The organism is Paenibacillus sp. EB106-06-01-XG199 (assembly GCF_058791575.1).
In genome coordinates, this window is the sequence record NZ_JBYTDQ010000002.1 from 821314 (window position 1) to 878984 (window position 57671).

Consider the following 57671-nt stretch of genomic DNA (forward strand, 5'->3'; position numbering starts at 1 on the left):
CCAGCAAGTCAGGCTCTATATCGAAATCCACGCGGAACCGGTGCTCGAAGCGGTTGGCCATAATTACAATATAATCCTTGAGCCAGGCGATATCCTCTCTCAGAAGCATCAGGTCTTTCCGGTTGTCTGTAGTGTAATGCAGCATACGGGACAAGCTGATCAACATATTGCTGACCTGCTCCTTTTCTCCATATACAGCCATCCAGTTAATTATATTCAGCGTGTTATATAGAAAATGGGGATTGAGCTGAATATTCAGCGCGAGGATTTCCGTCTCCCGCTCCCGCAGCTTGACCACATAATTCTCATTGATCAGTTCCCTGACCCGCTCATTCATGCTGTTGAACTTCATCAGCACATGGCCCAGCTCGTCCCTGCCCTCCACCTTGATCTGCGCATTGAAATCCCCGCCGCCCACCCGCTTGATAGCCAGCAGCAGCTTGCTGACCGGAGAAGAAATACGCGCGGAAATCACATAGGCGAACACAAGTGAAAGAGCAAGCAGCGGAGAGCCCAGCGCCATAATAAAGAACAGGATGGTATTCGCAATGTCATGGGTCAATGCACCTGGAGGAATCAGCACAACGGATAGCCAGTGGGTCACCGGAGACTGGGCGAAGCAAGCGATCATCCGCCGGCCGCCGACAGTCACATAAGTTGTTCCGCTTCCCTTGCTGCGCAATTCTTTGAGCCAGGCTGCGGATTCCACGGTCCCCAGACGCATTTTATCCTGATGGGAGATAATTGTTCCGTTCTCACTTGCTACAAGGAATACCGATCCTTGAATGGGAATGCTGTCCCTGAATATGTTGGCATACACATCATCCTTGAAATTCATCACCAGAACCGGCTTCTCCGACCCCTTGCTTGCCCGGACAATGATGTCATTCCGGACACAGGAGGGATTGATCTGCCGGACAGCCGAGAAAATATAACGGTAATCGATGTCGGTTCCCGCAAGCTCAGGCAGCGCATGCATCCGGGTATAATCATAGGTCGGCACCCAGGCGATACGCCCTTTCCCTTCGGCTGCGGCCTGATACAGCTCCGAGCTGTAGAAGTGGTCCGGCGGATAAGTATTCTTGACCTTGCTTCCATACACGAATGCTTGCGTGACCAGTTCAGCGGAGTACAGATCGGCAGATTGCGAAAAGTACCGCCCGAGAATCTCCGTCACTTTTTTATTGGTCTCCAGCAGTTGCTGTCCCCCTGCCGGTCCGCGTCCGTCAAAAATCTGATACAGCTCGCATTCCACCATCAGCGAGAGGCTGTTATCCTGAATAATTTTCAGGCGTTCATTGATGATCTGGTTGTTCTTCAGCACAATTTCACTAACGTTGTCGCGGGCCAGCTTCAGCATAATTTCCTTGCTCGCAAAATAATAACCAAAGCCGAGGATCGCTAAAGGGAGAGTAATTAGCACAATATAGGACAAGACCAGCTTATTCTTCAGCCTCATGGCCCCACCTATAATAAATCTTTCTTCCGGAATTCCTCCGGTGACAGTCCGGTTTCCCGCTTGAATACTCTGGTAAAATAACCGGCATCCCTAAAACCCACACTTAAGGCGATCACTGAGATTTTCCGGTCCCCGTCCTGCAGCTGTTCTTTGGCTTTGTCCATCCGCAGGCGCAGCAAATATTCGGTGAAGGTCATGGAGGTGTGCTGTTTAAAAAAGCTGCTGAAATAAGCGGGGCTGAAAAAAAATTGCCGGGCGACATACTCCAGCGACAGGTCCTCCATATAATGCGCCTCTAGAAATGCTTTGCACAGACTGATTGTCCGTCCGCTTTTGTTATCCTTGCGCTCCTCGATGCTGTCCATAATCCGGTTCAGAACATATACCGCCCGCTTCTCGACTTCGTCCAGACTTTCACAGGCCGGAATTTGAAATTCCATCTCAGAAATGAAGTTGCTAGCTTCCTCCTGACGGAGAAATACTTCACTTCCTTTGACTTCATTTACCAGAGCGTACAGGACACAATCTTTCAGATGGGCTGGGGACGGGCAGTCCCCTTCGAGCAGTCTCCCAATCAGCGCCTTTAGAGCCTGAGCTACTGTGTCCCTGTCCAGCCGTGCCAAGGCTTCAGTCATGCCTGAACCTACAGGAACCATCTTCAAGCTGGGCTTCTCTGGATTGTAAGCGATTTCATCATAGAGGACAAGCTGGCCCGCTCCCGTATAAAAGGTGTACTCCAGCGCTTTCTGCGCCTGCTCAAAAGACTTCGGAGCCCCGCTGTACAGATCCGCCACCCAGTTCCCTGCACCCAAAGTCAAGGTCAGGCCAAATTCGTCCCGGACCTGGCGGATAAATTGCCGAAACTGCTCCATATCCCGCTTCATCAGCCACTCCAGGGAATGGGCCGAGGTCACAATGGACCCGATCACCGGCTCCGCCCCTTCCAGGTTGAAGGAAAGTGAAGGACCCACCGTCAGGTAGATTTCCTTCATCCAGTTTTTCACACTGGTCTTAAGCTCCTCAAAATCCTCAAGCGTATAGGTCTCCGCGACCTCCCTGTTCTGAAACTTGGCCAGCATGACGAAACCTCCGCTGATGGCGGGAAAAAGATTGCGGATTTCCTCAAGCTCCTCCTCACTTGAAGAAGAACGCATCCACCGGCTGAGCAAATGCTGCTCATAGACCGGAGCTGCCGAGCTAAGCCGCTGACGGAGAACCGCGCCATCCTGAAGACTCAGCCGTTCTTTCTCCAGCGCCGTATCGAGCTTGTCCAGGATCCCGGAAAGCTCTTGGAAGGCCAGCGGCTTCAGCAGATAATCGAAGGCTCCGAGCTGCAAGGCCTGTCTTGCATATTCAAAATTTCCGTAGACGCTGAGAATAATGATTTTGACCAGCTCTCTGCGGCTCTCCATATGTTCAATCAAAGTCAATCCATCCATATTGGGCATTCGGATATCTGTGAGAATAATATCGATCCGGTTATCTTCGATGATGCGCAGTGCCTCCAAACCATCCTTCACCATGAAAATCCGGTATTCCGGCCTGAGCTGCTTAATCATGTCCGCAATGCCCCGGCGGTGACGCGGTTCATCATCGGCAACAAGCACGTTGTACATCGCTTTCTCTCCTCTCGCAGAACAATCAAATTTAAGTAAGATAGTAAGTCAGCCTACTGCGTCTGTCAATCTTCGAGTTCTTCCTATTATTTACAAAAAGGCTGCCGAAAACCTCTCGACAGCCTGTAGCCTTTCCAACCCTAGCGCATTGCTTGCATACCAGCTCAGCTGGTATGTCTTGCCATCAGTTCAATGGGGAACATCCTATCAACAGGCTGGGCAGGCTCCCCCTTCGATTCAATGGATTGAATCATTAGCTCCGAGGCATTCTGTGCCAGTTCGTTAATCGGATGCCGGATCGTGGACAGACTGAGCAGCTCGGATACAGTCGGCATGTCATCCACACCCAGTACCGCAAGGTTCTCCGGTACGGACAGATTCAGATCCTTGCAAGCCTTCAACACCCCAATGGCAGTGATATCGTTGAGGCAAAATAACGCCTGCGGCAGCTGACCATTTTTGCCCAGCTGCATCACAGTTTCGTACCCGAAGCTTTCAGTCATGTCTCCGGTAATAACTGTTGTGAGATTGCCCTTCTCCTGCATAGACTGGGAGGCACCGTTCAACCGGTCGTCAAATCCGGGGACCTGTCCATGCGGATAGGTCAGAATAATAATTTTTTGATATCCCCGGGACATTAAATGATCGACTCCCGTCTGGCCGCATTGATAGTCGTTCACCCGGACGATATGTGCTCCATAGGATAAATTATGCCGTCCGATGGTGATGACCGGAACATTGAGATCCATGAGCCTCGGCATGAACTTCTCCGTCTCCAGGGTCGCTTTTACAATAATTCCATCCACCATCTGGATATTCATGAAGATCTCATCAAAGTCCAGGAGAATCAGCTTGTACCCCATAGTCTTCAGTTGCTGCTTCAGCACCTTGGCGAAGTGCAGGAAATATAAATCTTCGAAATATCCGTCATAAGTGCTGTTCGACAGAACGAGTCCAATGGTATGCATTTTGCCGGTAATCAGGCTTTTGGCAACAGGGTTTACCTGATACCCGAGCTTTGTAATCGAGTCGCTTATTTTCTCCCGGGTCTCAGGGCCCATCCGGTGAAAATTACCGTTCATGAAATGGGAGACTGTTGCCGGCGACACGCCTGCATCTTTGGCGACCTGTACTAAAGTAACTCTTTGTTTTGCCATTTGCTGCACCTCTGCGAATTTACTTGCACAACTTGTATCCGCGGTTAACGCGGACGTCTTTCCATTACGTCCGGAAATTCCGGAAACGCCTGATGCGGCTCAGTCTGATACCAGTAGCTTATCGAGCTGATATCGTCACTGCGTTCAAATAAGGCTTGGCCGTCATGTCCTATTTGCTGTACAGTCACCTTCAGGTCCTCTTCGAACAGAATCGGATCAAGGATATGCCAGCGGTAGAAGCCCCGCATCGGGCAAGCCGCCCCGTCATAAATGTGTGACCGGGTGTTGTCCCTCGTCGCAAAATAAGGGAAACCCATAAATGAGGTGGAGTACGTCTGCTCCTGCACCGGGTTTCCATTGTCATATTTCACAAATCCCCAGGCACCGCCGAAATAATCCTCTGCCCCGGTGCCGCAGATCGTCGGCCAATCCCGGTCGCCGTCGATATAGAATTTCACTTCTCCTTCACCATACCAATAACGGGATAGGGAAGTCCAGGACATATAAGTGCCGATAAATTTGCCTCTTCCTTTAATTCCATCAATCAGGGTGTAATCCTGCCTCAGCACAGTGGGATTTTCTCTGCGGAACTGGGCGTGAAAATACTCGGTGTCCTCATCCAGCTCATCCACCAGCATATAGTCGAATTGATAGAAAAACGCCTCAATGCTCTGCGGATGCTCATTCGTAATCGTCACTTTGGCAGCTTGGCGGAAGGGCATGGCAAAGTAGCTGTTCATGCCGCCGACCGGATTAACGACTACCGGCAGTGAATTGACTACCGCCCGTGCCCCAAAGCCGTTGCAGAAGAAATCGCCCAGCGGCACTTCAACGGATGGACGTTCTTCATTGTCCCAGTACATGCGCAGCACCAGATCGCGCAGCACGAACCAGCCCGATTCGGTCTTATCAGTAACGGTCATCCAGATATGCTGAATGATCCCGGGACCTTCAATATCTACAAGCGTTGCGGTTTCTCCCTGAGCGAGCGAGATGAAAGCCTTGCCTTTGCGGGCAACGCCCAGAGGACCTTCCGCTTGGCCGCCTTGTCCCTTGAGGCCCTGCGGATTCTCCGCCGTAATCGCTCTGCTCTTGCCTTTCATTCTGCCAAACAGCTGATTCATCGATTGCATGTTTTATCGTCTCCTTATCCTTTGACTGCGCCGTCCGACGCCCCGGCCATTACATATTTATTCAGGAACAAGTACGTAACAATAATGGGAATAATGCTGATGCTGATTGCCGCAAAAGTCTGGCCCCAATCTGTTGCCCCAAAGGCACCGATAAATTCCTGGAGCCCGACGGCAATCGTCTTGTATGCCTTATCATTCGTGAACGTGTTGGAGAATACGAAATCATTCCAGATGAAAATAAAGTTAATCGATGCCACTGTGATGGTTGTATTGATAGTAAGCGGCGAAATAATTCGGATAAACACCTGATAGATGTTGCAGCCGTCGATCACTGCAGCCTCTATAAGCTCATTCGGAACATACCTGTAGAAGCTGGTGAAGATCAGAATTGACAAGGGCAGAGCAAAACCAACCTGCGGCAGGATCAGTGCCGGATACGAATTCAGCAGCCCGTAATCCTTATACATAATAAACAGAGGAATCAGCGTAACCTGAATCGGAATCATGATGCCGATTGTAAAGAACAGCAGCAGCTTCGAATTCAGCCGGTTAATCATTTTGACAAGAGCAAATCCTGCCGTCGCGCTTAAGAATATAATTAGAGCCAGACAGGTAAAGGTTACAATGGCGGTATTCTTGATATACAGCAGCAGGCTGCTCTCCCGGAATACACTGACATAATTTTCGAACGACCAGGAGTCCGGCAAGGCGAATGGCTGAGTAGTCAGCTCGATGCTCGACTTAAAGCTGGACAGCATCAGCCAGACTACCGGATAGATTTGAATCAGGAGAATGGCAATGACCACGATATACAAAAGAGAAGAGGAGAGCTTGTTCTTTGCAAGCATGTCAGGCATCTCCTTTCCTTGAATTAAAAATAGCCCGAATAATCAGTACCGCAAGCAGACTTTCGATGACGATGAACACGGCAATCGAGCTTCCGTATCCATACTGGATGGTGGAGAACGCTTGTTTATACATATAAGTGGTGACAAGCTCGGTTGCAGACCCGGGCACACCAATAATGTAAGGAATGTCGAAGCCCCGCAGCGCCCCAGTTGTACACATAATCAAGGCCAGGCTCAGCACATGCTTGATGCTTGGAAGCTTAATATAACGAATCAGCTGCCATCCGGTTACACCGTCAATTTTAGCCGCTTCTTCGATTTCTTTGGGGATCGCAATCAGGGCCGCATAAAAGATAACCATATACATCCCGATAAACCGCCATCCCTCGGGAATGGACACAGCGATTAACGCCGTATGGGGATTGGAGAGCCAGGCCGATTGAAGATGCCCCATTCCCACCCAGTCCAGGAACATATTCAGCAGACCGAGAGGTTGAAGCGAATAGAAATTACGGAACATTTGTGCAATAGCTACGGTTACAACAACCGCCGGCAAATAGTATAGGGTTCTGAAGATTCCTGCGCCTTTGGTGACATAGGAGAGCAGCAGGGCAAAAAATAAGCCGATGAACACCTGCATAAATACCACAATCACCACGTATACCAGATTGTTTTGCACAGAATTCCAGAAATAGGTATCGTTGAACATCGCAATATAATTATCGAAGCCGATGTAGCGCGGCTCCTGAATGCCATTCCATTGCTGAAAGCTGTAATTCAGCGACTGGATAATGGGGACAAAGACCGTTCCCAAATAAAATATCAAAGCCGGCAAGATGAAGACTAGCCACGCTTTTTTGTCTTTAAGCACATTCATTTAGGGTCACCCCGCTTTTGTAATTACGCTATTATTGATTTAGTTCTCCACCCGGCCCTGTAGGCCCGGGTGGAGAACTATCAAGGTATACGAACTTATATTTTTATTTGCTGCCCGTATTCTTGGCAATGGCTTCATCAATCTGTTTGGCAAAATCCTCGGGAGTCATAAAGCCCATGGTCATTTTGGTAATCAGGTCGCTCATCACCGAGTTGGTGTTCGGATCAAGCAGAGTATCCCAAGGCTTGGCGAACTCTGAGCCGTAGTTGTCCATATCTTTTTTGATCCGCAGGAACAGCCCGGAGAATTTGGACTCGTCATCAATGGTGAATTTCAGTGGTGACATTTGTTGCTTGGCCACATAGACATCGCTGTAATTTTTCAGCACATAGCTCAGGAATTCCTTAGGCAGTCCATCGAACGTTTCCGCGGAAGCCCCGAGTCCGATGCCGCTGTTGCCGAAGAATTCATTATCCGGTGTAACCGCATTGCTGGTGGTTGGCAGATAGAAATAATCCACATTGCCCTTGAGTCCTTCCGGCAGGCTTTCTTCCACGAAGGATGGTATTTCCCAAGTTCCCATGTTGTACATCGCAGCCTGGCCGTTCAGGAACAGATTTTTGGCTGTCGTATAATCGGTGGTAGCGAATCCATCCTGAAAGTATTTTCCGATTTGAGAAGCGAAGTTAGCCGCCTGCATGCCTGCCGCATCCGACATTTTGGCTTTGCCCTGGCTCAAATCACGGATGAACTGATTGCCTGTGGTCCGGAACGGGTACATTGCCGCATAACGCAATACCGGCCATACATCAACGCCGTCTACAGCGATAGGAGTAATTCCCTTGTCTTTGAGCGCTTTGCTGACTGCAAGCAGATCATCAAGGGTTTTGGGCACCGCAAGGTTGTTGTCGGCAAATATTTTTTTGTTATACCAGGTCATTTCCATGTGGTATTCCATCGGCAGGAGATACAGGCTTCCATCCGGCAGCTCCTGGTATTTCAGCGCGGGCTCATAGAACTTATCATACAGCCCCTCGTCCTTCAGAAATTTCTCCATGTCCACCAGCAAGCCCGCTTTTACAAGCTCTTGGGCAAACGGGTCGGCATCACTGTCAATGAAATCCGGCATTTGTCCTGAGGCAACCAGCGTTCTCAGCTTGGTCAGGTAAGAGGGTCTGTCCGCCGTCACCTGAAGGTCCAGCTTAAAGCCGGGATGATCGGCGGCGAACCGGTCAGCAAGCTCCCGGACCGTCTGGACAATGGCCCCGTTCTCTGGTCTGGCCGAGAGCCAGGTCACCGTCTGCTCCTTAGGCGCATTCGAGGCACCGGCCTTGTCTGAGCTATTGTTGTCTGCGGAGCTGCCGCAGCCTGCCAGCGCGGCCCCGGCCAAGGAGAAAACTGCAAGCCCAGTGAATACCTTTGACATTTTCTTTGTCATTTTAAAAACCCCTCCAATATATTTATGTTATAAGTGCCGTGAAACCATTCTGTGTTCAAAGCTCAGCAGCCGTTTTCAGGATGATGTCCTGAACCGTTACAGCACCTTCATTGGCAAAAAATCCAAAATGGCCGTCTTTGAAATTATAGATCCGCGTAGTCATTGCAACTTCATTATTGACATAGAGGCATAAGATATCTTCTTCCAGAATCAGCTGGAAATGAATCCGGCTGTGGCTCGCAAAATCAAACGGACGCTCCAGCTCAATCATTTGCGGCTTGTCCCCGGCAATTTGCCATTGAAAGAATCCCGGCTCCGTTCTTGGCCACATATCAAAGGCAATCCGGTTGTGAAAAGGATCAAATTTGATGAAGTAACCATTGTCCAGTGCCTTGTCCGTGCGAACCGCGATCCCAAAGTCCTTCACATGCTGCCAATCCGTAAAGGAAGCCTCAAGCATGACCTGAGAAGGCAAAGGGTTAAGCACGCTATAAGCCAGCCCATCCGGGGAAGAGAGCTGCAGCCTGTTCCCTTGCTGAATGCAATTTTTCTCCTCTTGCGGCAGAATTTGTTCTTCCCTATTAAAATGTCCATAGATGGAAGACGGCATTCTCACAAGCAATTCTCCCTCTTCGTTCTGGTGCAGCTCATGGACAACCAGAGTGCCAGCCCATTCCCAATCTCCATAATCATTCGAGCCCTTCTTCGATGGAACCCAGCCAAAGGCGTACCGCTTCACGCCGTTGGTGGCTGTTTTTGCTGCATAAAATCCTCGGCCGTCAAAGGTATCCAGCGTCGGTGATGTGTATACGCCATCGATCGTTTTGCTCTTTTTATAATGGGTGACGAACTTCTCACTGAAGGTGGAGTAAACCAGGTAGTGCCACTCCCCCATCTTGAAATAATCGGGACATTCCATCGTAATGTATTTGTCCGGGCTGTAGAAGGGTTCACGGTATTTCCAGTTAAGAAGGTCATCCGAAGTCAGAAGTGCGATGCACCCGCCTCTTTTCTCAGAAGAGTTCATTTCCCTGGTAGTCACCAGCATCCAATATTCCTGCTTCTCTTCGTTGAAGAACACAAAGGGATCACGCCAATCAAATTGCTCATAGATCACTTCATCCCCGTAAAGATTGAAGCCGCTATCCTTCGTCCAATGAATTCCGTCGGTACCGGTGGCCCGCAGTACAACTTGTAAGGGCTTACCATCCTTGCAAAACGCAGGGCCCGGGTTATGTCCCGTGTAGAAAAGATGGTACATGCCTTCCTTATCCTTGATCACAGAGCCCGTATATGCATTCCGGTCTAGAGCGCTTTCATCTCCGTTCGGCAGAACCTCTCCGTAATCTTCAAAGTCAAGTCCATTTCTGGTGGCCAGCAAATTCCATGAGGTATGGTTGCCATAGTCCCCCCCCACTCTCTCATCATGAAGATAGTAGAGCTTGTACTCCCCATTGTCATAAAAAGGAATCACATCACCGACCCAGCCATTCGCAGGTCTGTAGAATACTTTTCTCATTATCATCATCTCCATTAGTAAAACGTTTTACAAACATATAGTAACACAATTTTTATTATTGTCAACGGTTACATTTGTTTGTATATTGAGTTTATAGGTATATAACGAATTGAGAATAATTGTATATGGTAAAACGTTTACTAATAAAGGACACTCTGCCCAAAGGCCCCCTCTACAGGTTACGCATGTTAAGACAACGCCGGTTTTCCACCAATCGGCAGGTCATAGGAGTAAAACAAAAACAAGGAACCATCCTTCAGCATATTATTAGCCGAAAGGGTTCCTTTTGTTTTTAGTGTAGATAACTATAAATTCCTACTCATGTAAGGATATGCGGAAGGGGTTTTACCATACGGTATAAATAATACGGTTTTTTCTCTATGGAATCCGTAATCCGGTATCCCAGCCGCTCATACAGCTTGATGGCCCCGAAGTTCTCTTGCTTGACGGTCAGGGAGCATTTACCATAGTTGCTTAATCTGGCTTTTTCCTCTGCATAATGAATTAATTTTGAACCTACCCCGTACCCACGGCTTTCCGGCAATGCAGCCAACGCTCCGATATGGTATTCATCCGCTCTTCCCTCATTCAAGCTTACCGTAGACCACAACTCCCGCAAATGCAGCAGCGAATGCTTGATGAGATTCCATTTGCGCAGTTTGATTAGCTCCCGGACGGTGGGCCAAACCAGCTTATCCATTACAGATACCGGGTAGCAGGAGATGATCCCTATCGTTCTGTTGTCCAGCCTGGCTTCAAAAGCATATTGATGGCTGAAACGGTTCTTTCCGAGACCCCATAATTTTTGCAGGGTGTTCTCAATTAATGCTTTATCTACCGTTCCGATCAGCGGATAGGCCATATAATCCAGTGCCATCCCCATGAGTCTGCCTCCGGACGGCGATTTGGGGTTGCCATGTGTTATTGAAATATTATCCATATAAAAGCTCCTTCCGATTGAATATGGTAAGCCGTTCCAACGCCTGCCCAAATGCCATAAACCAAACTTAATGGCAGAATGCTAACGAATTCGAGAATGAATGCGTACTATGGTACTGTGATTTCTTCGACATCGACTTGAATACATCCGATTTCAAGCCCCGTGTATCGCTCTACCGCTTCTCTGATGTTCTGTTGCAGCTCCCTGCACACTACATGGATCCTAATACCATATTGCACGGCAATGCTTAAGCGGATATCGAAGCTGGTGTCAGCCGGAGTCAGCACAATCCCTGCCTGATGGCTTTTCCCGGCCAATTTTTGAGTGATCCCTTCGATAAAGCCTGATGAGATGGCGGAAATTCCTTGAGTGGCAGCTGCTGTCTTCCCCACAATATTGGAAACCACATCTTTGGAAAAGGTAACTTTTCCAAGTGCATTTTGAATCAACATGCTTCTTCCTCCTCTAATCTAGTCATCTTCATCATCCGGTCTTATCTAATTGGATTTAACTCCATGATAAAATGTGTCCATTACCAAGGCTGCTGCTGATTTTCTGGCAATATCACCGCTTACTACCTGTTGCCAAGTCAAGAACAGAAGGGAATACAACACATCCACAATCCATTTCCTATCGACATCCTGGCGGAAATAACCTTTCTGCTGCAGCAAGCCGATCACATGCAGTACAGGCTCCCTCAGTTGTTGGTCCGCTCCATCAATTTCCTGATTGTAACTGACGGTTGCATCCTGGGCTAGGAAGTAAATTTTGTCCCCTAACGGAATCAAGGCTTCGATTAGCTCTGGGATATAGTTTTCACAGTGTTCCTCATCCAGTCGAATTCCCTTCATTGTTTCACTTACAACTTCGATGGCGCGGAAGCCTAGATAGATCATCAGCTGCTCCCGGCTTTCTACATAACGGTGTAGCGTGGCGATTCCGATACCTGCAGATTCGGCGATTTCATTCATCGAAGCATTCGGTTTTTCAATGAGCAGCGTGGTCGCTTCATCCAGAATCGAGTTAAGTCTCATTTGCTTTACCGGTGTCATTTCTCTAGTCATCTCAGTACACTCCTTGAAGAATATTGTTATAACCGGAAATCCAACTGCGGGCATCGACCTTCGCTTGGATTCCCATACAGGTTCGGGGAAGCAAAACCGACCTAAAAATAATCGAAGATTGATTTTTGATCGTTTAATCTATCAATTGATCTTATTATAAATCAATTGTGATCCTTTTTCAACTTTATACATACTAATCATTAGAAATGCATCCATGCTCTCATACCTTACTTAGTTTTACTTTATTTCATCCAGCCCGAGCCAAAGGCGGTGTTGGGGATGAACATTGTTGAATATACATCGGTTTACACGCCAAAAAGCTGGCTTCGACATGATTGAGCTACATGCGGCCAGCTGTTATTTGATAAATCAACTTATGAGTCTCTACAACAACAAACGGCAGGATGAATATGGTGGCAGCACCGAGAACAGAGCGAGATTTTCGGTGGAAATCAAAATTGACTATCGAGGAAAATGGTAAAGGTTTCTCCATTGCTGGAACAAGCTGGGTGGACGTGCTCCATGTGGTAGAAAATTAATTTTCCATCAATATTCATGTGAGCGTGCCCGCTCACGTGTCAGTTCAGGGTCCCAAGCTTTATATAGTTCGCCATCCAGCATTTTTTGTTTTTCTGTTTTCATGTTATACACTATCCTCTCTCATCATGTAATAAAGTAATCTGAATGGGTAACGGTCTGGCCGATCTAATCAAAGATAATACTTTTAATAAGTATTTAGGTACCTGATTTCAATCTTTTTTTCTACTATCCGTTGAAAAATCAAGACTGATCCGGTTGGAAATTGAAACTAAAAAAAAGCCTGAACCAACAAGGGTTCAGACGATGACAATTCAAATTCATATCTGGTGACAAACTAATTTCCAAGTGATGACAAAACTAATTACAGCGCACAACAAATGTGATTTTTCATTTTAAATGAGAAAAGTCAGTCCAACTAGCCTGAACCTCTCTAATATTTCATTTTAAACGAGAAAACGCACTTTTATGGTTTATGCATCATTTATGAATACTATGCATCATTCTAAATACAAACCACTAAGGTGGATTTGAGCCTTATATTTAATCATCATTTTTGAAAAAAGCGATTATGAATCTAGATCGTGTCTGAAAATTCTTCATTGAGTCAATTTGAAAATGGCAGCTACGTATACAAACGCCAGGAATGACTTGGCCAACTTGTCATAACGAGTAACCACACGGCGGAAGTGTTTGATTTTATTGAAAAAGCACTCCACTAAGTGGTGTTCTTTGTAGCGATACCAATCGACTTTCCATGGGTTTTGACTATTCGTTTTAGGCGGGATGGTGTAGGATGCCTGCTTAGCTGTAATCCAATTCCGAATCGCTTCTGAGCCATAAGCTTTGTCGCCAAGAATATGACTTCCTGTAATATCAAGCTTCTGAAGTAAATCGATCGCTGGAACGGAATCGTAGATTTGACCACCCGTCAGAAGAAAAGCGAGGGGGTTTCCTAATCCATCGACGACGGTGTGAAGTTTGGTTGTCTTTCCGCCACGACTGATGCCGATGTGCTGATTCACTTCGTGTCCTGGGGCGTTTTTTTAGCACTGGCACTATGTTGATGGGCTTTGACCGATGTAGAATCAATGCTCAAGTTTTCAAAGTCAGGTTCGACCTGAAGAGTTTGGAAGATCGCGACAAGCAGTCCAGTATCTCGCCACTTGCAGAAGCGACTGTAGACCGTTTTCCATGAACCATAGCGTTCCTCCGGTAGATCGCGCCAGGCAGCACCACTTCGAGCGATCCATAGAAAAGCGTTAACATGGTTCTTTCACTTAATTTTGACGGACGTCCTGTTTTGTAGGGTGGAAACATGCCCTTAATTTGTTCCCACTGTTCATCGCTTATTTCGTACCGTCTTTGAATCATGCTTGACGCCCCATTCGTTTTCTCAAATCTTACCATGTTTTTTAGTTTTCAGACACTTCCTAATATCGTCACGATGAAAACGATTATGAAAAACAGCTTCCTTTTTATCATACAATTCACAGCCTCCCTTAAGTTGATAACGCTTTCAAAACAATGATACCCTCCTTTGTTTGAATATCGTAAAGAAGCAATTATCCTTCTGGCTAATCCCGTTCCGTCGTTTTTATCTTAGCATGTCACATGACGATGAAATTTCTTTAATTCCTAGAATTTCTTATAAGATTTTAAGTAAAAAAAGAAACCTACATCATAACTGACCGCTCAACTGCAGTCAGTTATGATGTAGGTCTTCCAAGTGGACAAGCCTAATGATTAATTATAATGGCGGCTGCACCAATAACAACTTCCCAAGCTGGATCACCGTTTGATCATACCAATCTGGATGCTGCCGAACATGCTCTCTACCTCGTTCATTGCCGCATGCCTCAAACACGGCCGCTTTGTCTGTCTTCTCGGTATCGACTTCGAAGCGAACCGTATGTTTCCCATTCGGGAGCTCCGGCAAGAATACATACTGATTTCGATTATGATCGTTGTGTAGTGTGAATCGATCGACAATAAAGGGTTCTCTACCATCCACCGACACCTTCAATCTGCCAGAATCAGGCCCCCCGATATCGAAAAACCCGATACGGGTTCCCTCGAACTGCACCGTGATAGCCTCTCCAGGATCGACTGCTCGCCACAGGCCGGGAAACAACCAATTGTACTCGCGCACTAAAGCACAATCATCGGGAGTCATGTAAGACCATCCTGCGGAAAAATCGGTAAGACTATCCAATGACATCATGGTCGCATACTCCCAAGGATTAGCCGGGACCAACGGATTCTGAGGTAAGTGATGTACTGACCTTCCCGGATGTTCTTGAAGTTCTCTAATTTTCTCAAATGACCGGGTGATCGTATCCGTGTAAATCTGGTGTCCTTCGGGAATAGTCGGATGGATCGAATCATGTGTAAAAACAACGGCTCCGGAAATGGACACGTCTTCCCTTGAGGTAAAAACGAGTTTTCCCTCCGACACCAAGTGACTGACGGCTACGCCCAGATGAATCGAAGGAATACCGTAATAGTCGGCCACTTCCTCTTGCATTAGAGCCCCCTTCTGGTATTCCCCAGACTGAAATAAGGCCACATCCCGCTCCTTCACCGTATAAACGAACAGGATATCGGTAAACCGGCTCCGCTTGCGGATCTGACGGACAATCCCTTCGATCCGCGCCTTGGATTCGGGATCTCCGCCATCATTACCAACAAATTCAACAAAAACTAGATCAGGCCGATGACGCAGTACATCTGTCTCTAAACGGGCACAGCCCAAATCCGATCCTGTCCCATTAATGCCTGCATTCACAGAGCGGATATCCGCCTTAGGATATTGCTTACGAAGCCAATCCGCCGTCATGACCCTGTAGCCTTCAGAACGCGTATTACTGCCGCCGAAATAGACGATTGTTACGGTATCCCCATTTTCCAATTTTTGAATTATATTGGGGAGCCCTTTACGAGGGAATAATTCCTTCATCGTGACTTCACCTGTCCTCATTTATCGATTTTAGGAGCAAACCATTTTACAGCAAACACTTCAAAATAAGGCGAACCATAAGTTGCACAGAAATTAATCCGGATTCGGGTTACACCATTTGCATCCATCTTATGTTTATTCAACGTGAGATAATTCCCACGAGTTATGATTGTCCTCTCAGTTCCGTCTTCTAAGGTCAAGGTCATATCATAATCTTGGATAAGGGACTCAATCGGGTCGTTGAAATGCTCCAAATCCAGCTGCGAATTAAAAACAAGCTGGATTTCGTCCAGATTTTTGGGGCTGGCAAAACAGAATTCCAACCATTCCTGTCGATCCGTACGTTTAGAAATCCAGACGTTCGGCAGACCATAAGGTCTGGAGAAGCCGTTAACGACATTTTCAGGACTATACATATTCTGGGATGGTAACAGATCCTTGAAGCAAATGCTCTTATTAAATTTCTTCAGTCTGGACGGCTCTTCCGGTCTATAATAGAAGCTGACAGCTCCTGTCATTTTCTCTTCATTGCCGTATACGGCAAGGCTCGCCGTACCTTCCAATACGATGTAGATTTTGTCGTCAGCCGGTTTCCTGCAGCTCAAGTCTAGCGTAATCCAGTCGTCATTACCGGCTGCAATAACCATGCGGTAGTCTTTCAACTCGCTGGTGGGAATATAATTCTCCTTCCGTTCCCCGCCAAACAGCTTCACATGCAGTGTTTCCGAATGCTCGGACCTATTTTTAATTTTGATCCGTACGCTTTCAGCCACGGATGTCTGAATCGGCAAGACCAAACATAACCCTTTCTCCAAGGAAATCACTTCGGATGGATGAAGATTGTCATAGCAGCGCTGAGACGAAGCACGAATAGTTAAACCGTCAGCGAAGTAAGGATCCAATTCCTCTTGAAGCCCTACAATCGTTTGCCCGTCTCGAAGCAGCAGCGCCTGCAGCTCCCCCATATGAGATTCGACTATGGCCGCGGGGTCTATCTCATATTTCAAGCATAACGAAGCAGCCGTTCCAACCGCCTGCCCCATACAACCGCAGGTTGCCATTACCCTTGTAGATCCGAAAGCCACATGGGTAGCACTTATATTGCGACCAGCGAACATGAGATTAGGAATATTTCGTGAATATAAACTGCGGAAAGGGATATTGTACAATCCAGGCACGAAATTCCAAGCTGTAGCCGGCCCCTCATCGTAGATGCCCTTATTAGCATGTAGATCCATATACCATCCACCAACGGATACAGCATCTTCGAAATGCGGCTTTGCTGTAAGATCGTTCTGAGACAACATGTGATCCCCAATAAACCGCCTCGACTCCCGCTTTCCTGGAATCGGGCACACATAATCCAAGATGAGATTGTCCACATCATCAAATTCGCCGCTATTTTTGATATAATCCCAAATCCCGTACACCAATTTTCGCAGCTCCAATGCGATGTCTTCATTATTCTTGATAATATCCATATGTCCGCCGTATTCCAACCACCACAATCCGCCAAGCCCGTTGATTTTTCTTGGAAAAGCCCGATGGTTTAAGCCTTTTCTGATACTATCGAAAAAGGCCAACTTCGTAATATCATACGCAAAGCCAGGTCTTTGGTATGGAACGGAATATTCTACTTCACGGGCTTGAAACAGAATCGTATCGCCCATGGTGTAATGGTCCGCCAATTCAGGAGCCAATTCTTCCTTGTATTCATGCTTCGCCTCTCTCCCCCATCGGAAGAGAGCCCCTGCCTGATATCCGACAATTCCATCTCCGGAGCAATCGATATAGGTTCGGCTTTCAAAACGGAATTTTCTTTCGGAAGCTAATTGAAGGCCCTCCACCCATTTAATTCTGCCGTTCTCCATGCCCGTTTCATGCACGCATGTATTCAGAAATAGAGAAATGTTAGCCTCACCATAGACCATATCCAATAAGACCGTATCCGAAAGCGAAAGCATAAGCTTCTTGTTGTATAACGGATTATAGTGAAAAATCTTCAATTTGAGTTCTTCCACCAATCCGCCCTCGCGTGCATAATAGGATGGACTGTTTCCGAGATATGCCGACCCGTTGATATGAACCCTGACCTCGCTGCTCGCATTTCCCCCAAGAACCGGTCGATCATTAATAAGTGAAACCTGCAGCCCTTGGCGTGCGGCAGCAATGGCAGTGCATATCCCAGCAATACCTCCGCCTACGACGGTTACATCTGCTTTAATAAGCTCCATTTTGATACCCTCCATGATTTGATCCTTCTATCATGTTAAGCCTTTTGAAGCCCTTTTTTTTACATGATTTCGCGAAAAAATTATACATTTTTTGCAACGTTATTTGGATTCATACCGTGTCATTTTTATCCGATATTGCTTAGGAGTATCACCTGTATATTCTTTAAATAATTTGCAAAAATAACCTTCATTCACAATTCCTACTTCCTCGCACAATTCCAATAAAGAATAATCCTGAACATTTAACAGCTCGAGCGCTAATTGAATTTTTTTACGATTGATGTAGCTGATAACGCCCTCGTTCATTGTTTTTTTGAATAAGCTGCTAAAATACGATGGAGCTAAATTCACTTCCTCGGCAATCGCCTCGAGCGTTAATCTCTGCTTCAGGTTATTCTCTATAAACCGTATAGCACTCATAATTTCTACACGATGTAAAAGTTGGCCTGCGTGTACATATTCGAAGGTGAAATCGCCAATATAGGCAAGCTGCTCCCGGAAAGTCATAAATTCTATGGGAAACTCTGCTACTTCCGTCGTCAACTTGTTCCCCGATTTAAATTTCACAGTAATGTCTCTGTATAAGTCTCGTAGCATAGGCGCCATGATAGACTTATGGATTTTATGGTCCGTTACAAATTGGTTCAGATCAGCAAATGCTTTCTCCAGCTCTTCCTTGGAAACCTTTCTTTTCACCCCAGCAAGAAATTCAGCCAGTTTCTGCTGAAATTCTTCTTCTCTATCATTATGGTAATGGAAGCGATGCATAGGTGTTTTTACTACTTTCTCTGTATGATAATAGAAATCATCACTCACATTTTGTGCTTCCGTGTAAGCTTGTTTGATGGATTCCCAGCCTCGGTGCGGACCTCCAAAAGCGACAGATACCCTTTGATTCAAATATTGATGCAAATGGGAGACGATTTGACTACCTAATGAATGGCAAGCATATTCTGTGTCCATATCGCTGCGATTATTTTCCCAGGAAAGAAAGCCAATAAAACGATTATCGGATAGATCTGCAGCTACGCCTCTGCCACCATTCACCAAAGTTTCTTCGATTACATTCGTAATCGCATATTTCAAGATGTTTTGATCAGACGCTGAATATTCGTTTCGGAAACTTTCATACATATTCATTTCAACAATGAAGCAGCAATAGTTGGCTTGAAAGAAATGGAACTGCATGCGATTGGCAAAATCCGATGCCCGATGAGAAGGAATTTCGCCTCTGATAAGCTCGTTAAAAAATTGCTTGCGGACTCTATATTTATTTTCAAGCACGGATATGTTTAACGATTGAAATTCCACTTCTTTTTTCTTAACCTCATTTAAAATCCCGGCTGCCTTATCTAAAGCTCGATCCAAATCCGCGTCCCTAAGCGGAACCTTAACGATGTACTCCAATACGTTCGCTTGAATAGCTCTCTGGGCGTATTCAAAAGATGAATAGGCGGTTAAAAGAATGTATTGGGTATGGGGAAGTTTTGGTTTTAGCTGCTCAATCATGGAAATTCCATCCATTCGCGGCATAACGATATCAGATATCACGATATCCGGCTTAAGCTTTACGATCTCCTCTATCCCCTTCAGCCCATTATTCGCTTTTCCCACTAAATGAAATCGCCTTTCCCTATGGGAGAGCCCGTTAAAATACAATTCCAATCTCTGAATGATTAGATCTTCATCGTCAACAATAAAGCAGGTGTAGTCTCTCACCATCATGCATCTCCTTTAAATAAGCCTGCTGGGAATAAGGCGCGAACCCGAGTTATTTCCTTAGGTATGCTTATGATTTGGAGCCCAAACTGTTCTCCGTAGTGAAGTCTGATTCGGCCATGAATATTATTTAACCCGATTCTTTTCCTTTTCACTTCCACATCACTTGGTTCTGAAATTAAAATATGCTTTATTTTATCAGTTGGAATACCCTCGCCTTGATCAACTACTTCTATGATGACGGTGCCGCCCTCCCTGTACGCATGAATAGTAATTGGGCCTTCGATCCCTCCTCCGTTATAACCATGGAAGATGCTATTCTCCACAAGGGGCTGCAGCAGCATTCGAAAAACTGGAAAATCTATTAACCCTGCTTCGATATTTTCAATCAAGTGGAAGTTCCTGTTATAGCGGATATTCTGGATAGCGATATAGTCCGATACATTTTGCAATTCCTGACGTAGTGAAACCTCTTCCGAAGCTTCGGCTATCCCATATTCCAATATTGAAATGAGAGACTCGATCACCACATCTACTTTCTCTATTTGTCCGAGTCGTATGACATTGCTGATAGAACCAAGCGTGTTATACAGAAAATGCGGGTTTATTTGAGACTGCAGCACTTGAATTTCAAGCTTCCGCTCAAGTTCATTATGAAGCTCCGCTCCCCGAATCAGTTCCACAATTTGCTGCAGCATACGATCGAATGCCCGGGAGAGATCTCCAAACTCATCGTTTCGGTTAATTGATATAGTAGTTGTTAGGAGGCCTTGCTCCACCCGCTTCATTTTTGTTTTAAGCGCATAGAGTGGGGTCCTTATATATTTGGCAATAAAAAAGGAAATGAACAGGCTTAAGAGAAAACCTGCAGCTAGAAGCCCGATATAATAGGTTTCCAATCTGGACAAAGCAGCTTTCAAGCGTGATTCATCGTTGATCGAGATGATGGTCCAGTTGAATTTCTCAGTCGGTTTTTTCAGAAGGGAGACCGGAATACCATCCTTGGTATGCAGTTGAAGGCTTGTTTCTGTAGTATCCAGAAGTTGTTCCGCTGACGTTTCCCCGATTGAAAAAGTATGATCTTGAATATTCAGCGGTCCTTTATTTTCCGAAAATCCGGCAATGATTTTTCCCGATGCGGTGATTAGAGCCAAGTTCATTTGTTCTTTTTTATTAATCTTGAACAAGGTTTCTTCAATGGCATTTAGATCTAAATCTACCGCAATGGCCATAGGAAACGGAGCGCCGTTCAGATATCGAACCATCGTAACTGTCCAGCCGGAATATTTAGATTTGTAAGGATCACTGACAAATGTAGTCCTTCTGTTCTTGTCAGCTGCATCAAACAAAGGTTTTCTTTCAGATAAAGGTTCATCGAATATTCGGGTAGGTGTACTTCCGCCTAGAATGGATAAATCGCTTTTGATCAAATAAATATTACTGACGTAATTACTGTTGAGTTCATACAGCTCTCTTAATTGCTTTTTAATCACGTCCGTATTGTTAATGTTGGCTTTCACCGATGACTCGACCGAGAACAGGATCGTCTGGAAGGAGGAAAAATTAACTGTGAAATACTGGTCTATCTTGTCAAGTATTTGGTTAGTGTAATAAATGTCAGTGGTTCTTATTTCCTTTTGGACATAGCGATAAGACAATTGGCTTATCAAGATTATGCAGCTTAATACAAATGCAAACACGATAAAAAATAATTTTAAAGGCAAGCTGATTCTTCTTCGCATCGATCATCTTCCTTTTAAATCTGTATTAAACAAATACTAACATATGACAATAAAGAGAGGGGCTATTTACAGCCACTCTCTTCGTTTAAAAGATAAGAATTTATATGCTTCGCGCATAAATATTCCTTATCTTTCTCGCTGAAACGGTACCGTCCTTTAAAAGGACGGCGAAGCCGTTTCTGCTTGATTTACTTGATTAAGCCTGCTTCTTTAAATTGTTTGATTACTGACTCCTTATATCTCTGCATGTCAAACTTGGTTTCCAGTGTATTGAGGAAATTGTCCCAGCTCGAAAGAGGTTCTTTGCCAGTCATAAATTTGACCAAGCTTTCATTAATGTAACGTTGGCGGTCAGCTGCCAATGAATCGCTCGGGTCTTCAGTCAATAAATTACCTGGCAAAGTAGCCGTAACGTATTTCTGATTGTTCTTAAAAGCTTCTGCCGTCTTAGGATTCTGGAAGCTGAAGTACTCAGCATCATCACCACGACGCGGCATTCTATAATGATCGACCCATAGGTACTTATCTTTCATTTCCTTCGATAATTCGGAGGTTTTATTTTTGATCTTGCCGTCTACCAAATCCCAATGAATCCCTTTAATTCCGTATGCAAAATTCGGATAGGCTTCTTTGTCCGTAAAGAGATAATTCAGCATGGACAAGATACGGATGATTTTGTCCTTATCCGCTTTCTTGGATATGGCCCATGAATTGCCTTGGAACGATTTTCTCTCTACAATTTGATCACCATAAGGACCTATCATTGGAGGAATAACGATCCATTCCGGCACCTCTCCACTGATTTCTTTCATTTTCTGCTGATAATCTGGTTCCAGCCTGCGGGCATCTCTTATCATGAATCCAACTTTACCCTTAAATAACTTTTGGTCCAACAAATCGGGAGTATTCATCGTCACCCAGTCTGGATCTACAACTTTGGCTTCCATCATTTTATTGATATAAGTGAGCGCTTCTTTCATTTTTGGATCGGTGAACAGGAACACCGGTTTATTGTCTTTCACATCAATGGCTGAGGGAGGATTGACGCCAAACATCCACATCAAACTATCGAAGCCGTAGGTTTGCAGATTGCCTTCTTTATTCATACCCCCTATGAATCCGTACGTATCGTTTTTGCCGTTACCGTCCGGGTCTTTCTCTGTAAAGGCTTTCATAACTTCGAATAGCTCGTCAGGTGTCGTTGGCACTTCCATATTCAGCTTTTTCAGCCAATCATTGCGGATGAAGAAGCTTCGACTGATACCGTTTACATTATCATAACCTGGAACTCCAATGGTTTTTCCTTGATAGGACATCGCCTCCCAGGAGTCGTTGCTAAAACGTTTCTGTAATTCAGGAAATTGATCCAGATACGGTGTCAAATCCGCAAGAACGCCTTGGTCATAATATTGCGCCAAATCAGCCCGGCTCTTCAAGAAGATCAAATCTGGAATATCTCCGCCGGCAATGAGCGTATTTAATTTAGTCGTTGCTTGCCCTGATTGAGGAATCATCATTTCCAAGTCGATATTCACTGCTTTCTCCAACATTTGGCGTTGGATATCTTCTTCACGGGGAGGAATCGGCGCAGCAGCGTTGAAAGTGCCTTGGTTAAACATCGAAATTTTCAATTTGGTTTCAAAGGGACTAGACTGGCCTTGTGAATTACCCGAAGCTGTCGATGTAACCTCTTTTTGTTCCCCACATCCTGACAATACCGTTCCCACACCGACCATTGCTGTCAGAATAGCAAATGTAATCGCTTTACTTTGCATAATGACCTCTCCTTTGCTTCTATATTATCACGGTTTTCCCGTAACAACTCAGGTTGGATTATCTTTTTAACCTTTAACCGATCCCAAGAGCACACCTTTGGTAAAATGCTTTTGCATAAATGGGTAAACGATCAAAATCGGAACTGTAGTCACGACAACTGCTGCCATTTGTATAGCGAACGTACTAACAGCTCCGGTATTGGCAAGCGAATCAGCACTTTGTGTTGCGACGTTAAGCAGGATGTTGCGCAAGATCACTTGGAGCGGCATTAAGTTGGAATCATTGATATAAACAATAGCATCGAAGTAACTGTTCCAATGCCCGACTGCGTAAAATAATGAAATTGTGGAAAGGACGGGCAAGGACAGAGGTAAAATGATCCGCCATAACGACTGAAGCTCACTTGCACCGTCTACCCTCGCTGATTCCTCGATTTCAGCAGGCAATTGCTCGAAAAAGCCTTTAATGATCACCAGATTAAATGCACTAATGAGATGTGGAATAATCAATACCCACGGACTGTTTAGCAATCCCAGAGAGCGGACTAGTAAATAAGTCGGAATTAATCCTCCCCCAAACATCATGGTAAAGACAATGAATAGTAAAAATGGGCTTCGACCCGGCAAATATTTTTTGGATAACGGATATGCCGCTATTACCGTAAAAAACACATTGAGAGCAGTGCCTACTATCGTTCGAAACAATGTAATTTTATACGCCTGCCCGATACCATGAGAAATGAATACTTCTTTATAGGCTAGAAAGGTAAAGGATTCTGGTATGATAACAATTCCTCTTCTTAGCACTTCCGATTCTGGCGTCACTGAAACAGCAACCACATATAGAAAGGGTAGTAAGCAAAGTAGAGCTAGCAAAATAAGAATAAAATAAACGACTGCTTGCCAGACCTTCTCTCCGATTGTCAAATTGATCATTTTGATAACCACCTCACCAAATTTGCCCATCGAATTTTTTGGCGAGCTTATTTGCTGCCAACACTAAAACAAATCCGATGACCGCTTTAAATAATCCCACAGCAGTAGCCAAGCCAATCTTAAGCCGCTCGAGCCCTTCACGGTATACCCATGTGTCGATAATGTCGATCTTCTCCTGATTAAAGCTGTTGGCAAACATGAATATTTGGTCAAAACCAGCATCTAGAATATGGCTTAATTTAAGGATCAGCATCAGAATCATAACGCCTCGAATGCCGGGAAGTGTTACATGCCATAGCTGTCTCCACTTGGAAGCGCCATCAATTCTAGCCGCTTCATATAAACTTGGATCGATTCCTGCTAATGCTGCAAGGTACAATATTGCTCCCCATCCAATATCCTTCCATATTTCAGATAAGATGATCAGCAGTCTGCCCCAGGCAGGTTCCGTTAGGAATGAGATGGGTTCAACTCCAGCTTCCTTCAAAATCATGTTAAAAAGACCATCCCCTGGGGCTAATAATGCCACCATCATTCCATAAACAATGACCCATGATAGAAAGTGGGGTAAATAAGTGATCGTTTGTACGATTTTCTTAAACCATTGGGTATAAACTTCATTGAGCAGCAAAGCAAGTATGATAGGAGCTGAGAAACCGAACAACAGCTTATACAGCGATATGATAATCGTATTTCTCATGATGTCCCAGAAATAAACGCCGTTCATAAAATCTGTGAAATTTCTAAATCCCACCCATGGGCTATCCCATAGTCCCAAAGCTAGGTTATAGTTTTTAAAGGCAATAATGATTCCCGCCATAGGAATGTATTTGAATACGGCAAAGTAAACTAATGCCGGGAACAAGAGAGCGTACATCACTTTATACTTTTTTATCGTTCTTATCCATGAATTCCGCTTTTTGGGGAGGGGAATGGCGTCCGCTGCCAATTTCGCTTGCATATCATCACCTCGTCTTTATTTGTAATTGTATAATAGCATCCCCCTACCCGGATAAATTTCTGTAATTTCAAGAATTTCTTATAAGATATTAAGCCCCTAACTCCATACGAGGATCGAACAACTATCTCGGTGCATAGTACCGACGCATTGCAGCGCGCAAGGTCGCTTATTATCTATTAACTCGCGGTGAAGATTACCGTGATTTGGGGTCCATTATTTTGAGGCGAGGCAGCAAGAGATGATCGACAAACAATCTGTGCGTAGGCTTGAAAAGCTAGGCTTTACCGTTACAATATCCAACCCCTCTGCTTCAAAACATCCATCCACCTCATACAAAATGAAGGCGCAGCTTTTTTTAAAAAAAGTCAGCCGCACTTAGTTTCATATTGCCATTTTTGAGTGTCCAGCGTTAATGATATTCAGGGTAGCTTAATGACGTGTGCCAAGCGTATCTGGATTAAAGGCGTCACTTCTTCTCGTGCCGCTAGGGAAAGGCTTTCACGCCCTTCAATATTATGAATAACCTCCGCATAGTCCAACCTTCACTAGCAGTAATGTAATCAGCGTACGGCGAGCAATGCTGCTTCTGGATTAAGCACATAAGCGAGATAGTCTTTCGCAGTTTGCTCTATTTGTTCGTCAGATAGCTGCATAACTCCGTAGGCTGCGTAAGGCGCTAGAAAGCTAGTACCGATCATGTTGCTCGTTGCCTGAAGAGGCCGCAATAACTCAGCAAGAGTATATTTGAATGCGCCATTAGGTGTATAAGAATCTTCAGAAGCCCCCACGCTAACTGCTAGCAGCAAATCCTTGCCATGCAGCTTGTTGCCGGTGCTTCCATAGGCCCAGCCATAGGTAACAACGGCATCTTCCCATTTTTTAAGCAATGAAGGTGTGCTGTACCAATAGAAAGGAAATTGCAGAACGATGCGGTCATGCTGCACTAATAACTCTTGCTCGGCGTTAACGTCAATCTCCTCGTTGGGGTAAGCTTCATAAACACGATGCACAGTTACACCGGCTTGCTTGTCCATTTCTTCCGCCCAGCGGCGGTTAAGACGGGAGCTAGATAGGTTAGGATGGAATACGAGTACCAGTGTTTTCATTCAGAATCTCTCCTTATTTCTGTTGAGTAATCTCTTTGTTCTACTGCACGAGATAAGAATAACAAGAAAAATCATTAGTTTCTTTGCTCACAGGCTCATTCTGTTTGTTCATTTGGCTTACTTTTCACATAAAAAAACGTTCCACGGTAATTCCCGCGGAACGTTAACCCTTAACTTATAACTTCACTTCATTCTCCTGTGGCTTAAACTTCAATCTATACTCTGAAGGAGCGAGTTCAAACCGCAGCTTAAACACTTTGGAGAAATAGGCGATATTCTCGAAGCCGGTGGAGTAACAAATATCTGTAACGGAAATCGAAGTTTCCAGTAACATCTTCTCAGCCTTATCTAATCTCCGGTTGCGTATCCACTTCAAGGGAGATGTATGATACTGTAAGCTTCCTGTTTTATCTGGTGCATTGACCAGCTCTTGCGGTGCCTTAATTGTTTTGCTGATGCTAATGGACATGAGCAGTTCCGCCTTTTTTAGCTTTTACCTATAGAATAACAGGAAACAAGAAAAGAAACTTTGCTGCTTAGCTCAAATCATTTGTCTATATAGTCCAAAATACAAAAGCTTATTCATTGATTATCTCAAGTAGTGCTTCTATCGGTTTATTATAGCTAGCCAGTTTCTTGGCATTATACTCTATACTTCCCAGCTTAATAAGTCCCGAAGCATATCCGGAGCTTTTGTAAAATATCGCTAGGTTCCCCCAAGGGGCGTAATAAGCAAGGTCTCCTATTGAAGCAGCTGTCCCTGGCGGAGAACCCTCGGCGGATAGACGTGCTGGAAGATCACCGATCTTCTCAGTGCCCGCATAGTCCTGTAAGGTTAGCTTTAAAGGAAGCTGGGTGATAAATCCTTCCACTGCTTTGCTATCTATTAATGTGGCTATATATTCATCCTGCCCAATTGTCATTATTAATTTCATGTTAGTTCACTCCCTTCACCTATGGATTGACTACATACTTTTAAAAATCTCAATCCCCCGCTTCAAGCGCTGCAAGCCATCTTCCAGACGCGTTTTGGGGCAGGCGTAGTTTATTCTTATAAACCCTTGTCCATTCCCGCCAAAAATAGCTCCTTCTGAAATGTACAACCCGGTTTCTTTTCTTATACATTCGCATAAAGCCTTCGAATCATTAGTTACAGCTGTGCAATCAATCCACGCCAGGTAGGAAGCCTCTGAATGAATGACCTTAAGCTCTGGAAGCTCTGCTGCCATAAAATATTCCATCCATTGCTTATTGCCCATTAAATATTCCAGCAGTGCGTCAAGCCAAGGTTCTCCTTCTGTAAAAGCAGCAATGGCTCCTTCAATAGCAAAAGCACCCGGTTCAGCCACTTCATCAGTATTGATCCCACGATTTACAAGCGCCCGCAGCTCCGGATTCGGTACGATAATAGATGACGTTTGGAGTCCTGCCAGGTTAAATGTTTTGGTTGGAGCCACGCACGTGATACTATTCTGGGCTATCTCTTCAGATACCGAAGCAAAGGGAGTGTAGCGGTAGCTTGGATGCGTTAGATCACAATGAATTTCATCCGAAAGGATCAGCACATGATGTCTAATACAAAGGTTGCCGATGGACTCAAGTGTTTGTTTGTCCCACACCTTGCCTATTGGATTATGCGGATTGCAGAAAATCAGGAGTGTTGTTTCGGGATCGGCCAACTTCTCTTCCAGATCGTTGAAGTCGATGGAATACCTTTGATCCTTATAGACCAGCTCGCTCGTAAGAACCTTTCGCTGATTATTCACGATCGAGTTATAAAAGATATTATAGACTGGAGCCAGCAACAATACTTTCTCATTCACTTTGGTCATTTTACGCACAATGGTGGAAATTGCCGGGACGACACCAGTACAGAACATAATCCATTCCTGTTGTATTTGAAATTGATGCCTCCTACTCCACCATCCTGCAACTGCATTGTAGTACGCATCAGGAACCATCGTGTAGCCAAAGATCTTATGGTCTAATCTCTTCTGCAGAGCTTCGACAATTGCCGGAGACGTCTCGAAATCCATATCTGCCACCCATAGCGCAAGCTCGTCCGTATGAACATCCCATTTATAAGAGTTCGTACCCAAACGGTTGGTCATTTTATCAAAATTAAACACGGAATGTTTCACCTGCTACCTCCGAATTAAACGAGTTGCTTCGTTGGACGAATTAAAATTTCACTTACAGCAACCGTTTCAGGTGTACTAATGACATAGGCTACTGCGTCAGCAATATCGCTTGGACTCAAACCCACACCTGCAATTTTTGCGTTATTTTTCAGCCATTCTCGGTTTTCAGCGTCATTGACCGTTGTGTACAGCTCAGTATCCACTAATCCTGGAGAAATAATTGTGCTGCGGAGATTGTTCTCACGTTCTTCCTGACGCAATCCCTCCATGATAGCACGGACAGCAAATTTGGTTCCGCAGTATACAGCAGAACCGGGATATACAACATGTCCTGCCACAGAGTCCGTTGCAATAATGTGCCCGGATTGCTGTTTTTTCATGATAGGCAAAACTGCAGCAATCCCATTCAGAACCCCCATAATGTTGATATCAAGCATTTGACGCCATTCATCGAAACGGGTTGCTGACAGCGGTGCTGTCGGCATAACTCCAGCATTATTGTATAGAACGTCTACACGGCCATACTTCTTAACTGCTAAATCAATAACCGCTTGAACTTCTTCTTGTTTGGTTACGTCCGCAACGGCATAAGAAATTTCAGCATTAGGCAGGGATTCAACAAGAGATTTCAGGCGATCTTCACGTCTAGCCGCAATCACTAATTTTGCGCCTTCCCCAGCAAGCTTCTTCGTTGTGGCTTCACCAATCCCGCTTGATGCCCCCATGATAATGACAACTTTCCCTTTAATATTAGTCATGTTAATTCCTCCTCAGTTATTGATACAGGCCAAGTTTACAACTTCAAGTTAACTTGAAGTCAAACTTCTTTTTTGATTTACGTAAACTACACTAAAACCAGTTATGGCAATCAATAAGAGTATCATTGCATTAGTGAAAACCAATGATTGTATACTTGGAGCATGAAATAGCTGTCTGACCAATGTCCCTTCATAAGGTGAAAGGGTGGCTCCTAAGTTATAAGCGACCAATACGATCGTAGTGCCCAATTTTGCCATATTCGCAATTTGCTGCGTAAATGTATGCAGTAAGTAAGGCATAATACACCGAAATGAAAAACCGATAACCATCGAACAAAATGTAGTCAGAACAATACTCTGTGAGATCGTCGTCATAAACATGGACACTCCCAGAAAAAGGATGGCCAAAGGAACAATATAGTGTCTGAGCAATTTATATAATTTCCCAAAAGAAAAGCCGGCAATAAAGGCTCCTAAACCTATAAAAGCAATCATATTGCTGCCGTTCGTCGCGTTCCCAATATTCTTCTCCATTATCAAAGGAGTAATCTGAATATTGTAGTTGATAAATAGAGTAACAATTACAAACAATAAAATGCCAAAGCCAATTATCACTCGTAAGGGCCTTTTATTACTTGGATGGTCTGAGGTCAGTGTTAGTTGTTCCGCCCCGCCTTTGTCTATCTCCCTTTTATCTTCCGGAACAAAGAAAAGGAAAGCAACAAAAACGGGAAGTGCCAATGCATAAACATAAAATGATGTATACCAGTTAATTTTTAATAATTGACCCACGATTAGCGTCAGACAGATACCTCCTAATCCCTCAAAGGCACTCTCAATTCCAATTAAAGATGCCTGTTTCCCAGGATTATTTTGGTATATATCGTTGATCATCTGAATGATTAAGCGGTTAAATAAGCCAATACCCAGACCAAACAAACAGCGGGAAACGAATAACAATGAAAAAACATCGTGCTTCATTGCCGGGAATGTCCCTGAAATGAATACGAATCCTAATCCTGTTAAAATGGTTCTCTTCTTTCCGATCCGCAGTTCCAGCCGATTCCCGATTAGAACACCAAAAATAACAAACAGGGAAGGTATTGTAGTCAGTAACCCTACCTGTGTCAGAGAAATAGCAGGAAAATCTTTCGCTATCGACGGAATATTAGCGGCGATTATTGGTCCTGAAGATATTAATAACGCTACTGACAATAAGGAGTACGTCTTTAGTTTTTCCTTTGGTTTAATATGAATCCCACTCCTTTAGCTACCGAATTCTGATTTAGTCATGCTTCGCTTCTATTACGAGTGTGCCTTTGAGCTTCCCCTCTCGTTCAAGCAATTTTCCGTCGTAGTCCTTAATTTTCACGGCCAATCTGCTGATAGATTCGTCAAGTTCTTTCCGTTTCTGTATCAGCTTCTCCCTCTCATCGACCAAAATCTGTTTGCGTGCTTCTAAAGAGTGATCACCGCTAGCGAATAATGACGTATATTCAATTAATGCCTCTATCGTCAAACCTGAATCCCGCATACATTTTATAAAATCAATCCATTTGATATCTTCCTCGTTGTAATCACGCACACCGCTTTCTTTCCGGTTAACCGGCGGAAACAAACCAATGCTCTCGTAGTATCTTAATGTGGCTGCCGAAAGATCAAACAGCTTAGCAACCTGGGTAATATTCATACCTTCACCTCAATATCAATTTTTGTTCTAACTTATCACTTAAAGTTAACTTTAAGTCAAGTGAAGCTGGTCTATTCATTTATAAAGCAATAACGCACCGAGTCCATGACTCAATGCGTTATTACGTCTTCATTCATTAGCAGACTACAGCTCTATACCATTGCTGTGAATTACTTTTTTGTACCACCCAAAAGATTTTTTCTTTCTGCGCTCCAATGTGCCATTTCCAGCGTCATCTTTATCCACATAAACGAAGCCGTATCTTTTGCTCATTTCTCCGGAACTGGAGCTTACCAGATCTATACAGCCCCAAGTCGTATATCCTAGCAAGTCGACTCCATCCTCTTCCACTGCCGTTATGAACGCTTTGATATGTTCCCGCAGGTACCCGATTCTGTAATCATCTGCGATATATCCCGTTTCATCAGGTGTATCCAGCGCTCCCAATCCATTTTCTACAATGAATAACGGCTTTTGATAGCGGTCATATAATGCATTTAATGTAATTCTTAGCCCCAGCGGATCAATCTGCCATCCCCATTCACTTGTCGTTAGATGTGGATTGCGCAGGGTCGGAAACAGATTTGCGGCGGTTTGCGTATTTACCTCAGGGTCCGCACTGGTTAACCGTGAGCCATAGTAACTGAACGAAATAAAGTCAACGGTATTATTTCTTAAGCATTCCTCATCTCCGTCTTCCATCTCCAAGTGAATATCCATTCGTTCAAGCATTTTCTTGGCATAGCTTGGGTATTCTCCACGGGACTGTACATCAACGAAGAAGTAGTGTTCCCGGTCTCTTGTCATTGCTTTCCAAACGTCATCTGGTGCACATGTATACGGATACGTGCTTGCACCCGCCAGCATACAGCCTATCTTAAATTCCGGATTGATTCTGCGCGCAATTTCAGTTGCTTTCGCACTTGCGACCAGTTGATGATGTGCTGCCTGATATTTTACTGCATCTTCATTTTCACCCTCTTCAAATACCAGGCCAGAGCTTCCAAAGGGCAAATGCAATAACATATTGATTTCGTTAAAGGTTAACCAATACTTCACTTTATCTTTGTAACGGGTGAAGATGGTTTCACATAGTCTCTCATAATATTCGACCATTTTGCGGCTTCTCCATGAGCCGATTGTTTTCACCAGATGGATAGGGACATCAAAGTGAGTAATCGTTACTAAGGGCTCAATGCCATATTTTAAACATTCATCAAAGACATGTTCGTAGAATTTCAATCCCTCTTCATTCGGAAGCTTGTCATCTCCATTAGGGTAGATCCGCGTCCATGCCAAGGATAAACGGAAGCACTTAAAACCCATTTCCGCTAATAATGCGATATCTTCTTTATAGCGATGATAGAAATCAATAGCTTCATGACTTGGATAAAAATGTTCTTCGTCACACTCCAGCATGCTGACCTTGCCTTTCATAACAGGAACCCGATCCTTCCCCGCTGGAATGACATCGACCGTTGACAGCCCTTTATTACCTTCTGCGGATCCACCTTCACATTGGTTTGCAGCAACCGCTCCACCCCAGAGAAAATCTTTTCTTAAGGTCATCTAAAATACACTCCTAAGATTGAGTATTGTTATTTATGCTTTTACTAGCAGCAGCGCATTGTTGAAATCTATATAATCATGAATACTCACTGATACTACATCTGAATAATTATAGGTATTGGTTACAATAACAGGAGTTTGAGTAATATACCCCTCTTGTTTAATTTTCTCCAGATCAAAGGTCAACAAGGTCTGTCCTTTAGCGATTCTTTGGCCTTCCACAACATGGGCTTCGAAATATTTCCCATTTAGTTTAACGGTGTTAAGGCCAACATGAATGAGGATTTCTACACCGTCATCGGATAATAAGCCCATGGCATGCTTTTTAGGAAACAGTGAAACGATAACCCCAGCAAAAGGAGCCACCACTTTCCCCTCACTTGGTTCTATAGCAATTCCCTTCCCCATGGCTTCTGAAGCAAAGGCAGCATCCTGTACATCTTGTAATGGAATGATTGCCCCTTTAATTGGGCTCATAATCACAGAGTCTTTAATCGTAATCGTTTCTTCATCACTAACAATCGTTTCTTGAGTGGTCAATTCTTTTTCATATTTCAAACTTAAGAGGTAGGTAATAACCGCAGTTACAACAGCCGTAATTACTAATGCAATCAAAATATTATATAGATTCCAGATATTCTCTCCGATGTAAAGTGGAATTGCTGGAATTCCTGAAGCTCCTGTCGCATAACGAGAGACATTCAATAGTCCTGCGTATAGTCCTCCACTGGCAGCACCAATCATAGCAGCAACGAGAGGATATTTTTTAGGCAAGTTCACGCCATACAAGACGGGTTCCGTAATCCCCATAAAAGCTGTTATCCCGCTGGAAGTTGAAATTTGCTTTAACGCCTTATCCTTTGTTCTCATCCCTACCACTAGTGCAGCAACACCTTGGGAAATACAATTTATCATCGCTCCAGGGCCGATAATGTTCTCGTAACCCAGTGTGGTGATTTGAGCCAACGATAAGGGAACGATATTATGGTGTAATCCAAACATAACCAGTATGGGCCAAAAGGTTGCGATAACGAATATAATCATCCAAGATCCGTGTGACCCAAGGAAATCAAATCCCATAGCTAAATACGTTCCGAAAAATGACCCTAGAGGTCCTAATACCGTTAAGCTAAGGAGCCCGACTACCAAAATCGTAAACATCGGAACAAAAATAACTTTGACTGCGTTTGGAATGATTCTTTTGAATATCGCTTCAATGTAAGATTGTGCCCAAACAGTTAAGAGGATTGGAACGACAGAAGAGCTGTAAGCAACCAGGGTCAAGGGGATACCGAAGACGCTAACGTCATTCCCGTCTGTCCGCAATTGGGTCAAGTTTGGATGGAGTAAAATACCCGCCAGTACTAAAGCCAAGACAGGACTGCACTTTAACTTATTAGCAGCAGAGTACGCCAATAGAAACGGCAGGAAGTAGAAAATGGCATCCGACATAAAACTTAATACATAATAGGTCTGGGACTCCTTTGAAATCCAACCAAATAAAATAAGTAGAGCGAGCAGCGCTTTTATCATACCTGCGCCAGCAATAGCTGGAACGATCGGACTAAATGTACCGGAAACGAAATCGATTAATTTGCCGATGAACCCTACCTTTCTCTCTTTAGCTAGTTCACGACCTGAACCTTCTACGGATTTCAGATGCTTAATAGCCTCCGTGTAAACGTCTTCAACATGAGTACCAATAACTACCTGAAATTGTCCGCCGCTCTCGATAACATCAAGAACGCCGTCCAATGCTTTCACGGCTGGTTGATCTGCCTTATTATTATCATTCAGCGCAAATCTGAGTCTGGTCATGCAATGAGTTAATGTAGATACATTTTCACTGCCTCCGACTTTCTCTACAATTTCTCGAGCTAATTCCTCATACTTCTGGCTCATGCAATTATGCCCCCTCTTAATAAATGCTGCATAATATGAACGAATACGGAAGCGCTTTACAAACATAAAAAGCTATTTATAAGCGATAAGTAAAGGCTTCATTCACATTACACCTTTAAAATATCACTATATAAACAGCTATAGCCAATGCCTATATTTCATTCTTCATTATGCCTGCAAGGCATGCTTGATATATTGTAAAAACCTGGTCGCAGTCTGACTGAAAATTTTGTGTTTTTTCCAGACAATCACACATCCGAATTGAAGTACAGGATAGAAGGGCCTAAAGCATAAATGATCAGAATGCTTCATTGCGAAAGCACCCTCAATGCAAATTGCCGTGCCCATTCCCTGCTCCACGAGATTAACCACATTGGATATTAAGTTATAGGTAGCTACAAAGCGCAATTGTGAGTGCTCATCGGCAAACCAACTGGCAATTTCATTTTGTAATACTGATCGGCTGGGTATTAGCAAGGGTACTCCGGCCAGGTCTTTGGAAGTAACATATTCCTTCTGTGCCAGCGTTGACGAGGTTTTGGTAAGAATTCCCCAGCGTTCCTTTTGCGGCAGTCTGATAAAATCATATTTTTCAATATGAATAGGCTCCAACAATATGCCAATCTCAAGTAAGCCCTTATCTATTTTTTCCTTTATATCATCGCCTGTCCCGCTGAAAATATGATAGGTGACCTGTGGATATTCAACATTAAACGCTTTTAATAACTCGAAAATAACATTTGATGTTAATGATTCAACACTTCCAATGGATATTGTTCCTCCAACCAGATTGCTCTGATCTTTAAACTCTTTCTCTGTTTTATCCGCAAGGGTAAGGATTTCTTCTGCTCTTTGACGCAAAAGCATCCCCGCATCGGTTAGTGTTATCTTACTTTTTCCACGTGTGAACAATTGAGTTCCTAAGTCTTTTTCAAGATCGGCCAGCTGTCTGCTTAACGTAGGCTGTGTAACATGCAGGATAGTAGCCGCATGTGTAATATTTTCAACACGGGCAACTGTTAGAAAATACCGAAGTACTCTTAATTCCATGGTTCCTCCTGATTGCATTTATTTTAAAATTTCAATGGTTACGGTGAAGTCACCATTCATGCCTGTGAATGCCTCCATTCCATGGAGCATATAAGGTCAGATCACCTACTGAAGGATCGAAGCCATCCGGCGCTTCCTCCGTCGTAAGAGTATTCGGGAGGTAACTGATTTTTTCTGTTCTGTTGTAATCGTCAAAGGTCAATTAGCGAGGGCATGTCAAAACTCATTAATAACGGATCGACCATATCGCATGTTCCATGGCTATTTATAAATAATCCTGAATTCCCTAACCAGCGAATGATTGTATTTTCCGTTTTCTCAAAAGCTTCTTTTCCAAATGGTTGTGTTTTTGGAGCTGCAGCTTGAGTTTTATTTTCTTTCAAGTACATCCACCTGCCTTTCTTATTTTCCGAAATAGAGCAAGCAATCGCTTTGTATTTATAAAGAATATCAGAAACATAAAAATCTGCTTTGTTGAGAAGCTCATTTCATTTGATCATTCAGCTCATATATAATATTTGAAGCAGCAATTCCTTCATCGTCCAGTATTATTTCTCCAATTCCATTCGCTTTAATGATTCCGGAGATTGGATTTTTGACACTGTCAATCATTGTAGTTGTTGTCACATTAATAGTGGAATATTCAAAGGCCAAATCCGTATTGATTATGCTCCCATCTACAATTACCACGTTCTCCATGTAACACATTCCCTGATTACTCTCAATAGTGCAGTTAATAAACGTAATATTTTTAGAATTCCATCCTAAATATTCTCCGGTGATTAACGAATCATATACGGTGACATTTTCACAGTTCCAGAATGCGTCTTTTGAGAGTAGCCGCGAATTACGGATTTCTATGTTTTTCGCACCATCGAAAACATAGTTTCCGGTCAAAGTTAAATCATCCACTCTGATATTTTCACTGTTCATCCCAAAATAATCTCCTCTTGCAGTTACATGTAACAATTCAATATCCTTGCAGTTCCATAGCGTCTCCTCTGCATTAGGCATATCCACATGATTCAGACGGATATCACTTGCCCTGCGAAATGTCTTGGGTGCTTCAATGACACTGTCATTCATATAAATATGATGACTGTACCAGATTCCTGAGCGTGCCATTTCCTGAAGAGTTGTTCTCTTTAAGCTAATGTTCTGGGAATACCATAGCGGATACTTCCATTTAAAAAAACTGTTGTGGATAGTAATATCTTCACTTTCCTTCAGCGGTGATTCACCTTCCGCAAAAGTAGAGTTTTTAATCAAAAGATTCTTGCTCTTAAATAGTGCGCGTTCTCCTGTTAGCTTTTGTTGATCAATAGTTTGCATTGCTAATCCCCCTGTCTCAGATCAGCTTACAACTTAAAGTTAACTTGAAGTCAAATATTTTCGACACGAATAGATAGATAATTATTGATCCTTACTTGCGTTAAAGTCCACTTGAAGGTATACACTAATACACTAGATGATGTTGCAGTTAATACATGAATGGAGGATGGTAACAATGGCAGAGAAACAAACTGCAGGAAGAGACAAGCTGGGAGAATTTGCACCTAAATTTGCTGAACTGAACGATGATGTATTGTTTGGTGAGGTTTGGTCAAGGGAGGAAGAACTTTCTCCCCGCGATCGCAGCATGATTACAGTAGCAGCTCTAATCTCAGGAGGAAACTTTGAACAGTTAACTCCACATCTTCATAAAGCGAAAGCAAATGGAATCACCCAAGAAGAAATTGCAGAGATCATTACACACCTTTCGTTCTATGCCGGTTGGCCCAAAGCTTGGTCCGCTTTTAATATCGCTAAGGAAATCTATAAAGAATAAAAATAGAGAGGATGTCCATGATGTCAAATGAACAATTAGAGAGCAGCACCATTTTTCCATTAGGAAAAAAAGTTGAAGCTAATTTTATCGGCGATGCTTATTTACAAATGGTCTTTACTGATCCAACTCCTTTAAATGCCCCGATCGGAAACGTGACCTTTGCCCCCGGCGCCCGTAATAACTGGCATTCACATAAATTTGGGCAGGTTTTATTAGTTACAGGTGGTGAGGGTTGGTATCAGGAAAAAGGAAAACCTGCAAAGTTACTTAAAACTGGTGACGTAATTAATATTGCACCAAATGTGAAGCATTGGCATGGTGCTACCCAAGACAGCTGGTTTGTACATCTGGCTATTACACCAGGCGAAACCGAATGGTTAGAGCCTGTCGATGACGTTTGGTATGGTAGTTTATAAACATTATTTATCACATTATAAAAGTCCCGATATAGGAAATTCCTAATCGGGACTTTTATTGTGTTCATTTAAAAATCAAATCCACTAATTTCAATGCGTTTAAATGCATAAAAATACCTGCTTGAATATTTATGCATTATATTGAATATATTAATGGATTATCGTCTTTCATGATCCACTTTTATCATCATTTGTGGTCGTTTTTGCCGCTTTGGTGATCCCTCACAACAATCGTTCTAGGTTTCTTGTAATCCTACTTCTTACCCACACCGGCTATATCCGCAGTTGCTGCAGGTCTTACAGCCTTCGATGTTAACCAGCGAGGCGCTGCCGCAGGATGGGCAGAGGTCGCGGGAGGCCGCCCCATGGCTGTGTGCGGCATGGCCGCCGTGGCCGTAGTCCGCTACTGCCGCAGACGGTACGCTCGCTTTCAACTCAGCGTTCAGCGCTTCGTTGAAATCCTCCAGCTCCAGCGTTGCCGCGATCGGAGCGGGGACATGGTCGTCATGTGCGTTGTTCAGCACATGCGTTTCCAGTGCCTTCGCTACCGCGTCGGCGATGGACTCGACGCGGTTCGCGCCGAAGCCGATGGCACCGGAGCCGCCGATGCCCTTGAGATGCTTGATCAGCAGCTCGACCTTCTCGCCGTGGTCGCCGTAACGGAGGAACAGCGAGCAGACACGGCCCAATGCTTCCGCCATGGCGAAGACGTCGGAGCCCGCTTTGCCGACATTCAGGAAGATTTCTGCCGGAATGCCATCCAGGTCGTTGATGGTGATATACGCCATGCCGAATGGCGTGTTGATCTTATAGGTTGCGCCGCGCAGCACCTGCGGGCGTTTCTTGTATTGCTTGTCAACAACATTGGCATTGGCCTGTGGCGCAGGGCTCGCTGCCACAACTGCGCTGGCCGGTGCAGCTTCTACTGCTTCCGGTGCAGCCGTTTCCGCTGCCGGAGCCTCTTTCTTGTCTTCCTTCTTCGTGGTTTCCAGCACTTGCACATCGCGGCTGCCGTCGCGGTAGATAGTTACACCTTTGCAGCCCAGATCGAAGGCCATTTCGTACAGCTCGGCAGTTTCTTCAACAGTGAAGTCTGACGGGCAGTTGGCGGTCTTGGAGATCGAGCTGTCCACCCAGCGCTGAATGGCAGCCTGCGCACGGATGTGATCCTTGGCCGACAAATCCATCGAAGTTACGAAATAATCAGGCAGCTCTTCACCCGGATGGGCTTCCAGCCATTCCTGTGCGATCGGCACGAACTGCTCGTCGTAGCCGAGACGGCTTTGACGGAAATATTTGAAGGCAAAATAAGGCTCAATACCAGTCGAAGTTCCTACCATTGTACCGGTGCTGCCTGTGGGCGCCTGAGTAATCACGGTAACGTTGCGCATGCCGTGCTTGCGGATGGATTCACCCACCTCCGGATAAACTTCGGTGATGTTTTTCATAAATCCGCTCTGCAGATATTTGTCGGATTCGAACGCCTGGAACGAACCCTTCTCGCCGGCAATTTCTGCTGAGGCCAGATACGCTTCGCGGGCCATAAAGCCGTACAGCTTGTCCAGAAACTCCAGCGATTCAGGACTGCCATAACGGATGTTGAGTTTAATCATCAGCTCAGCCAGACCCATGGTTCCAAGGCCTACGCGGCGTTCCAGCTTCTGGTTGGCTTCATTTTCCGGGAAATGATACGGCGTCTTGTCAATGACATTGTCCAGGAAGCGAACAGAATAACGGGTAGTCGTCGCCAGATCGGCCCAGTCCACATCATGATTCTCCGCGTCGTAGAACTTCGAAAGATTGACAGCGGACAGGTTGCAGACGCCCCAGCCCGGAAGTCCTTGCTCACCGCACGGATTGGTGCAGATAATCGGATTAAAGTACCAGCTGTTGGACATTTGGTTGTAGTATTCCATGAATACGACGCCCGGCTCTGCCGATTTCCAGGCTGATTCAATAATCGTATGCCACACATCCCGTGCTTTAACTGTACGGTAAGGAATGACCCGGCGGCCGTCCGCTTTCCATTTATCAAGGTCTCCGTCCCAAATCGTATCATAATCAGGGTCAGTCGTATCCGGGAATACGAGCTCCCAGTCGAGATCCTCTTTAACAGCTTTCATAAAAGCGTTGCTGACGCATACTGAAAGGTTGGCATTGGTCACTTGACCCATAGTCTGCTTCACAGTAATGAAATCAACCACATCCGGGTGCCAGTCATTGATCATCAGCATCAGCGCGCCACGGCGGCTGCCGCCCTGCTCAATCAGCCCGGTCGTATAGCTGAACAGCCCGCCCCAGGAGACAGAGCCGCTGGATGATCCGTTCACGCCTCTAACGATGGCACGGCGGGGACGCAGCGAAGACAGGTTAATCCCCACACCGCCGCCGCGGGCCATAATCTCGGTCATTTCCGACAGTGTCTGCATAATTCCGCCGCGGCTGTCTTTAGGCGAAGGTACTACATAACAGTTGAACAGCGTCAGTTCTTCACTGGCACCGGCGCCTGCGGCGATCCGGCCGCCCGGTACAAGCTTCCAGTCATCGAGAATGGAGCGGAACTTGCCTGTCCATTCTTCCTGAAGCTCAGGCGTTTTCTCTACCGAAGCCATGGCGGCTGCGAGCCGGTCCCACATTTCCTCCGGAGTTTTCTCTATATTAAGCGTAAGCTTTTCTACGTCCGATTTCACCAGTTCACCACTGCGTGTCTTCACGGTAACAATCCGTCCGCTGCGCTCTACAATTTCGCCAACTTCCTTGGTAGGGAATTTGGGGTCGTCTTTGGTCAGGACGAGAACAACATCGCCTACCTTGGCATTATTGCTGTCCGCATCCTTCCACGCATAGCGGTCCAAAAATATTTTCTCGCTAAGGCCCTCAAGGCGCTGCTTACGTTTCACTGTACTCAATAGAAAAACCTCCCGGATGTATGATATGTAAATCTTCCGTTCCATGATGTGGGCTTACGTTTTGTGACCCACAACAGAAACTTCCAGCTGCCCTGCTTGTGCAAAGGAAGTTCCTCTTGTCAATAACAAATAACCGTCAAATGCTCTGATAAATCAATATTTCAAGCATTTGTAACAATATATTGTGTGCGTCAGCTTTTAAACTATACCACATATTGTATCAGAGGTCTTTTTCGATATAAGAAGCCCCGTGGCGAAAAATCGGCATCCATGACGCATTTTCTCACTCTTGCTCGTTTTTTTATAAAATCAGAAACTAAAAGTTTCATCTGCGGGTGAGTGAATCTTTAATATGCGCAACTCTTTAGCAATCCATATCAGGTTATGAATTCTCTCTTTTACGCGCATACTACTTCTACGCTAGTTCGATATGATACAGCGCCGGAGGAGGCTGCAACATGACGCAATTATCCCGCAATTCCCTGACGCAAGAGGTCAATGCACCCGCACCGCAGCTGCCTGTTCCCCTATCCTTTGAGCGAAACTGGCTGCATGATCTGGAGTCGAGACTGGAGAAAGGCGGGCCTTGGGGAGACCTGAGGTTATCCCGGCTTGCCGTGCAGGGTGAAGAATCGGGCCTTGTCACCAGCTTCGACGAGCTGCAATGCCTGAAGCATTTGTCAGGACTGTCTCCGCTTCCCCACCAGCTTGATACCGCTCATAAGGTACTCTTTGAAATGTCGGGCCGGGCGATTCTCGCCGACGAAGTCGGACTCGGCAAAACGATCGAAGCCGGTCTCGTGCTTAAGGAATATTTGGTACGCGGACTGGTAAGCAAAGTGCTGATTCTGGTTCCCGCCTCGCTCGTCCTGCAGTGGGTACGCGAGCTGAACGCCAAGTTCGGCATAACTGCCGTAGCACAGAAGAAGACCTATTCCTGGGGAAACGACATTGTGGTCGCTTCCATGGACACCGCCAAACGTGATCCGCATAAAGAACTGCTGCTCGGCTGCGAATACGACATGCTGATTATCGACGAGGCCCATAAGCTGAAGAACAAGAAGTCCACCAACTACCAGTTCGTTCAGCAGCTGCGCAAAAAGTACTGCCTGCTGCTCACCGCCACCCCTGTACAGAATGACCTCGGCGAGCTGTTCAACCTGATCACCCTGCTGAAGCCGGGGCAGCTTGGCAATCAGGGGGATTTTGCCGCTAATTTCGTCGTGGACAAACGCCAGCCGAAGAATGAAGTCCAGCTGAGGGGCGAGCTGTCTAAAGTCATGATCCGCAACCGCCGCGGCGAGGGCCCGGTCAACTTCACCAAGCGCAAGGTCCGCAATATACCGCTCACGCTCTCACCGGAAGAGAAGGTATTATATGACGGCGTTACCGCCTTTGTCAAAGACCAATATCAGGAATCAGGCGGCAATCTCAGCAGCATGCTTTCTCTGGTTACGCTTCAGCGTGAGGTATGCAGCAGCCGCGATGCTGTATTCATTACCTTGGTGAACCTAATCAAAAAGCTGCCTGCCGATTCTCCGAAACGGGAGCGGATGATGGAGCTGCTGCAGAGCATCCGCACCGTCAAGACGAATACCAAAGCGGAGAAAACGATGGAGCTGATCCGTGAAATGAACGAAAAGGTTATTGTCTTCACTGAATACCGCGCCACGCAGGAATATCTGCTGCAATACTTCCGTGAACACGGGCTGCAGTGTGTGTCATACTCCGGAGGGATGAACCGCGGCAAGAAGGACTGGATGATGGATCTCTTTCGTGGACGGGCCCAGGTGATGATTGCTACGGAGGCCGGCGGTGAGGGCATCAATCTGCAGTTCTGCCACCATATGATCAATTTCGATCTGCCGTGGAACCCGATGCGGGTCGAGCAGCGGATCGGCCGGGTCCACCGTCTGGGCCAGGAGAACGACGTGGTCATCTACAACCTCTCCACAGAAGGTACGATTGAAGAGCATATTCTGCATCTGCTGCATGAGAAAATCAACATGTTCGAGATGGTCATCGGGGGTCTTGATGTGATCCTGGAACGTTTCGAGAAAAAGGAATCGCTGGAGAAAAGCCTTTATAAAATCATGCTTGAAGCCCGCAGCGACGAGGAGCTGCGCAGCGGACTTGACCACATCGGCGAATCCATCAGCGAGCTGACCCAAGGCATACAGAATGAAAGCGAGGCCACCTGATGACCCTTTCTCCGCAACAAGTCCGCAAGCATGTCATGGATTATCTGGAAGCAACGGAGTGCTCGATCCTTGAGGTATCTCCGCTGCATGTGACGGTGAAGCTCTCGCCGCGCGCCGACCGGATGCTCACCGACCGGCCCTATTATTGGGGGTTCGTGGAGCGCACCGGCGTCGATCCGGAGACGCTGTCGTTCACCTTCGTCTTCGACCCGGAGAAGTACGACAGCTTGGCCGCGCAGGCTGCTCCTCCGCCCCGGGCACAACGGGGCGTGGCAAACCGCCCTGCGGCCGGGCTTCTGCCGGGCGCAGGCGGCAGCCTTGGCGCGGCAGAGATGGAAGCAGGCGCGGACAGCCCGGCGGCCGGTTTCGGGCAGCCGCCATCCGCAGGGGCGGCTCCCGCTGAAGCAGACCCGCAGGACGGCATTCTCGCCCGCTACTTTGGCGTTGTGCCGGTACTGCCGCGGATCGGCCCGGGCATGATCCGCCGTGAGGATATAGTATACGGCAGCAAGCGGCTGAAGCAGATCTGGGCCGCCGCGCGTGATGAGGGAAAATGTCTGCAGCTGTTTGAAGACCCGGGAAGCAGACAGCGGATGACGCTGTTCTCTGCGGCCTATGAACCGTGGCTAGGCGTCTGTTACAAAGTGGAGATGACTTGCGATCTGAAGCGGGAAGAGCTGCATTTTATCGGAATTTCCTTAACCAGCGGGGTCATTACCGCCGACTTTGGCACGAGGCTGAATACACGGGAATTAACTCCCCGCTTGCCGGAGAATATTCACATCCAGCCCTCAGAGCTTACAATTGCCGCCGGGGCCGACCGGCTGGAGGCTTATTTGACTTCACAGCTCGCAAAACTGGACTACAGCTGGGCGGAGGAAGCCCGGGAAAGGCTGCGGCTTGAGCTGAGCATCGTAGACATTTATTATGAGGAGCTGCTCAAAGAGCAGGACGAAGAGAAGCGGCTGGCGATCCAGGAGCAATATAACCGCCGCCGGAAGGAGACCTCCTGGCAATACGAGCCGCAGGTTGCAGTTTCTGCCGTAACCTACGGACTGTTTCATCTGCGCAGCACATAGAATGCGACCCTGCTCGCTAAAAGCAGGCAAAAAAACAGTGGAATTCCCGCAACCCGGCGGACAGCATGCAACACCCTTTTTAGAGCTTGTCCGCTACAATTAATTTATACCCGTTCCATGAAGATGATTTGATTTGGACCAAGAAAGGTGAACGACGACATGACTATAAAATCAAGGCGGAAGGCCGTGCCTGGTCGTCGCGGCCGCTTCCTCCTCATTCTGTGCCTCTGCACAATCGGGCTGTCGGCAAGCTCTGCCTTTCCGGCTGCCTATGCCGCTAAGGACACCCGCGTCACTGTCACACAAGCAGTCTCCCCTGATGTGCTGGCCTCACTTGTAATCAAGGTGCAACCATCAACGGAATCGCTGCAGGACTTCACCAAGCTGACCATCCGCAAGCTGTCCGCCGATGCTCCCTTCACAAGCTGGAAAGAAGCCCGTACCGACTATTATCCGCTGGGACCGGGCACACATAGCTGGCTTGTTAATATCATGGACGGCGGGCAGCGCATCGGATACCTGATTGTCTCGGCTACAGAGCAAGGCGGTTATATGCTTAGCGAATACGGAACCGGAACCTCCGGGCTGCCTTACAGCTTGACCGATCTGCGCCAGTTTCTGGTGCAGGAGGAACTCATCTCTTCAGATTATTCAGGAAAGCTTGAACTGACGGCTCTTTACGCCTCTTTGCTCCCGGTGTGGAAATTAACCCTCGACCATACGGATATATATATCAATGCTTCGGTACCGCAAGTTCTGCCGTGGGGTTCAGACAAAGCAGAAGAGGTCCTGAAGGTACAGCTAGATGGAGTCAATACAATCTCCGGGCTGGACTCCGGCTGGTCTCCCCTGCAGACCTACCGGAGTGAAGGTCTGGATGATCCATACGCTGATTTACAGTGGCTGACCAGCCCCAAGCTGAAGCTGGACAGCGCAGAAAACTTCACTATTCTGCTGATTCAAAATGGCAGTCTCGTCTTTCAGTCAGCTGGCAGGAACGATACGACCGGAGCGCCTTTTATGATTACGGGGTATCAGCGCTGGCTGCCTGCCGGTTCCAGCGGGAACAAAACCGGCAGCAGTCCGGCCATCGTCTATGCCGCTGCGGGTCCGAAAGGCAAACGTTACCTCCCTCTCTCAGCTCTTCAAAAAAGCGGTACCCTGCACCAGCTGCCTCTAGCCGGCAAAACAGTGATCGGTACGCTTACAAATTCTAAGCGTTAAAGTAACCCATTGTAAGTACAACGTCTTTCCCGCGGGCATGCAACAAAACAACCTTCCACAGTGCCATATACAGGGCACCTTGGAAGGTTGTTTTCAGTTCAAGCTGTATGCGATTTGCCGGTACTACTAGTTGCAACCTGATCACTTCCTGTCGTTCCGGCTCCATTTGCTCCGCCAGATCGACCAGCCGAGCGGCAGCATGCCGAACCATTTCTCTGCCCACGGCTCTTTCTCGGCCTTTCGCCGCGCCCGGCTGGCACGAGGGTCCTCCATATAAACGACTACCTTTTCCGTAATATACTTCACAAGTTCATCACCGCTGGAAGCCATTTCGCCACCTCCTCAAACTGAATGCTGAATTTGGGCACTCACCTTTGACTTCTGTCTTCTGTCTGGATATCCATGTTCCTAGTGTGCTCTTGAACAGCTATATCTAAACCGTGAAGCTGCTTTTCGTATAGGTTTGCCTGTTCCAGCACAATCTAACAAAGTACCCAGTCCGGTCAAAAGATCATTACCGCACGAGGAGGTCATCCACTTGAACTACTTGATGTACTTGAAGTACCTGAACCCAACCAGAACCCAAACCACCCGGGGAAGCGGTACACTGCGCCGGCTGTTCGTTATCGTGTCATCCGCCCTGCTGCTTATGCTTCCCCTGGGAGATGCGGGAATTGTGCAGGCGTCACCGGTGCCTTCAGGAGCCGCGGCGAAAGAAGAGCGCCAGCATATGCTCGGCCATGATCAACGGATCATTCTGATTGATGCCGGGCATGGGGGAATTGACGGGGGGACATCATATGGCAATATCCTCGAGAAAGATATCACTCTTGCCATCTCCCGCCGGCTGTTCCTGCTGCTGCGCAGTGACGGCTTTGATGCGATCCTTAACCGGACCGGTGACTATGCCCCCAGCGATGATAACCGCTGGCTGCGCAGCTCCTCCCGCCATTTGCGGGACCTTGCCCAGCGCAAGGAGCTGGCTGAGACGCTTCCGGCAAATGTCGTGGTCAGCATTCATATTAACTGGGCCGCTTCACCTTCCAAACACGGACCGCTTGTGCTGTACCGTCAGGAGGGACGCAGCTTCCTGCTGGCGAGATCCATTCAGAACCAGCTCAATCATCTCTATGATGTGAAAGCCAGCCCGTTACGGGGCAAGCCGTTTTATCTGCTCAATAAAATAACCGCCACAACAGTGATTGTTGAGGCGGGTTTTGTGAGCAGCCCGACCGACCGCGAGAAGCTTTGCAGTCCGAAAGGACAAGAGGAAATTGCCGAAGCGATTGCTAACGGTATTGCCGCGTATCTTATGGAGGTGTAAGCTGCGAATTCCATTGCCATTCGTCCCGGACCAGTTCGGAAATGCCTACAAACTCGACACTGTCCTTTGTTTCGGCAATGCCGCTGCGGATGCCCGCAGCGGTCTCTTTGCCCTGGATACCAACATGGCCGATTGCTATACAGTAGTTCTGGTTCAAAGCCCTTTCCTGCACCAGCCGCATTTGCTTCACGACATGACTTGCCGTATGAACATCGTCCAGAAAGATATGATTCTCCACGGGCGGGAGTCCGATCTTCCGGGCCATTCTGCCGGCTACCGAACGGTAATTCGTATGGCTGTCCACAAAAAACAATCCGCGTTCCTTGCATACCGCCAGCACGATGCCCATTACCCGCTCATCACCGGTCACCTTTGAGCCCATGTGATTGTTAATTCCAACGGCAAAAGGAACATTGTCCAGTGCAGCCTCGACCTGCTTGCGTACCTCGGCATCGCTCATCCGGGTCAGAACCGCACCCGGGCCCAGCCACTCGGGTTTGCCTTGCTTCGGTTCCATCGGCAAATGCACCAGCACATCGAAGCCCTGCTCATGTGCGCGCCGTGCATCCTTCTCTGTAGTCGATAGAAACGGCATTACGGCAACAGTGATCTTAACCGGCAATTCCAACATTTCCTCCGTACCACGCATGTCATTGCCGAAATCATCGACAATGATGGCTATCCTGCTGCGGGCTGGTTGTTTAATCTCCTGCTGTCCTTCAGCCTTAGCACTGCCGATAACGGCGGGTTCGGCAAGGACGGCTGAAGACACTACAGACCGGCTGCCCCTGGCGTGATGTGAAACTGAACCAGCAGATGTTTCGTGCGCAGTGGCAGCGGGCGGAACCAGCGCCGGCATCAATGCGACAACGGCAATAATTAGATACAGAATGGTGCGTTTGCCCGTATGATTGCTCCTTTTCAAGAGGATCTCCTCCTTCGTGCTATGTTGCCATTGTTCTCATTGTTTGGAACCTGAAGGAGAAATATGTACGGGACAGGTACGCAATAATTAACAATCGTTATCCGGCCTGCTGCCCCCGGCGGTCAGCGGCAATGATCGCATCAAATACATCCTGCGGGGATACCTCAAACGGCATATTTGCCATCGGGCTGTCTGCCTCACAGCTGGCTTGGGCCGCAGCCATAAGTTTCCCCGGCTCCATCTCAGAAAGGCCCATTTCCTTAAGCGTTACAGGCAGGTCCACCTCCCGGCAGAAAGCAACAACGGCAGCGATCTCCTCCTCCGCTGCATGCTCCAGCATCAGCTGCGCCAGCGTGGCGAACGCCACCTTTTCCCCGTGAAGCATATGCCGGCATTCCTCAAGCACAGTCAGTCCGTTATGAATGGCATGGGCGGCGGCAAGTCCGCCGCTCTCAAAGCCGATGCCGCTAAGGTAAATATTCGCTTCCACGATATGGCCGACAGCCGCCGAGGCTATTCCTTGGCGGGCATCCTCTAATGCCTCAGCTCCTTCAGCAAGAAGCGTATCCAGACAAGCACGCGCCAGCGCATATGCGGCGATCGAGCTCTGTCCCCCTGCATGGGTCACAGCGCCGGAATTACGGCAAGCCCTCGCTTCAAAAAAAGTGGACAACGCATCGCCCATTCCTGCCGCCAGCAATCTCGGAGGGGCTTTAGCAATAATATCTACGTCGGCGATTACGGCATTGGGACTTTGCAGCAGAGGGAGATAGCAGTCAAACTCGCCCTCCTCCGAATAAAGTACCGACAATGCGCTGCAGGGCGCATCCGTAGAAGCCACTGTCGGAACAATGACCACCGGCAATCCGGTATAACGGCTGACGGCTTTGGCCGTGTCCAGTGTTTTGCCGCCGCCGATGCCCAGAATTATACCTGTAGCGTTCAAGTCCAGCTCCGCAACAATTTGCTCCACCAGCTTTAGACAACATTCTCCCTTGAACTCACGCTGAACAAGCGGCATAGACTCAGCGTCAAAGCTGCTGACGATATCATTTCCGTAGGTAGCGAGGATGTAAGGATCTACAATGGCATAAGCCCCTGTGGCTCCCATTTGTGTGCAATAAGCACCCAGCTTTGAGATTTCACCGCCGCCTTGAATATATTTTGACGGGGAATAGATGATTTGATTCATATAAAGTTCCTCCTTTTTCCAATCCTTATCAGTTTAAGGAAGAACCCGCCGCCCGGCAAGGACAAAGCAGACATCCTCTGCACTTTTCTAATCCCCACGGTATATGCAATCTGCTCATGCCAAAGAGCGCTCCCCTAAGATTCCAGAAACGCTCCATTGTATAGATCGAGTTAAAACCTGTTCAATTTTGAAGTTGTATAAGCTTAAATTTTCCGGACAGGCATACGTTTGACATCCCCGGTCAGCGTGCATTCCTGTTTGCCAAAGTTGCTCTGAGTGATCTTGGTATCAATCAGGTCCACGATTTGCTGCAGCGAAGCAATCTGGTTCAGTATTTTCTGTCTATGAATCTGAATCATTGCATACAGCTCCGGGTATTCAGCAAGATTGGAATCCAGCGACAGGTCAAGATATGGCCGCATATCATCCAGGGACATTCCCGTTTTTTTCAGACAGGTGATCAGCTTCATGGTTTCGATATCTCCATCACTGTACACCCGGTGGCTGTTCCCTTTGCGCTGTGCCCGGGGCAGCAGTCCGATCTTCTCATAATAACGGATTGTGTCCTCCGTGATTCCCGTCAGCTCAGAGGCCACTTTAATGGAGTAGCCCTTGATCATTGCGTTAACCTCACTCATGCTGCCACCTCCGTTTTCTTATTTTTATATTGTATAACCTGGAGTCAGCTCCAAGTCAACGTTTATTTCACGGCAACCTGCCCTTATCTGCTGCCCTGTTTCAAGGATTTTGAATAACGTCAAAAAATACAGTCAAACCTCCTTGACTTGGAGTCGGCTCCAAGTTATACAATGAGCGCATCATCAACCGTCAGGCCTAAGACCACTATTACTGAACTTTGAGGAGAGATTACTATGACAACACAAACACAGCGCGGAATCGCGCTGATTACAGGAGCCAACAACGGAATTGGCCTGGAATTGACCCGCAAACTGCTGGGTGAAGGCTGGGAGGTGATCGCACTTATCCGCTCTGGATTTCCCGAAGAAGATGCCCCTATCCTTGAAGCACTAAGCAGCAAGCGGGTGCGGATTTATAAGGCGGACCTTGCAGATTTTCATAGTCTGGGAAAAGCGCTCGGGGAGGTTGTGGCGGCTGAACCCCGGATTGATCTGCTGTTCAACAACGCCGGCGGCAGCTTTGCCGAATTGAGTTATTCCAAGCAGGGGCGGGAGCTGCACTTTGAGCTGCAAACAGTGGTCCCCTACATTATAATGATGGAACTAAAAGTGCTGCTCCTGAAAGGAACTCATAAAACGGTGATCAATACTGCCTCCAATGCGGTTCTGACACTGAAGGAATTTAATCCGGATACCCTGGAGCGTCCAGCATCCTTCAAAAAATTCGGCCCCTACGCTACTTCCAAAATGGCGCTTTCACTCTGGACCAAAGAAATCTCCACACAGCTAGCCGCTGAAGGAATAATGATCCGCAGCGCAGACCCGGGGGGCAATAATACGATCCGCAGCGGCAAAAAATCGGGTTTACCTTTTTATCTGAAGCCGATTATCAAGCTGTTCTTCCCTCATCCCAGCTACGGGGCCGGTCTGCTGTACAAAGCGGCTTTCGGCAGGCACAGCCATGTGCCCGGAGTATTTCTCGTCAAAGACGAGGTGAGCAACCTGAAGTTCGCCTCCGAGAGCCGCAAGGTTCTGGAAAAAGTGCAGGCCATTTATGAACATGAGTATGTTCCTGCCTACAGCAACTCTTGATAATGTGGGGTGGCTAACTAATTGTAGTACAACCAAAATTATTGCATTTTTCATTTTAGGAGGTCAGTTCGACTGATTTACCATATCCTCATCACAATCCTTTTAGCCGCCCAATCCTTTAAATGCGCGCAGCAGCAGCAAATTTTCAATCGCAATACTCGCTTTCCACCAGTTTTCGGCGACTGCAAATTCTTTCTCATAAGCAGCCCAGCTCCAGGTCAAATTCCAAACTCCCTCCGGATTTCGGGTGCTCAGTATGTAGTCCAGCTCTTGTTGAACCAGCGCTGCGTGATCCGCGGCACCCAAACTATCCGGTGTTTTGATAAATGCAGAAGGTCTGCAGCTGTATCCGTTCCAATCCCCGGCTCCGCGTGCCAGCAGCACTGCGATTTGGGCTCTGGCAGCTACTATTAGCTGCGGATAAGCGAAATGCTCCTCGACCTTAGCGGCAGAGATACACTCCAGCATCGTGAGCACACATATCAGCGGATGCATCTCTATATCGGGATGCTCCAGAAACCTGCCTGCCAAGTCTTTGGCAATTTGCATGCCTTGTTCATAGAGCCGGCTATCTCTGTCGGCAAATTTGAGGATTGCCCCAGCCAGAATTGCTGTCGGATTATACATACTGCGGGCGGTGCTGTTCGAATCCGTATGCCACCATGGGGCATGAGGGTAATCATTATTGGAGTCCACTACATTCCTCCAGATACCTTCATCCATCTCCGCTCCACTGTCCAGATACCTCATCATCCCTTGAACGATCGGATGGGTCCGGTCATCAAAATGAACCTCCAGCAGCTTCTCTACCGCTGTCGCTGTCTGAATCGGTGTGGAGTTCGGATTCCAGGAGTCGGCTTCAAGCGCATGTCCAAAACCGCCGTCTTCATTCTGATAAGCAGATAAGGCCTCCAACACTGCGGACAAAGGCCCTTCTTCGAAATGGAACCTCCATCTGGCGAGATCCAAAGGGCGGGCATTGCGGTAAAACCAGCTGCGAATTCTGTTGTAATCCGTAAGCGGCAAACTCATTATGATTCTCCTTCCGGTAATTAGATCGGCCTGTAAGTCCTTGGTGCTAAAGTATATACTTGTATTAAACAAAACCCGCTATGTAGATAGCTATGACATCACTCATTATTTTTACAATGACGTACAATCTCTATTTCTGGGTCCTAAAGGATACATTGATATTACACTTGTGGTTTAAGAAGTTGATAACGGCTATATCCTTACTGCTTGTATTACCGTTGTCCACAACAAATATCTATGCGGCCACTCCGCTCCATATCGTGGCGAATTCAGTTGATTATTCTGCATCTCAATTTATGATTAAGGAAAATCATGTTTATTGCAGAGAAGTCTATTTACTGGGATAAGGAGTCGAACAAAATAACGGTAGCGGGTAAAATAAGCTATTGAGCGATAACCGCCGCAGACTATGTTCCACCTCTTGTCTAATCCACAATTTGGAGTTTCCGCTTTGGTTCAGCCTCTGCCCCTAAGGCATACCGTTGGAAAATTTGCGGTTATGTTAATATTAAAAAATATGTACATGCATAACATAAAAGAAAAAGCGGGTAGAGGAGTGAACTATGAACAAGACTAAGGATGCCGCAGGTGTGTTCTCTTTGATGAAGCAGCTGTTCCAAAAAATCAAACTCGACGATGTGCAGGGTATCAGTGCGCAGTTGACTTATTATCTGATCCTCTCCCTGTTTCCTTTCCTGATCTTTATTATGACACTGATCGGTTACGCCCATATTTCTATCGAGGACAGGATTGCGGAGCTGCAGCAGATCATGCCTGCCGAAGCCGTCTCTATTATTGAAGAGATTCTGCAGGATGTATCCGAGGGACGGAGTGAGGCCCTGCTGTCCTTCGGGATGCTGGCCACGCTGTGGGCTGCCTCCAAGGGCATCAATGCCATCATCAAAGGGCTTAACCGCGCCTACGATATTGATGAGAGCAGGGTGTTCTGGAAAATACGGGGGATTGCTTTCCTGGCCACCATGATCATTGGTGTTGTTGTTCTGCTCAGCATTCTGCTGCTCGTACTGGGGAGCTGGCTGAAGACACAGATTTTTCTGCTCGCTGATCTGCCTTACGGGCTGCAGAAGGTATGGGATCTGCTGCAATATATCGTCCCGCTGTTCGTGCTGTTCGTCGTGTTCACTCTGCTCTACTGGATTGCACCCAGCCGGAGGCTTACGCTAAAAGAGGTTATGCCCGGCGCGATGTTCTCCACCATCGGCTGGATCATAACCTCCATTCTCTTCTCCATTTACGTCAACCAGTTCAGCGATTTCACCAAAACCTACGGAAGTCTCGGAGGCGTCATGATCCTGCTGATCTGGCTGTACATCAGTTCAATCATTATACTGGTCGGCGGCGAGATCAACGCGCTCCTGTTCAATCGCAGGCCCATCCGCAAATAGATTCCGGTGAGGCTGAGGCATTTTAGACTACACCATTCTTCGCTTCATCGTGCGGTTTGGCGGAGTCTGCCCCGGCTATCTCGGGAAGGTATGCTCCTTCTTCTTGCAGACGTCTGCGCAAGGTAGGGATATCCACCGCATGCACGTCATTGTCAGGAAGCTTCACTGCCAGTGCTGCGGCAATCCCGGCGGCTTCGCCCATGGCCAGACAGACCGGCATCACCCTGACACTGCCTTGGACCTCGCGCACACAGGAGATGGAACGCCCGGCGACCAGGACGTTTCTCAACGTCCGCGGGGTCAAACAACGGTAAGGAATGCCATGCGATTCGCCCGGACCGTAACGTTTAATGACTTCCTGCTTGCCTCCAGCCTGCTTCTCTTCCTTTTCCGTCCCATGGATATCAATGAAATAGCTATTGCGGCAGATTTCATCCGCGAAGCTGCGTCGGTTCACATAATCCTCCACACTTAGTACGTAATCCCCGGTAATTCTTCTTGTCTCACGCACTCCCATTAACGAACCTGTACTGGCCACAAAAGAGCTGCCGAAGGATGCCGGCATAAACTCGGCAAGCGCCTCCCTGTAAACTGCGGCAAGTTTCCTTCCCTGCATCAGTGCAGCCGATACCGAAAAGGCATCCGTGTTGTCCACTTCCCATAAATGGCCGGCGTTAAAGCCTACCGTACGGGGAGCAATCATATTGTTGCAGATATGCGAATCCGGGATCATCGGATATTTGCCGGACCGCAGAATGTCATAGATCGGACTGGTTTTATTATTGCCATGCAGCAGCGGTCCGTTCAGATAAGCATATTCATCCACATTCCCGAGGTTGAAGCAGTGCGTGGCCGGCATGAGGTCACCGGTTCCGGTATCGCCCTTGAGGTATTCCGCCCCTGCCCAAGCCGCAACATCGGCATCTCCTGTACAGTCGATATATACCTTGGCCTGCATAGCCTGCAGGCCGCTTTTGCTGGCCGTAATCAGTGCTTCCACCCTGCCGTCTTCACCGGTTTCCACAGAGCCAAGCAGGGTCTGGAACAATACAGTTACACCAGCTTCTTGAACCAGCTCATCATAGATGACCTTCAGCTTCTCCGGTTCAATCGGCACCCAGTCCATGGCATCCTTGTCAACATGCGGCATCTGAGCTTTCAGGGCTTCAAATACTTTCATCGCCAGCCCTCTATAGATGATGGTCTCCATGTCGGAGAATGGACACCATGCCGGCACCAGTCCCGAGGTTCCCATTCCGCCAAGGCTTCCCGTCGCTTCAATCAGCAGTGTTCTTGCCCCTTCACGCGCGGCGGCGGCGGCGGCCGTGCAGCCCGCAGGGCCGCCGCCCACAACGATCACATCCCAGTTGTCCTGGAGCGGAACTTTATTGCTCCGCATCCTGTAGGTTTTCATTCTATTTTCCTCCAAACACTCAGCCTTTTATTTAGCGGATGCCGCATACCAGTCATTAACTTCTTTGACACTCGCTTCTCCGCCAGCGGCATTGTACTTTTCAACAAAGGTTGTTACCGCCTCAGGGGTCTCCTCACCTACGATTACCTTGACGGCAAAATCATTGATCATCTGACCCAGTGAAGCATTGCTCTTGGAATATTCCGGCAGGGATGGAGCCAGCGCAAGCGGATCAGAGATTCTGGCCTCTGCAGGCAGCTCATTGTTAAGGAAGGAGAAGCCGGCAAACAGACGTGCATCCTTCTGGACACGGGCCTGCCAATAGATTGGATACAGCTTTTCATCGATACCGGTCAGATAGTTGCTTGCATTGCCCCGTTCATCCGTGAACAGCGGCAGAATCGGGCTGTACATGCCATCTTTAAACGTATGATGTTTGCCTTCCTCTCCGATGGCGATCAGCTTGAACGTTTCTTTCTCCAGCTTGGCATTGATCCATTTAATTGCATCTTCAGGATGTTTGGCAGATTTCGGAATAAAGGTAATGCGGTCGAACCCGCCGCTCATCCCGAGGCCCATTTGCCCGTCTTTCCCTTTTAAGGCAGGAAGGTAAGCAAACTTGGCATCCGGGAAATTTGCAGCCAGCGCATCAGCAATGCCCGGAATGTCATACCAGGGAAGCTGAATTACACCCACCTTGCCGCTGGTGAACTTCTCCTTCAGGGTAGCATCCTTGTTCACTGCAAATTCCTTGTCCAGAAGACCCTGCTTATACAAATCGGACATATAAGTTAAATATTCCTTGAATCCCGGGTGCAGCGGTGTCGGCACCAGTTTGCCGTCGACCTGGTTCCAGCTTGTGCCAATTCCGAATGCACCGGTAATATTGGCTGTCGTTGCGAGAGCACCGTCAATGGACATCGGTGCGCCGTTGCTGCCGTTACCGCCGGGATCTTTTTCCTTAAACGCCTTGAGCACTGCTGTAAATTCATCCAGCGTCGTCGGCATCTTTAGCCCCAGCTTATCGAGCCAATCCTGGCGGATCATCAGATCGGCCCCGGCAAACTGCGAAGAGCTGTTCGGAATCGCGTACAGTTTGCCATCTACCTTCATGGCATCAAAGGACGCCTCTGAGATGGACGCTTTAATATTGGGTCCAAACTCATCAATTAGCGGTCCCAGATCCACCAGCGCACCCATTTTGGCATAATCGGTATACACGGCTTTTTCACCGGAAATGGTAATAACGTCATAAGGCTCACCGGAGGAAATCAGCAGGTTAAGCTTATCCATCGCTTTGTCTGCCGGTAGCATTTCGTATTTCACCTTGTAGCCGGTCTGTTCTTCAATCACTTTGGCAAGCGGATACGTGTTGTAATCATCCTTTGACCACAGATTGAGCGATTTCAGCTCAGGTTTGGAATCGCTTTCAGTTATTGCAGCGGTTGTAGACGCCGGAGCCTTTGCCCCCTCCTCTATTCCCTTGCTCTCTTTGTTACCATTGTTACCCGATGAACCGCAGGCCGTTGCTGCAAGCAGCAGCCCGGTGCACATCATGAGAGACAATCCTTTTCTATATTTCATCCTTATAACCCTCCTCCAATTGTATGGGGTGATGCTGTATATGAAACGCTCTGTCAAAGAGCGGCTTCATAGCGCAAGCTGCGGGGACAAAATCAGCCTTTTACAGAGCCGATCAGCACCCCTTTGATAAAATACTTCTGCAGAAACGGATACACAAACAGGATCGGGACAGTGGAAGCTACCACAGTCGCTGCGCGTATGCCTTCAGGTGACATATTCATGAGATCGTCCACGCTTTTGTTCACAGCATTGGCCGCACTGGCATCCATTACGACATCCTGCAGATACAGCTGCAAAGTCTTAAGCGCGGTATCGTTGATATAGATCATCGGGCCGAAATAATCATTCCAGAAGCCCACGGCATAGAACAGGGCAATGGTGGCGATAACCGGCATGCTGAGCGGCAGGATGATCCGGAACAGGATAGTGTACGTCTTGGCACCGTCAATCCGTGCCGATTCCTCCAGCGCTTCGGGAAGACTCTCGTAGTAACTCTTGATAACCAGCATATTAAAGACACTGATCATCCCGGGCAGAATCAGCACCCATAGATTGTTGATCAAATGCAGCTGGCGCATCAGCAGATAATTGGGAATCAGCCCTCCGTTGAACAGCATAGTGAAGATGAACAGCACCATAATGAAGGAAATACCCGGCAGATTACGTTTGGATAACGGGTACGCGGTAAGTGCGGTCATCAGGATCGAAATAGCCGTTCCTACTACAGTGACACCGATGGATACACAAAAGGCGCGTATGAACATCGAGGAGGAAATAACCTCCTTCAAAGTGTCAAGCTGGAAGCCCACAGGCAGGATGCCCACCTTGCCGGAAGTGATTGCCCATTCTTCACTGACCGATTTGGATAACACGTTCAGCAGCGGCAGAAGCATAATAATCCCCAGGGCGATCAGGAAGACATACACGGAGATATCGAGCACCAGATCTCCTTTGGTTCGTTTGGTCATTGTTATCTTCTCTCCCTTCCCGGATTACCAGATTCCGCGCTTAAGCAGCTTGCGGCTGATGTAGTTGCCTGAGACAATCAGGATGAAACCGACGACGGAGTTAAACAGCCCGACTGCTGTACTGAAGCTGTAGTCCATCTTGCCAAGACCGATCCGGTACACGAAGGTTCCGATGACATCAGCTGTTTCATATACCACCGGATTGTACATTGTGAGAATTTGCTCTGTACCCGCGTCGAGTACTGAACCGAGACGGAGTATGAACATCAGCACCACCGTCGGCAGAATTCCCGGAATGGAAATATGCAGCATCCGGCGGATTCTGCCCGCCCCATCAATGGCAGCCGCTTCATATTGCTCCTGATCAATACCGGCAATGGCGGCAATGAAGACGATGGCATTCCAGCCCGTTTCCTTCCAGCCTGCGGTAAACACCACGAGACTGCGGAAATACTCATTGCTGACAAAAAAACTGACCGGCTCTCCGCCAAACCACTGGATGATGTTGTTGACCAGCCCGCCCGATGTGGAGAGGATGGTCACGAATAAGCCAGAGATAATGACCCAAGACAGAAAATGCGGAAGATAAATGATCGTCTGAATCGTCCGTTTGAAGAACATCAGCCGAACCTCGTTCAGCACCAGCGCGATGAAGATAGGAACCGGAAAAAGGATCACAATTTTATAAACGCTGATTAACAGCGTATTCATAAACACCCTTCCGAATTCTTCCGACTGGATCAGCTTATGAAATTGCTCCAGCCCTACCCACTCGCTGCCCTTAATGCCTTCAAAAATGTTGAAATCCTGAAAAGCAATCAGCACCCCGTAAAGCGGTGTATATTTGAAGAGCAGGAGAAACAATAATCCGGGGATCAGCAGTACATAATAATCCCTGTTTCTCCATGCATATCTCCACCTGCTTGCGGACCTGATTCTGGTTGGCTTAACCTTGCTCTTCGGGTTCAAATCCGTGACACCTGCGCCCAAGATGACTCACCCCCAACTGTTTATGGGTTAATTATAAAGATGGACCCCGGTACTGGTGTAGGAGGTAAAGCGATTATTTCTGGTCTCAGGTGACTGTAATAAAGCTGCAGAAACTATTCTGATGAAACCGCTTTAAATTTCACAGTAACAAGGGTTCCCTTTCCGTTCTCCGTCTCAATGGACAAGCCATACCGGTTGCCTGAGAAATAGCGGATTCTTTCATTGACATTATAGAGCCCAAACGAACCCTCTGAACTGCCCGGCTGAAGCCCGGCAGACGGCTCGGTCAGCAGACGGTTGGCCTGCTCCTGACTCATAC

General features: G+C 46.9%; 51 protein-coding genes and 2 pseudogenes (2 of these 53 only partly in view). 9 read left to right on the plus strand and 44 right to left on the minus strand.

Annotated features, from left to right (window positions below; all coding sequences use genetic code 11):
* From AC3WT9_RS09685 to AC3WT9_RS09735, 11 genes are all read right to left on the minus strand, one after another.
* A protein-coding gene (locus AC3WT9_RS09685; protein WP_341378208.1) for a cache domain-containing sensor histidine kinase crosses the window boundary here: on the minus strand, nt 1–1459 show its 5' portion. It extends 329 nt beyond the left edge of the window; the window shows 1459 of its 1788 coding nt (coding positions 1–1459); its start codon is at nt 1457–1459; its stop codon lies beyond the left edge, outside the window.
* Between the two features lie 8 nt (nt 1460–1467).
* Nucleotides 1468–3075, minus strand: coding sequence for a response regulator transcription factor (locus tag AC3WT9_RS09690; RefSeq protein WP_492407550.1), 1608 nt, complete (start codon nt 3073–3075; stop codon nt 1468–1470).
* Between the two features lie 164 nt (nt 3076–3239).
* A complete protein-coding gene (locus tag AC3WT9_RS09695) occupies nt 3240–4232 on the minus strand; it encodes a LacI family DNA-binding transcriptional regulator (protein WP_341092060.1) in 993 nt (330 codons plus the stop codon).
* A 44-nt stretch (nt 4233–4276) separates the two neighbouring features.
* Nucleotides 4277–5365 carry a glycoside hydrolase family 172 protein gene (locus AC3WT9_RS09700; protein WP_341092058.1) on the minus strand — a complete coding sequence of 363 codons (1089 nt, stop codon included), beginning with the start codon at nt 5363–5365 and terminating at the stop codon, nt 4277–4279.
* A gap of 14 nt (nt 5366–5379) precedes the next feature.
* Complete coding sequence (locus AC3WT9_RS09705; RefSeq protein WP_341378206.1) at nt 5380–6213, minus strand: carbohydrate ABC transporter permease; 834 nt, start codon at nt 6211–6213, stop codon at nt 5380–5382.
* 1 nt (nt 6214) lies between these two features.
* A complete protein-coding gene (locus tag AC3WT9_RS09710; RefSeq protein ID WP_341092054.1) occupies nt 6215–7090 on the minus strand; it encodes a carbohydrate ABC transporter permease in 876 nt (291 codons plus the stop codon).
* A gap of 103 nt (nt 7091–7193) precedes the next feature.
* Entirely contained in the window at nt 7194–8528 is a 1335-nt protein-coding gene (locus tag AC3WT9_RS09715) for an ABC transporter substrate-binding protein (protein ID WP_341378205.1), read from the minus strand.
* A gap of 55 nt (nt 8529–8583) precedes the next feature.
* Complete coding sequence (locus AC3WT9_RS09720; RefSeq protein WP_341378204.1) at nt 8584–10047, minus strand: GH32 C-terminal domain-containing protein; 1464 nt, start codon at nt 10045–10047, stop codon at nt 8584–8586.
* 319 nt (nt 10048–10366) lie between these two features.
* Nucleotides 10367–10987: a GNAT family N-acetyltransferase gene (locus AC3WT9_RS09725; protein ID WP_341378203.1), complete on the minus strand. Its 621-nt coding sequence runs from the start codon at nt 10985–10987 to the stop codon at nt 10367–10369.
* A gap of 107 nt (nt 10988–11094) precedes the next feature.
* The gene (locus AC3WT9_RS09730; RefSeq protein ID WP_341378202.1) at nt 11095–11439 is read right to left on the minus strand and encodes an Asp23/Gls24 family envelope stress response protein; all 345 of its coding nucleotides are present in this window, start codon (nt 11437–11439) and stop codon (nt 11095–11097) included.
* Nucleotides 11440–11484: 45 nt separating this feature from the next.
* The gene (locus tag AC3WT9_RS09735) at nt 11485–12051 is read right to left on the minus strand and encodes a TetR/AcrR family transcriptional regulator (protein WP_341378201.1); all 567 of its coding nucleotides are present in this window, start codon (nt 12049–12051) and stop codon (nt 11485–11487) included.
* A 289-nt stretch (nt 12052–12340) separates the two neighbouring features.
* Between AC3WT9_RS09735 and AC3WT9_RS09740 the strand changes: the two genes are divergently transcribed.
* Complete coding sequence (locus AC3WT9_RS09740; RefSeq protein WP_492407551.1) at nt 12341–12532, plus strand: oxidoreductase; 192 nt, start codon at nt 12341–12343, stop codon at nt 12530–12532.
* A 77-nt stretch (nt 12533–12609) separates the two neighbouring features.
* Here the strand turns inward: AC3WT9_RS09740 and AC3WT9_RS09745 are convergent.
* From AC3WT9_RS09745 to AC3WT9_RS09850, 22 genes and pseudogenes are all read right to left on the minus strand, one after another.
* Nucleotides 12610–12693: pseudogene (locus AC3WT9_RS09745) on the minus strand (maltose acetyltransferase domain-containing protein); the annotation flags it as partial.
* 494 nt (nt 12694–13187) lie between these two features.
* Nucleotides 13188–13962: pseudogene (locus tag AC3WT9_RS09750) on the minus strand (IS5 family transposase).
* 376 nt (nt 13963–14338) lie between these two features.
* On the minus strand, nt 14339–15547 hold the full coding sequence (locus AC3WT9_RS09755) for an SGNH/GDSL hydrolase family protein (protein ID WP_341378200.1): 1209 nt from the start codon (nt 15545–15547) through the stop codon (nt 14339–14341).
* A gap of 17 nt (nt 15548–15564) precedes the next feature.
* Nucleotides 15565–17781, minus strand: a complete 2217-nt coding sequence (locus tag AC3WT9_RS09760) for an FAD-dependent oxidoreductase (protein ID WP_341378199.1) — start codon at nt 17779–17781, stop codon at nt 15565–15567.
* 99 nt (nt 17782–17880) lie between these two features.
* A complete protein-coding gene (locus AC3WT9_RS09765) occupies nt 17881–19506 on the minus strand; it encodes a response regulator transcription factor (RefSeq protein ID WP_492407552.1) in 1626 nt (541 codons plus the stop codon).
* Complete coding sequence (locus tag AC3WT9_RS09770) at nt 19503–21242, minus strand: sensor histidine kinase (protein WP_341378197.1); 1740 nt, start codon at nt 21240–21242, stop codon at nt 19503–19505. The genes AC3WT9_RS09765 and AC3WT9_RS09770 overlap by 4 nt, the downstream gene beginning before the upstream one ends.
* Nucleotides 21243–21430: 188 nt before the next feature.
* Nucleotides 21431–23017: an extracellular solute-binding protein gene (locus AC3WT9_RS09775; protein ID WP_341092016.1), complete on the minus strand. Its 1587-nt coding sequence runs from the start codon at nt 23015–23017 to the stop codon at nt 21431–21433.
* A gap of 66 nt (nt 23018–23083) precedes the next feature.
* Nucleotides 23084–23953: a carbohydrate ABC transporter permease gene (locus AC3WT9_RS09780; RefSeq protein ID WP_038589742.1), complete on the minus strand. Its 870-nt coding sequence runs from the start codon at nt 23951–23953 to the stop codon at nt 23084–23086.
* 13 nt (nt 23954–23966) lie between these two features.
* The gene (locus tag AC3WT9_RS09785) at nt 23967–24914 is read right to left on the minus strand and encodes an ABC transporter permease (RefSeq protein ID WP_038589741.1); all 948 of its coding nucleotides are present in this window, start codon (nt 24912–24914) and stop codon (nt 23967–23969) included.
* A gap of 560 nt (nt 24915–25474) precedes the next feature.
* Nucleotides 25475–26020 (minus strand): NAD(P)H-dependent oxidoreductase, encoded by a 546-nt coding sequence (locus tag AC3WT9_RS09790; protein ID WP_341378196.1) that lies wholly within the window; start codon nt 26018–26020, stop codon nt 25475–25477.
* 175 nt (nt 26021–26195) lie between these two features.
* Entirely contained in the window at nt 26196–26489 is a 294-nt protein-coding gene (locus AC3WT9_RS09795; RefSeq protein WP_341092010.1) for a helix-turn-helix domain-containing protein, read from the minus strand.
* 109 nt (nt 26490–26598) lie between these two features.
* On the minus strand, nt 26599–26955 hold the full coding sequence (locus AC3WT9_RS09800; RefSeq protein ID WP_341092008.1) for a cyclophilin-like fold protein: 357 nt from the start codon (nt 26953–26955) through the stop codon (nt 26599–26601).
* 30 nt (nt 26956–26985) lie between these two features.
* Nucleotides 26986–28161 carry a MalY/PatB family protein gene (locus tag AC3WT9_RS09805; RefSeq protein ID WP_341092006.1) on the minus strand — a complete coding sequence of 392 codons (1176 nt, stop codon included), beginning with the start codon at nt 28159–28161 and terminating at the stop codon, nt 26986–26988.
* 14 nt (nt 28162–28175) lie between these two features.
* Complete coding sequence (locus AC3WT9_RS09810; protein WP_341092003.1) at nt 28176–28919, minus strand: SDR family oxidoreductase; 744 nt, start codon at nt 28917–28919, stop codon at nt 28176–28178.
* Nucleotides 28920–28967: 48 nt separating this feature from the next.
* Nucleotides 28968–30134 (minus strand): MFS transporter, encoded by a 1167-nt coding sequence (locus AC3WT9_RS09815; RefSeq protein WP_341092000.1) that lies wholly within the window; start codon nt 30132–30134, stop codon nt 28968–28970.
* Nucleotides 30135–30204: 70 nt separating this feature from the next.
* Nucleotides 30205–30609 carry a MerR family transcriptional regulator gene (locus AC3WT9_RS09820; protein WP_341091998.1) on the minus strand — a complete coding sequence of 135 codons (405 nt, stop codon included), beginning with the start codon at nt 30607–30609 and terminating at the stop codon, nt 30205–30207.
* Nucleotides 30610–30753: 144 nt separating this feature from the next.
* Entirely contained in the window at nt 30754–32178 is a 1425-nt protein-coding gene (locus tag AC3WT9_RS09825; RefSeq protein ID WP_341378193.1) for a 6-phospho-beta-glucosidase, read from the minus strand.
* 33 nt (nt 32179–32211) lie between these two features.
* Nucleotides 32212–34080: a beta-glucoside-specific PTS transporter subunit IIABC gene (locus AC3WT9_RS09830; protein WP_341378192.1), complete on the minus strand. Its 1869-nt coding sequence runs from the start codon at nt 34078–34080 to the stop codon at nt 32212–32214.
* A gap of 168 nt (nt 34081–34248) precedes the next feature.
* Nucleotides 34249–35130: a LysR family transcriptional regulator gene (locus tag AC3WT9_RS09835; protein ID WP_341091991.1), complete on the minus strand. Its 882-nt coding sequence runs from the start codon at nt 35128–35130 to the stop codon at nt 34249–34251.
* Between the two features lie 49 nt (nt 35131–35179).
* The gene (locus AC3WT9_RS09840) at nt 35180–35332 is read right to left on the minus strand and encodes a cyclophilin-like fold protein (protein WP_341091989.1); all 153 of its coding nucleotides are present in this window, start codon (nt 35330–35332) and stop codon (nt 35180–35182) included.
* On the minus strand, nt 35322–35513 hold the full coding sequence (locus AC3WT9_RS09845; protein WP_341091988.1) for a hypothetical protein: 192 nt from the start codon (nt 35511–35513) through the stop codon (nt 35322–35324). The genes AC3WT9_RS09840 and AC3WT9_RS09845 overlap by 11 nt, the downstream gene beginning before the upstream one ends.
* Before the next feature lie 100 nt (nt 35514–35613).
* A complete protein-coding gene (locus AC3WT9_RS09850; protein WP_341091987.1) occupies nt 35614–36462 on the minus strand; it encodes a DUF3737 family protein in 849 nt (282 codons plus the stop codon).
* A 175-nt stretch (nt 36463–36637) separates the two neighbouring features.
* Here AC3WT9_RS09850 and AC3WT9_RS09855 point away from each other — a divergent pair, with 175 nt between their 5' ends.
* A complete protein-coding gene (locus tag AC3WT9_RS09855; RefSeq protein ID WP_074085122.1) occupies nt 36638–36958 on the plus strand; it encodes a carboxymuconolactone decarboxylase family protein in 321 nt (106 codons plus the stop codon).
* A gap of 20 nt (nt 36959–36978) precedes the next feature.
* Entirely contained in the window at nt 36979–37374 is a 396-nt protein-coding gene (locus AC3WT9_RS09860) for a cupin domain-containing protein (protein ID WP_341091978.1), read from the plus strand.
* Nucleotides 37375–37634: 260 nt separating this feature from the next.
* On the opposite strand, the gene AC3WT9_RS09865 is transcribed toward AC3WT9_RS09860, so the two are convergent.
* The gene (locus AC3WT9_RS09865) at nt 37635–40328 is read right to left on the minus strand and encodes an adenosylcobalamin-dependent ribonucleoside-diphosphate reductase (RefSeq protein ID WP_445744962.1); all 2694 of its coding nucleotides are present in this window, start codon (nt 40326–40328) and stop codon (nt 37635–37637) included.
* A 413-nt stretch (nt 40329–40741) separates the two neighbouring features.
* On the opposite strand from AC3WT9_RS09865, the gene AC3WT9_RS09870 reads away from it, so the two are divergent.
* From AC3WT9_RS09870 to AC3WT9_RS09880, 3 genes are all read left to right on the plus strand, one after another.
* Entirely contained in the window at nt 40742–42484 is a 1743-nt protein-coding gene (locus tag AC3WT9_RS09870; RefSeq protein WP_341378189.1) for a DEAD/DEAH box helicase, read from the plus strand.
* Nucleotides 42484–43563: a YqhG family protein gene (locus AC3WT9_RS09875; protein ID WP_341091972.1), complete on the plus strand. Its 1080-nt coding sequence runs from the start codon at nt 42484–42486 to the stop codon at nt 43561–43563. The genes AC3WT9_RS09870 and AC3WT9_RS09875 overlap by 1 nt, the downstream gene beginning before the upstream one ends.
* Before the next feature lie 159 nt (nt 43564–43722).
* On the plus strand, nt 43723–44787 hold the full coding sequence (locus tag AC3WT9_RS09880; RefSeq protein WP_341091971.1) for a hypothetical protein: 1065 nt from the start codon (nt 43723–43725) through the stop codon (nt 44785–44787).
* A gap of 141 nt (nt 44788–44928) precedes the next feature.
* Here the strand turns inward: AC3WT9_RS09880 and AC3WT9_RS09885 are convergent, their stop codons facing one another.
* Nucleotides 44929–45117, minus strand: a complete 189-nt coding sequence (locus AC3WT9_RS09885; protein WP_341091969.1) for a YqzE family protein — start codon at nt 45115–45117, stop codon at nt 44929–44931.
* A 208-nt stretch (nt 45118–45325) separates the two neighbouring features.
* Between AC3WT9_RS09885 and AC3WT9_RS09890 the strand changes: the two genes are divergently transcribed.
* Nucleotides 45326–46111 carry an N-acetylmuramoyl-L-alanine amidase family protein gene (locus AC3WT9_RS09890; protein WP_341091968.1) on the plus strand — a complete coding sequence of 262 codons (786 nt, stop codon included), beginning with the start codon at nt 45326–45328 and terminating at the stop codon, nt 46109–46111.
* On the opposite strand, the gene AC3WT9_RS09895 is transcribed toward AC3WT9_RS09890, so the two are convergent.
* From AC3WT9_RS09895 to AC3WT9_RS09905, 3 genes are all read right to left on the minus strand, one after another.
* Nucleotides 46098–47036: a divergent polysaccharide deacetylase family protein gene (locus AC3WT9_RS09895; RefSeq protein WP_342481649.1), complete on the minus strand. Its 939-nt coding sequence runs from the start codon at nt 47034–47036 to the stop codon at nt 46098–46100. The two genes, AC3WT9_RS09890 and AC3WT9_RS09895, sit on opposite strands and share 14 nt — an antisense overlap.
* 97 nt (nt 47037–47133) lie before the next feature.
* Nucleotides 47134–48228, minus strand: a complete 1095-nt coding sequence (locus AC3WT9_RS09900; RefSeq protein WP_341091963.1) for a glycerol dehydrogenase — start codon at nt 48226–48228, stop codon at nt 47134–47136.
* A gap of 203 nt (nt 48229–48431) precedes the next feature.
* Complete coding sequence (locus AC3WT9_RS09905; protein WP_342481647.1) at nt 48432–48866, minus strand: MerR family transcriptional regulator; 435 nt, start codon at nt 48864–48866, stop codon at nt 48432–48434.
* Nucleotides 48867–49100: 234 nt separating this feature from the next.
* On the opposite strand from AC3WT9_RS09905, the gene AC3WT9_RS09910 reads away from it, so the two are divergent.
* Complete coding sequence (locus tag AC3WT9_RS09910; RefSeq protein WP_492407553.1) at nt 49101–49958, plus strand: SDR family NAD(P)-dependent oxidoreductase; 858 nt, start codon at nt 49101–49103, stop codon at nt 49956–49958.
* Between the two features lie 102 nt (nt 49959–50060).
* Here the strand turns inward: AC3WT9_RS09910 and AC3WT9_RS09915 are convergent, their stop codons facing one another.
* Nucleotides 50061–50990, minus strand: a complete 930-nt coding sequence (locus tag AC3WT9_RS09915; RefSeq protein WP_341091958.1) for a hypothetical protein — start codon at nt 50988–50990, stop codon at nt 50061–50063.
* Nucleotides 50991–51553: 563 nt separating this feature from the next.
* Here AC3WT9_RS09915 and AC3WT9_RS09920 point away from each other — a divergent pair.
* Nucleotides 51554–52396, plus strand: a complete 843-nt coding sequence (locus AC3WT9_RS09920) for a YihY/virulence factor BrkB family protein (RefSeq protein WP_341091956.1) — start codon at nt 51554–51556, stop codon at nt 52394–52396.
* Nucleotides 52397–52418: 22 nt separating this feature from the next.
* On the opposite strand, the gene AC3WT9_RS09925 is transcribed toward AC3WT9_RS09920, so the two are convergent.
* The 5 genes from AC3WT9_RS09925 to AC3WT9_RS09945 form a co-directional block, all read right to left on the minus strand.
* Nucleotides 52419–53810 (minus strand): FAD-dependent oxidoreductase, encoded by a 1392-nt coding sequence (locus tag AC3WT9_RS09925; protein ID WP_492407554.1) that lies wholly within the window; start codon nt 53808–53810, stop codon nt 52419–52421.
* 27 nt (nt 53811–53837) lie between these two features.
* Nucleotides 53838–55394, minus strand: coding sequence for an extracellular solute-binding protein (locus AC3WT9_RS09930; protein WP_492407555.1), 1557 nt, complete (start codon nt 55392–55394; stop codon nt 53838–53840).
* A 92-nt stretch (nt 55395–55486) separates the two neighbouring features.
* Complete coding sequence (locus AC3WT9_RS09935; RefSeq protein WP_038589718.1) at nt 55487–56362, minus strand: carbohydrate ABC transporter permease; 876 nt, start codon at nt 56360–56362, stop codon at nt 55487–55489.
* A 24-nt stretch (nt 56363–56386) separates the two neighbouring features.
* Entirely contained in the window at nt 56387–57298 is a 912-nt protein-coding gene (locus tag AC3WT9_RS09940; protein ID WP_341097630.1) for an ABC transporter permease, read from the minus strand.
* A gap of 167 nt (nt 57299–57465) precedes the next feature.
* Nucleotides 57466–57671, minus strand: partial view of a sensor histidine kinase gene (locus tag AC3WT9_RS09945; RefSeq protein WP_492407556.1) — the 3' end only. The gene runs 1642 nt beyond the window's last position; only the last 206 of its 1848 coding nucleotides appear in the window; its start codon lies beyond the right edge, outside the window — the gene reads right to left on this strand; the stop codon is at nt 57466–57468.

Bases quoted from the DNA above. Each gene is read 5' to 3' on its own strand.
- AC3WT9_RS09690 (WP_492407550.1), bottom strand. From the start codon at position 3,075: ATGTACAACGTGCTTGTTGCCGATGATGAACCGCGTCACCGCCGGGGC.
- AC3WT9_RS09695 (WP_341092060.1), bottom strand. From the start codon at position 4,232: ATGGCAAAACAAAGAGTTACTTTAGTACAGGTCGCCAAAGATGCAGGC.
- AC3WT9_RS09700 (WP_341092058.1), bottom strand. From the start codon at position 5,365: ATGCAATCGATGAATCAGCTGTTTGGCAGAATGAAAGGCAAGAGCAGA.
- AC3WT9_RS09705 (WP_341378206.1), bottom strand. From the start codon at position 6,213: ATGCTTGCAAAGAACAAGCTCTCCTCTTCTCTTTTGTATATCGTGGTC.
- AC3WT9_RS09710 (WP_341092054.1), bottom strand. From the start codon at position 7,090: ATGAATGTGCTTAAAGACAAAAAAGCGTGGCTAGTCTTCATCTTGCCG.
- AC3WT9_RS09715 (WP_341378205.1), bottom strand. From the start codon at position 8,528: ATGACAAAGAAAATGTCAAAGGTATTCACTGGGCTTGCAGTTTTCTCC.
- AC3WT9_RS09720 (WP_341378204.1), bottom strand. From the start codon at position 10,047: ATGAGAAAAGTATTCTACAGACCTGCGAATGGCTGGGTCGGTGATGTG.
- AC3WT9_RS09725 (WP_341378203.1), bottom strand. From the start codon at position 10,987: ATGGATAATATTTCAATAACACATGGCAACCCCAAATCGCCGTCCGGA.
- AC3WT9_RS09730 (WP_341378202.1), bottom strand. From the start codon at position 11,439: ATGTTGATTCAAAATGCACTTGGAAAAGTTACCTTTTCCAAAGATGTG.
- AC3WT9_RS09735 (WP_341378201.1), bottom strand. From the start codon at position 12,051: ATGACTAGAGAAATGACACCGGTAAAGCAAATGAGACTTAACTCGATT.
- AC3WT9_RS09755 (WP_341378200.1), bottom strand. From the start codon at position 15,547: ATGAAGGAATTATTCCCTCGTAAAGGGCTCCCCAATATAATTCAAAAA.
- AC3WT9_RS09760 (WP_341378199.1), bottom strand. From the start codon at position 17,781: ATGGAGCTTATTAAAGCAGATGTAACCGTCGTAGGCGGAGGTATTGCT.
- AC3WT9_RS09765 (WP_492407552.1), bottom strand. From the start codon at position 19,506: ATGATGGTGAGAGACTACACCTGCTTTATTGTTGACGATGAAGATCTA.
- AC3WT9_RS09770 (WP_341378197.1), bottom strand. From the start codon at position 21,242: ATGCGAAGAAGAATCAGCTTGCCTTTAAAATTATTTTTTATCGTGTTT.
- AC3WT9_RS09775 (WP_341092016.1), bottom strand. From the start codon at position 23,017: ATGCAAAGTAAAGCGATTACATTTGCTATTCTGACAGCAATGGTCGGT.
- AC3WT9_RS09780 (WP_038589742.1), bottom strand. From the start codon at position 23,953: ATGATCAATTTGACAATCGGAGAGAAGGTCTGGCAAGCAGTCGTTTAT.
- AC3WT9_RS09785 (WP_038589741.1), bottom strand. From the start codon at position 24,914: ATGCAAGCGAAATTGGCAGCGGACGCCATTCCCCTCCCCAAAAAGCGG.
- AC3WT9_RS09790 (WP_341378196.1), bottom strand. From the start codon at position 26,020: ATGAAAACACTGGTACTCGTATTCCATCCTAACCTATCTAGCTCCCGT.
- AC3WT9_RS09795 (WP_341092010.1), bottom strand. From the start codon at position 26,489: ATGTCCATTAGCATCAGCAAAACAATTAAGGCACCGCAAGAGCTGGTC.
- AC3WT9_RS09800 (WP_341092008.1), bottom strand. From the start codon at position 26,955: ATGAAATTAATAATGACAATTGGGCAGGATGAATATATAGCCACATTA.
- AC3WT9_RS09810 (WP_341092003.1), bottom strand. From the start codon at position 28,919: ATGACTAATATTAAAGGGAAAGTTGTCATTATCATGGGGGCATCAAGC.
- AC3WT9_RS09820 (WP_341091998.1), bottom strand. From the start codon at position 30,609: ATGAATATTACCCAGGTTGCTAAGCTGTTTGATCTTTCGGCAGCCACA.
- AC3WT9_RS09825 (WP_341378193.1), bottom strand. From the start codon at position 32,178: ATGACCTTAAGAAAAGATTTTCTCTGGGGTGGAGCGGTTGCTGCAAAC.
- AC3WT9_RS09830 (WP_341378192.1), bottom strand. From the start codon at position 34,080: ATGAGCCAGAAGTATGAGGAATTAGCTCGAGAAATTGTAGAGAAAGTC.
- AC3WT9_RS09835 (WP_341091991.1), bottom strand. From the start codon at position 35,130: ATGGAATTAAGAGTACTTCGGTATTTTCTAACAGTTGCCCGTGTTGAA.
- AC3WT9_RS09850 (WP_341091987.1), bottom strand. From the start codon at position 36,462: ATGCAAACTATTGATCAACAAAAGCTAACAGGAGAACGCGCACTATTT.
- AC3WT9_RS09855 (WP_074085122.1), top strand. From the start codon at position 36,638: ATGGCAGAGAAACAAACTGCAGGAAGAGACAAGCTGGGAGAATTTGCA.
- AC3WT9_RS09860 (WP_341091978.1), top strand. From the start codon at position 36,979: ATGTCAAATGAACAATTAGAGAGCAGCACCATTTTTCCATTAGGAAAA.
- AC3WT9_RS09865 (WP_445744962.1), bottom strand. From the start codon at position 40,328: ATGGAACGGAAGATTTACATATCATACATCCGGGAGGTTTTTCTATTG.
- AC3WT9_RS09870 (WP_341378189.1), top strand. From the start codon at position 40,742: ATGACGCAATTATCCCGCAATTCCCTGACGCAAGAGGTCAATGCACCC.
- AC3WT9_RS09875 (WP_341091972.1), top strand. From the start codon at position 42,484: ATGACCCTTTCTCCGCAACAAGTCCGCAAGCATGTCATGGATTATCTG.
- AC3WT9_RS09880 (WP_341091971.1), top strand. From the start codon at position 43,723: ATGACTATAAAATCAAGGCGGAAGGCCGTGCCTGGTCGTCGCGGCCGC.
- AC3WT9_RS09885 (WP_341091969.1), bottom strand. From the start codon at position 45,117: ATGGCTTCCAGCGGTGATGAACTTGTGAAGTATATTACGGAAAAGGTA.
- AC3WT9_RS09900 (WP_341091963.1), bottom strand. From the start codon at position 48,228: ATGAATCAAATCATCTATTCCCCGTCAAAATATATTCAAGGCGGCGGT.
- AC3WT9_RS09905 (WP_342481647.1), bottom strand. From the start codon at position 48,866: ATGAGTGAGGTTAACGCAATGATCAAGGGCTACTCCATTAAAGTGGCC.
- AC3WT9_RS09910 (WP_492407553.1), top strand. From the start codon at position 49,101: ATGACAACACAAACACAGCGCGGAATCGCGCTGATTACAGGAGCCAAC.
- AC3WT9_RS09915 (WP_341091958.1), bottom strand. From the start codon at position 50,990: ATGAGTTTGCCGCTTACGGATTACAACAGAATTCGCAGCTGGTTTTAC.
- AC3WT9_RS09920 (WP_341091956.1), top strand. From the start codon at position 51,554: ATGAACAAGACTAAGGATGCCGCAGGTGTGTTCTCTTTGATGAAGCAG.
- AC3WT9_RS09925 (WP_492407554.1), bottom strand. From the start codon at position 53,810: ATGAAAACCTACAGGATGCGGAGCAATAAAGTTCCGCTCCAGGACAAC.
- AC3WT9_RS09930 (WP_492407555.1), bottom strand. From the start codon at position 55,394: ATGAAATATAGAAAAGGATTGTCTCTCATGATGTGCACCGGGCTGCTG.
- AC3WT9_RS09935 (WP_038589718.1), bottom strand. From the start codon at position 56,362: ATGACCAAACGAACCAAAGGAGATCTGGTGCTCGATATCTCCGTGTAT.